The following is a 54,909-nucleotide window of genomic DNA, read 5'->3' as shown; positions in this document are numbered from 1 at the left end:
CGGCACGGGAGAACGATGTGGTCATCACCTGCGGCGGGGTCTCGGTGGGAGAGGAAGATCACGTCAAGGCAGCGGTGTCCGAGCTGGGGCAGCTGGACCTGTGGCGCATTGCCATCAAGCCCGGCAAGCCGCTGGCGTTTGGCAAGGTAGGCCAAGCCGACTTCATCGGCCTGCCAGGCAACCCAGTCAGCGCCTTCCTGACCTTTTTACTGCTGGCCCGTCCTTTCCTGCTGCGCCGCATGGCTTGCCCATCACAGCCCGCTGCCGGCCTTCAGGTCAGCGCCGGCTTTGACTGGCCACGCGCCGACAAGCGCCGGGAGTTTCTGCGCGCCAGGCTGGAAGTGGACAGCGTCGGTGGATTGAGCGCCACCCTCTACCCCAGCCAGGGCTCGGCCGTCATGAGCAGCCTGGCCTGGGCCAGCGGTCTGATAGACCTGCCCGCCGGCCATACCGTGAAAAAAGGCGATACCGTACGGTATCTGCCACTGGATCAACTGATTGGATAGTCCCTATGCAAGTGACACTGCTTTACTTCGCCCGCCTGCGTGAGCGGTTTGGCATGGCAGAAGAACAACTGAGCCTGCCCGAAGGCATACAAACCGTGGCAGGCCTGATTGCCCACCTGGCAGCCCGTGGCGACGCCTGGGCCGAGGAACTGGCTGGCGAGCGCGTCTATCGTGTCGCCTTGGATCAGGAAATGGCTGATTTCAGCGCCCAGTTGCACCATGGCGCCGAAGTCGCGGTGTTCCCTCCCGTAACAGGAGGCTAGCGCGATGGAAACACTGCCCCAAGCTACCATTCCGTCGGCGCGCTTTCATGTTGCAGTGCAGGTCGGGGACTTCGACCTGCAGGCAGAGATGCGCACCCTGTCTGCCGGCGACAGAGGCATTGGCGCCATCACCAGCTTTCTGGGTCTGGTACGTGATCTGAACCTGGCCGATGATGTGGTGGCGCTGGAACTGGAACACTACCCTGGCATGACCGAAAAAGCCCTGATACGCATCGCAGAAGAAGCCGCCGTGCGCTGGCCGCTGCATGGGGTAAGCATCATTCACCGGGTCGGCAAACTGTACCCTGGTGACGCCATCGTGCTGGTGCTGGTCGCTAGCGCCCATCGCCATGCCGCCTTCGAGGCCAATGCCTTCATCATGGACTTTCTCAAGACCCGCGCCCCCTTCTGGAAGAAGGAATGGACACCCGAAGGGCCGCGCTGGGTAGACGCCCGTGAAACCGACTACAGCGCAGCGGCCCGCTGGCACAAGGTCGTCAGCGAGCAATACGGCAATGACGAACACGACTGAACCTTATGAAGCCGTGATACTGGCCGGCGGCCAGGGCAGCCGCATGGGCGGCCTGGATAAAGGCCTGGTGCCCTGGCAGGGCACAGCCCTGTACCAGCATGCACTGGGCCGCCTGGCGCTGCAATCCATCCGCCCCCAGCGGGTCAGCCTCAGCGTCAATCGCAATCTCGCTGACTATGCTGCCAGCGGCCTGCCGCTGCTGGGCGACAGCCGCCCTGGCCATGCTGGCCCCCTGGCAGGCATGGAGACGGCCTTGAACCACAGCCAGAACGACTGGCTATTGTGCCTGCCATGCGACATGCCCCTGCTACCCACCGAGCTGGCCGCCCGCCTGCTGAGCGCGGTAAACAGCACCACCCTGGCAGCCTACGCCACGACAGCAGAGGGCCCGCAGCCTGTGTGCTGCCTGCTGCATCGATCCCTGGGCAGCGCCCTGTCGCGCTATCTCGATAGTGGCCAGGGCCGGGTACTCGGCTGGCTGAATACCCTGCCAGCCGCCGCCGTCGGCTTTGATGACAGCGCCAGCTTTGCCAATTTCAATACCTTGGCGGCAGTCGCCGCAGACGAGCATAAGACATGAGCGATGATTTGACCCATTTCGACGCCCAGGGCCAAGCCCATATGGTGGACGTCGCCAACAAGGCGGAAACCCACCGGTCCGCCACCGCCGAGGGCCGTATCAGCATGCTGCCCACCACCTTCGAGCGGTTGCAGGGAGGCCAGGCCAGCAAGGGCGATGTACTGGGCGTGGCGCGGCTCGCCGGCATCATGGCAGCCAAGCAGACCGGCACCCTGATCCCGCTATGCCACCCCATCCCCCTGACTCATGTGGCGGTGGAGTTTGAGCTGGATGCGAACCACCACGCAGTCTGCTGCCGCGCCACGACCGAGACAGTAGGTCGCACCGGGGTAGAGATGGAAGCCATGACGGCGGTCAGCGTGGCGTTGCTGACCATCTACGACATGCTCAAGGCAGTGGACAAGGGCATGGTCATCGATACCGTACGGCTACTGGAGAAACGTGGTGGCAAGTCAGGGCACTGGCAGGCTAGCGTGCAGAGCGCTTAGCGCCTGCACACCCACCAGCAAGCCGGTTCCACCCTTGGTCTCGGCCGCAATCTGATGCAGAGGCGCGACACCCTCCACAACGGCCCAAGGTGGTACACCGGCATAGGCCGGTCATGGCATGGTAGTTTTCACATTCCCTCTGTAGGATGATCGATTGTTCATCCCCTTGTGATAATGCCCCCATGGGATTACCCCTGACCTACCGCCTGTTTGCCCGCCTAGGCTTGCTTCTGCTGATCGGCGCTGCCATGGCAAACTCGGTGGAACCGGCGCGGCTGACCATACTGGTGGCTGAGCGGATGACCGCCGCCGGCCAACCCAAGCCGGTCGAGGACAAGCGTGCCGAGGCCATACGGCTCCTGGGTGAAGAAGCCCGGCTGCAGTTTGATATCAAGGCCTATCCATGGCGCCGCGCGCAGCGCATGGCAGAGCTGGGCCAGGGCCTGCTATGGGGTGTCTCACGTACCACCAGGCGAGAGGCCGCCTTGCTGCTATCCCGTCCCATCTGGGATACCCATGTCTGGATGGTGGTGCGCTCCGGCGAGGCCTTCAGCTATCACGGCCTGGCCGATCTGCGCGGCAAGACGCTCTCCATCATGCGTGGCGCCCAGTATGGTGGCGAGTTTGAGGAGCAGCGCGGCAAGCTGTTCAAGGTGGAGGAGGAGTCCCCATCGCTGGAAAGCAGGCTGATCATGCTGGCGCTAAAGCGGGTGGACGTCGTCCTGCTGGCCGTTACCCGCCAGGATCCACACGATATGGAACAACATCTGAACCAGCGCTATGGTCACCTGGGTCGCTGGCAGATCATCAACCGCCCCATGGCGAGAGACCCCATCCATATCGGCGTAGCCCGCAATGCCCCGATCAGCCATCATCTTGATCGTATCAACAGCGCCTTGGACCGACTGCATCAACGCGGCACCTTGGCGGCCCTGATGGCCAAGCCACCAAGCAAGCCTCTCACCCCGGCGTGCCCCGCCCCCTTGGGGCGTTGCCCGATATCGCCAGCCTGAGCCCGGCACGGCCAGTTCAGTGCCCGACTGGTTCAACCCATGCTAGGCCGTTGCGGCCGTAGGTGCTGGGTGCCCTGCTTGAGCCAGCCCGCCAGGGCATCGCCAGGCACCGGCTTGGAGACATAAAAACCCTGTGCCACGTCGCAGCCCAACAGCCTGATCAACTGCCAGTCGGAGGGGTTTTCCACGCCTTCCGCCACGGTAGTCAGGTGCAGCTTCTTACCCATTTCTATCGTGCTTTGCAGCATGACATGCAGATGGGGTTTTTCGGAGGCGCCATGCACCAGGGAACGATCTATCTTCAGCTCGGTAAAGGGAATACGCGAGAGCTGCTGCATGGATGAGAAACCCGTGCCGAAGTCATCTATGCCCAAGCCAAAACCCTTGAGCCGCAAGCGTGCAAGCGTGCCCAAGGACAATGCCAGATCCGACATCACGGCGGTTTCGGTAATCTCCAGCAGCAGGTATTTGGGCTCTATACCGATGCGGCTGGTCACGGCCGCAATACGATCAGCCAGGTCTGGCGTGGAAAGCGACTTGGCCGACAGATTGACCGCCACGCTGATGGTCAACCCCCTGGCGTGCCAGTCGCGCAATTGCTTGAGCGCCGTCTCCAGCACCCAATCGGTCAATTCATCAATGATGCCGGCTTCCTCGGCCATGGGAATGAAATTGGCCGGTGGCACCAGTCCCAGCTCGGGATGCTGCCAGCGCACCAGCGCCTCCACCCCCCGCATCACACCCGAATGTGTCGTCACCTTGGGCTGGTGGTGCAGCACCAGCTCGCGATTGATAATGGCCCGCCGAATATCGTTGGGGGTAAAGCTGTATTGGGCCTCGCGCTGCTTGTCCGACACCTCGCCGGGGCGGAATCTGGAAATCAGATTGGCCAGCCCATCATAGGACAGTGGCTTTTGCGCAATACCCAGCACGATCAGGCCATGCTCCTGCGCCATGGTTTCCACCGTGGACAAGATGGTGGTCTCGCGGCTGGACACCACGATCAAGGCATTGACCAGATGCTGCTCGGCAATATGGCGTATCAGCTCCACGCCATCCATGTCCGGCATTTCCAGGTCGGTAATCATGATGTCGGGCTTGGCGTTCACCGCCAGCACCTCCAGTGCATGCCGTCCGTTCTCCGCCTCCAGCCTGTTCTTGATCCCCAGATTGTCCAACAGGTCGAGCGCGTGCAGGCGCTGCACCGCGCTGTCTTCCACCACCATGACGCTGAGTTCTGCGTTGACTGACATCGGCTTTGCCCTTGAGTCCCGCCAGTTAATATTAACAAGCTGTAATATAGGGCGACTTGATCGCACCGTCTAACAGAATACTAGCCCAAGCTATCGGGAAAGCTGCCGCTGCGCCCCCCGCTCAATCAAGCCGGGAATATCCCCCAGGCTGGCCACATTGTCGGCAGCACCCAGGCGTATGGCCTCCTTGGGCATGCCAAACACGATACAGCTTGCTTCATCCTGGGCCACTGTGGCGGCACCGCTGTCGCGCATTTCCTTCAGTCCCTTGGCGCCATCGTCACCCATGCCCGTCATGATCACGCCCAGCGCGTTGCGGCCAGCGCACTTGGCCACCGAGCGGAACAAGACATCCACCGAGGGCCGGTGCCGGCTCACCAACGGGCCATCTATCACCTCAACGTAATAGTGGCCCGCCGCCCGCTTCACCAGCAGGTGCTTGCCTCCCGGCGCGATCAAGGCCCGGCCGCGCAAGAGCTTGTCATTGTTCTGCGCCTCCTTGACCTCGATACGGCACAGGGTATTGAGCCGCGCCGCAAAGGTCGCCGTGAATTTCTCGGGCATGTGCTGCACGATGGCCAGGGCCGGGCAATCTGCGCTCAACAGGGGCAGTATCTGCTCCAACGCCTGCACCCCGCCGGTCGATATGCCCACCGCCACAATGCGTTCGGTCTGCCCCACCACGGGCACGCCATTGGGTGCGTCCAATATCGCATCGGCTGTCAGCTTGGGAGACTGTATCTTCTCCGTCACGAAAGACATGGGGGCCGCAGGTTTGGCAGGCGGTGCCAGGGGTGGCGTGGCGGACATACTGCGCAGCAGCTTCAGGCGGCCAGTGGCGGCATAGGCCGCCCGTATGGCCGAAATCAGGTCAGACGAACTGTCCTGCAGAAAGTCCCGCACCCCGATGGAAGGTTTGGTAATGATGCCCAACGCCCCGCTGGACAAGGCTTCCAGCGTAATGGCCGCGCCTTTTTCAGTCAGGCTGGAACAAATGACGACCGGCGTAGGCCGCTCCGCCATCAGTTTCTTCAGGAAGGTGATGCCGTCCATACGGGGCATCTCGATATCCAGCACGATGACATCGGGCCACTGCAGCTTCATGCGTTCCTGGGCAAAGATAGGGTCAGCCGCCGCGCCTATGACCTTGATATCGGTCTCGCGGCCCAGCTCCTCGCTCACCACCTGGCGCACCACGGCCGAGTCATCGACGATCAGCACGTTGATGGGCATCGCTTCCCCCTGTCTGTCCCCAAGCCCCCTTGCCTGCCGGGGTACGCTATGGTTTCGTTTTGCCGGCGGGTTCATCCTGCGGCCGGTAGCGCAACCACACATCGCCAGTAGCAACATCGAACACGATGTGCCTATGACCATTGCCTGCCAGGTGTTCCCGGCTCAAGCGGAAGCCATTGCCTGCCAGCCACTGCTTGCCAAATTCAATATTGCGCTCGCCCACAGCCGGCATGCGGCCGGTATCGGTAATCAGCATCTGACCACCACCAAACATCTTCACCACATAGTCAGCCGGCAAGGTCCCTGCCGAATGAATATAGCGCATGGCCAGTTGGAAAGCCTCCTCGGCATAGCGTCCATCCAGCGGGCCATCGCCACGCGGGTGCCCCTGCGGACGCTGCGGCAAGAGGTAGTGGCACATGCCCCCCACTTGCCGGCCTGGATGCCACCAGGTGATGGCAATGCAGGAGCCCAGCAACGTGCGTATGCGGGTATCGCGGTCGCCGAAATACACCTCGCCTGGCTGCAGAAAGATATCAATCTGAAAGCTCATACACGCTTCCGATAGATCGTAGGGAGTATCGGCTCAAGATCGCTGGGTATGCCTATCAACGATTCGGAGTGGCCGACCACCAGCCAGCCACCGGGCTTGAGGGTGGCAGCAACGGCATTCACCACCCGCCGCTTGGTTTCGGCGTCAAAATAAATAATGACATTACGCAGAAAGACCGCGTCGTAACGGCCCATTTCCGGCAAGGGTGCAATCAGGTTGACCGGCATGAAACGCACCTTCTGCCGCAGCCCCTTGTCTATCAGCAGGCTACCCATATAGTCGCCAGTACCCCGCAGGCAGAAACGCTTGAGGTATTCAGTCGGAATATGATGTGCCCGCTCCATCGGGTAGAGCCCACGCCGCGCCATCGACAGCACCCTGCTGGAGATATCGGAACCGATGACCTCCCATGCCACCCTCTGCTCCAATCGGTCTGCCAGCACCATGGCAAGGCTGTAGCTCTCCTCCCCGCTGGCACAGGCGGCACTCCAGATGCGCACCGGCTGCCGTCCCAGTTGCGGCAGCAGGACATCACGCAAGGCATCAAAATGCTTGGGCTCGCGAAAAAAATAGGTTTCGTTGGTAGTAATCAGGTCGATGGCAAGCTGGCGCTCCTCTGCATCGCCACCGTCGCCTATCAGGCGGAAGTATTCACCGTAGTTGGCAATGCTGCGATCGCGCAGCCGCTTGGCCAGGCGGCCGGACAGCATGGCTTTCTTGATGGGAGCGAGGTGTATGCCGGTCAGGCGCTCCACCAGCACCTGGTAAAGCAGAAATTCGGCATCCGCCATCTGCACCAGGCCGAAATCTTGCGGGGAAAGTGCCTCCACCGGTGCGGGGCTCACATGCTCAGCTTTCAGGATGCAGACTTTCACTGGTACCGGCCAGCTCGGCCATCTCGTCGATGGACAACACATGCTCGAGCGACAGCACGATGACGAATCGGCCGCTGATCTTGCCCATGCCACGGATAAACTCAGCCCTTAGCTGGGCACCAAAGGCCGGCGCCGGCTCTATGGCTTCGGGCGGCAGGTCCAGCACTTCGTCCACGGCATCCACTATCACGCCCAGGTCGTGCCAGTCGTCACCGTACTGCACTTCCACAATCACGATGCAGCTGCGCTTGCCTATGGTGGTGGCGGGCCTGCCAAACCGCACTGCCAGGTCGATGACCGGCACCACCGCACCGCGCAGGTTGATCACGCCACGCAGAAAGCGCGGCATCAGCGGCACTTCCGTCAGGCCACCATACTCAATGATCTCCTTGATATGCAGTATCTCCAGCGCATAGGTCTCGGTTCCCAGCCTGAAGGTCAGGTACTGCGGCTGCTCCACCGGCTCGACCATGGGTACGCTGGCGCGTCGGTGAGGAGTAAGGGCCTGGCTCATAGTGTCACCACCGGGGTCAGAAGCGGACGAACTGCGTTTCGTCCACCGGTTGAGAAGGATGCGTCAGACTGGCTGGCAGCGGTGCCCGCGGCGACACTGGCTTGGCCGGGTCTGGCGCAGTGGGGGCTTGTAGCTGCACCGGCTTCGCACTGGCAGGCAGCTTCATGGGCGCCTTTGCAGGCGCCATCCTGGGCGGCTCGGCTGCCGCCAGCTGGCGCTCGCCAGCCTGGCAGAAACGCTCCAGCAGATCCGTCAGTCGCCGCGCATGGGCATGCAGCTCCTCGGCCGATGCCGAAAGCTCCTCGGCCGCTGCCGCATTAGTCTGGGTACTGAGGCCCAGTTGCACCACGGTCTGGTTGACCTGGCGGATGCTGTCGGTCTGCTCGCGGCCCGAGGCATGTATCTCGCCGACCAGTTCAGCCGTACGCCGTATTTCAGGCAACACCCCGTTGAGCAGGCTACCCGCGCGTGCCGCCAGCTGATCTGATTCGCCGGCCAGCGTCCCTATCTCTCTGGCCGCCGTCTGGCTACGCTCGGCCAGCTTGCGTACTTCCTGCGCTACCACGGCAAAGCCTTTGCCGTGCTGGCCGGCGCGTGCCGCCTCGATGGCTGCGTTCAGGGCCAGCAAATTGGTCTGGTAGGCGATATCGTCCACCACGCCTATCTTGCTGGCGATCTGCCGCATGGCTTCGACCGACGCCGCCACCGCCTGCCCCCCTTCGCTGGCCACACCCGCTGCACGGCCCGCCAGTTGATCGGTCTCCGCCGCATGGCGGGTGCTCTGGCTGACCGCTAGGTTGATATGCTCCACGGCCACACTGGTGTGCTCGATGGCACTGGCCTGCTCGCTGGCAGTCTGCGACAAGGCGCTGGACGATGCCTCTATCTGCGAGGCGATACGCAGATTCGACTGCGCCGCGTCGCATAGCTCCTGAATCATCTCGTGCAGACGCTGGTGCATGGCAGCCAAGGCGGCCATCAGGCTACGTTCGTCGCCCGGCCTCAGTACGATGGCCAGGCTGAAATCGCCAGCCGCCACCCGGCGCGCCAGCCGGGTAGCCTGCTCAGGCTCCCCACCCAGCAGATGGGTGAAATAGCGGGCAACGCCATAGCCCAGGGCACCCGCCAACAGCAGGCCGACCACACTGAGGCACAGCACGGCCACGCTCCAGCTGGCCAGGGTCTTGGCTTCATCCGCCATGCTTTTGTCCAGCAGCGCTGTTTGGCCATTGGCGGCCTGCTCCAGTGCGGTCTCCAATGGGCCGAAATCCAGCGCAATCTGTTGCAGCAGAACGGCATTCGCCTCCGCCTGCTGCTCGGCCTGTGCCAGCTGCAGCAAACCGGGAATACGCTGCAGGTATCGCGGGTAATGCTCGGCGATACGCTGGCGCAAGCCGGCCTCCATGCCACTATCGGCCTCCTGCAGGAAGCCCCCCAGCGCGGCATCCAGATCGTGCTGCTTTTCCTTCAGGCTTGCCAGCAAAGCCCCGCGTTGGCCGGGTTCGGCATAGATGATCTCGGCCAGCGTACGGCGATGCTGCAGCAGTCGCACATGTGCACGCTCGAGGGTATGGGCGGCTTCGGCATGCACCCGGTGCAGACCTTCCAGCCTTTGCTGGCCCTGCTTCAAGGCCTGAACTGCCACCGCCCCGACCACGGATAGCAAGACAGCCATCAGCCCAAAGGCCAGCAGCAGCTTCTTGAACATCGATAGGCGGCCCAGCCAGCTCATGGTCGGTCTTCCTCGCGCCACGCTGGGTGGCGGGCCTCGCGGGCGGCAATCAACGCCACCTTGCGCCGTTCATTCTTGGCCGCGCGGTTGATCAGGTCTGGCACATCCAGTATCAGGGCCACCGCCCCGCTACCCAGTATGGTGGACCCCGCCAGACCACGTACCCCTCGGAACAACTGGCCCAGCGGTTTGATCACCGCCTGCAGCTCGCCTTCCAGATTGTCCACCACCAGGCCGGCACGCTGGCTGCCATACTGCACCACCACCACCGACTGCCGGGTCGGAGCCGGTGCATCCACCTCGAACAACTCGCGCAAGGGCAGGTAGGGCAACACCTCGCCGCGCAGATTGAGGTAATGCTGCCGGCTGCTGCCCGTATCGGTAGGCAGGTCCAGGCATTCCAGCACCATATCCAGCGGAATCACGAAACTCACCTGGCCCACGCCCACACGGAAGCCATCGATGATGGCCAGGGTCAGCGGTACGCGCAGCCTGACCACGGTCCCCTCTCCCGCTATCGAATCAATCTCGATATTGCCCTTGAGTGCTTCGATATTGCGCTTCACCACATCCATGCCTACACCCCGGCCGGACAGGTTGGTGACCGTCTCTGCCGTGGAAAAGCCCGGTTCGAACACCAGCTGCAATATCTGCTGGTCATTCAAGACTTCGTCTGCCTGTATCAAGCCTCGCTCCACCGCACGGTTGCGTATCCGCTGCCTGTCCATGCCGCCGCCATCGTCGCCAACCTCGATCACCACGCTGCCGGACTCATGGTAGGCATTGAGCCAGACCGTGCCGTAGTCGGCCTTGCCACGGATGCGGCGGGCATCGGAACCCTCTATGCCGTGGTCTATGGCATTGCGCACCAGGTGCACAAGCGGGTCTGCCAGCTTGTCCACCATGGATTTGTCGAGTTCAGTCTCCTCGCCCGCCAATTCCAGCTGGATATCCTTGCCCAGTTCACGCGATGCATCGCGTACCACCCTGGGAAAGCGGCTGAATATCTCCCCCACCGGCACCATGCGCAGCGACAGGGCTTCGTCGCGTATGCGCTCCACCAGCTCGCCCAGCGAGGCAATGGTCTCGATCAGGGCACTATCGCCACTGCGGCTGGCCGACAGTTGTGCCGCCGCGCCCGAGATCACCAGTTCCCCTACCAGGTCTATCAAGGCATCCAGCCGGGTCGCATCCACCCTGACCACCCGGTGTTCGCGGGTTTTCTGGGCAGCATGCTCACGCTGTTTGTCCAGCGCGGCGGCCACCGCCTGCGGTGGTGCCAGGCGTTCTTCCACCAGCAGGGTGCCCAGGGGCCGGTGTTCACCGGCACCGGCATTCTCACGCTGTATGCCCAGTACCTCGTCCAGTTCCATCGGCGTCAGCGCGCCACCCCGCACCAGTATCTCGCCCAGGCGCGACATGCCTTCAGGCATGTCCTTGATCAGGCGTATGTACTCCGCGATATGGGCATGCGGCGGCAAGATGCGCACCTTGCTGTCATCGCGGATGAACTCGAACACATTCTCTATGGTGAGCTTGTCTACATTGGGCGCTGCCTGGAACTCGATCTCAAAACCCAGATAACAGCTCTCCGGGTCCATATCCTCAGGGTTGGGCAAGCCGTCATACAAGGTGGTGAGATAGGCAATCCGCCCCAGCGATGCCAGGTAACGGATAAAGGAAATCGGGTCCATGCCATTGCGCAGCACATCGACGCCAAAGCGCAGCGAGATATGCCAGTGGTCGCTGGACACCACATGGTCGCCACCGCTCTCGACCTCCACCCTCGGCCCCGTGCGCTCCTGCTGTACCACCATGGCAGCGGCCGCAGGTGCAGGCGCCGCCGACGCCGTGTCATCCAGGTAAGACTTGAGTTGCGCCCCGAGGGCTGCGGATTCCGGTGCTGCCACACCACAGCGCACGGCATCCACCATCCCACCAATATGGTCGCGGCAGGCGAACAGCAGCTCGATCAGCGGGGTGGTGATGGCCAGCTCACCCTCCCTGGCCTTGTCCAGCACGCTCTCGCACAGATGGGTAAAGGCAACGATGTCGTTCAGGCCAAACAGCCCAGCGGACCCCTTGATGGTGTGGGCAGCCCTGAACATGGCATTGAGATGCTCGCCCCGTTCCGGGCCGGCCGCATTCTCCACCGCCAGCAGCGCGGCTTCCATGGCCGCCAGCAGTTCATAGGATTCCTCGTAGAAAACCAGCTTGGCGGCTTCGAGGTTCATCGGCCCGCTCCGCCTGCCAATACCACCGGGTCGCCAAACACACCGGCCATATTGTAGAGATCGACCACCGCCAGTACGGCCTTGCTGTGCCCGTGGAAGAACAGTGGTTTTTCCTGCCTGGCCGCCTCGCGCTTGAGCATCAGCAGCAGCTGTATGCCGGCGGTGTCCAGCTCGGCCACGCCGGCCAGGTCCACCTCCACTTCGCGGGCCAGGTTGAGCTCCTCCATCAGCCTGCGCTTGGCCTCGCCCGCCTCGTAGATGGTCAATGATCCATCTATGCGGAGTATGCAGCGCTCATGGTGATAGATGGAGGAGATCGCCATGGTGACATGGTCTTTCAGGGCAGTATCAGCTTGGATACGGCACGCAGCATCTGCTCGGGCTGAAAGGGCTTGACCACCCAGGCCTTGGCGCCGGCCATCTGCCCCTCTATCTTCTTGTCCTCTTGCGCCTCGGTGGTCAGCATGATGATGGGCGTGAAGCGATAGTCCGGCAACTGCTTGACGGCCCGCACAAAGGCGATGCCGTCCATATTGGGCATGTTCACGTCGGAGATGATCAGATGCACCCGGCGACCATCAAGGCGCGCCAGGCCTTCCTTGCCGTCTGCGGCCTCGATCACCTCGTAGCCCGCCTGCAGCAAAGCCAGATGCACCACCTGCCGGAGGCTGGTGGAATCATCCACTATCAGTACGGTCTTCTTGCTGTCAGCGGCGGCCATGTAAGCGAACGTGGGATGGAGACTCAAACCATTGTAGTGCAGCGTTTGGCCTCCCTGCCAAGCTGCATTTCAAGCCAGGCGCCGCTTTTGCGCAAACCGCAGCATCAGGGCAGCGTTGCAGGTGGCGTAGCCGGCGGCTGGTTGGCTGGTGGAGCTGGCGCCACCGCAGGCGTCTCGGCCCGGGCCGCCTCGCGCAAACGCTCCTGCAGGTTGCGCCAGCGCTCCAGCCGCTCGCGCCGCATCTCCAGCCGCTGCCGCAACAAGGCAGCCTCGGCCGGCGTCAGGTCGCCGCGCTCCAATGCCTCCCGTATACGCGCCTGCCGGTGCTGGAAGCGCTCATGCTCGCGCTCCACCCTGGGCTGGGCGTGATCACGCTCCGGCCTGGCGGGTGCAGGCGCATCCGGCCCAGCCCATGCCAAAGGCAGGGCCAGCAACAGGATGGCGAGATGGGCAGTGCGTGACATGATGGTATATAGCAACAGGATGCAGTCGATAACTTGAGCATACGCCGCCTCAAACCCGGCGATAGGACCCAATTGTAAACGGGCTTGACCAGCATGCCTGCCGGTAAAGCTTTTTTACATCTGCCTACGCTGGCATGACGTGCAATCGCTACACTGCGCTCATTACTCCAGACCCTGCCGCCATGACCGCCTCCGCACCCAAGAAAATCCTGCTGATAGACGATGACCCGCGCCTGCGGGAACTGGTGCAGCGCTATCTCAACGAACAGGGTTTCTCGGTGGATGCCTTCGAGGACGCCAGTCGGCTGGAAGCGCGGCTGCAGCGCAACCGGCCGCAACTGGTGCTGCTGGACCTCATGATGCCGGGCGAGGATGGCCTGTCGGTCTGCCGGCGGCTACGGGCCATGGGTGACAACATCCCCATCATCATGCTGACCGCACGGGGGGACGATATCGACCGCATCATCGGCCTGGAAATGGGGGCTGACGACTACCTGCCCAAGCCCTTCAATCCACGTGAGCTGCTGGCCCGCATCAATGCCGTATTGCGCCGGCAGAAGGAGCCTTCGGCACTGGCCGCGCCGCTGACCGAGGGCGAGCATTTCGACTTTGGCCCATTCCGCCTGGAGATCGCTAACCGCCGCCTGCTGCGCGAAGGTGTACCGCTGCCGCTGACCAATGCCGAGTTTGCCCTGCTGCGGGTTTTTGCCGGCCATCCGCGCGCCCCGCTATCGCGCGAACGGCTGATGGAGCTGGCACGCGGCCGCGAGCACGAGGCCTTTGACCGCAGTATCGATGTACAGGTGTCGCGGCTGCGTAAGCTGATCGAAGACAATTCCAGCGAGCCGCGCTACCTGCAAACCGTGTGGGGCTTTGGCTATGTCTTCGTGCCGGACGGCAGCGAACGCTGATGCGCTGGGAACGGGTACTGCCGCAGACCATCTTCTGGCGCCTGACCTGGCTGACCGCCGGCGCGCTGATCATCAGCGTCAGCTTTGTGATTGCCCTGTTCGCCTACCAGCGCCAGCAAATGGTGGCGGCAGCCGTCACCGAACAGGTCAGCGAGGTGCTGGCAGACCTGGAAGACCAGCTGGACGGCATGACGCCTGCCGAACAGGCCGAGTGGCTGGCGGCCACCCGCCGCCCGTATACCCCCTACCTGATTGCCATCGACAACCCTGAGGTGCGCAAGGCTGGCCCCCTGCTGTCGGCGCAGAGCCGCGAGATTGCTGCCACCTTGCAGCGCAAGCTGGCGGGCGTCAGCGAGATACGCGAGGTACGACGTCCCAAGCGCCAGCTCTGGGTCAAGGTAGACATGTTGGGCCAACCGCGCTGGCTGGTGGTGCCGCTGGGCCGCTTCAAGATGGATGCCAGCTGGACGCTGGCTGCCAGCGCTGCCATGTTTGCCCTGGTTGCCCTCACCGTGGCCGCCCTGTTTGCCTGGCGCATCAATCGCCCGCTGCGCGAACTGCGGCAAGCGGCAGCACAGCTGGGGCGTGGCGAGCAGCCTGCACCCCTGCCGGAAACCGGCCCGCTGGAAGTCAAGGAACTGTCGGCCAGCTTCAACCGCATGCTGTCAGACCTGGACGCCAATGAGCGTGAGCGCGCCGTGATGCTGGCCGGGATATCGCACGACCTGCGCACACCACTGGCCAGGTTGAAGCTGGGTGTGGAGATGATGCGCGACGATAGCCTGCAGGGCGGCATGCAGGAAGACATCGAAGACATTGAGCGCATCCTTGGTCAGTTCATCGACTTTGCCCGTGGCAGTGGCAGCGAATCACCGGTGGTCAGCGACCCTGCCGACCTGGCACGCAACCTGGTCGCCCGCTATCACCGTAGTGGTTACGCCATAGAACTGGATCTGGCCGACGAGCTCCCCCTGCTGGCATTGCGCCCGCTGGCACTGAGCCGGGCTTTGAGCAATCTGATTGACAACGCCTGTCGCTACGGTAGCGCCCCCCTTAGCCTCTGCGTTGCCTATCACGATGCCCAGCTGTGCTTCAGCGTGCGCGACCATGGTCCTGGCATCCCCCCTCAGCAGCTGGCATTGGCCCTGCAGCCATTCCAACGGCTGGACAGCGCCCGCCGCGCGGACGGCGGCAGTGGCCTGGGCCTGGCCATAGTCGAGCGTATTGCGCGTCAGCACGGCGGACAGCTCAAGCTGATCAATCATCCCGATGGCGGCCTGCTGGCCGAGCTGAGCCTGCCTGCTTGCCCACAGCCGACCTGAGAGCCTGTTTGGGCTGTTAGTTATCTACAGCCTATCCCGGTTTGCGCTATATTCCCGGCACCCCAAACCCAGCGGGAGCCCACCGTGAAGCTATTGAAGCGTTTCGTCCTTATCGTGGCGGGGCTGGTCGCCTTGCTGCTGGTGATCGGCTTGCTATTGCCCAGCCATTTCGCCATCTCTCGCAGCCTGGTCATCAATGCACCGGCCGAGCGCATCTTTCCCCACCTGGACAAACCAAGAGCCTGGAAGAACTGGTCGGTCTGGAATCGGCGCGACCCGGCCATGCAGATCGATTACGCCGGGCCCGATCAGGGTGTAGATGCCGCCTGGCGCTGGCAAAGCGCTACTGAGGGCAATGGCAACATGACCTTTACCGCCGTAGACGCCAACAAGCAGCTGACCTACCGGCTCAGTTTTCCCGACTTTGGCATGAGTTCCACCGGCGTGTTGCGGCTGGAGCCTACCGGGACAGGCACCAAGGTCACCTGGACCAATGAAGGCGATATGGGTAACAACCCGGTCAATCGCTACTTCGGTCTGTTCATGGATCAGATGGTGGGGCCGGATTTCGAAGCCGGTCTCAGCAATCTCAAGGAAATCGTCGAGAAGCAGGGGTAAGCCCCCAGCCCTCTCGGCGTAGCCTGCCGCGCCTATATCCAGGCGCAGGCATGCTGATGCTCAAGGGCGAGGCCAGCGGCCCACGCCCTCCATACCAATAGGAGACAGTAGTAATGCAGATCAAGGACAGTGTATTTCTGGTAACCGGCGGCGCGTCGGGACTGGGCGCCGCAGTGGTGCGCATGGCAGTGGCAGGTGGCGCGCGCGCCCTCATCGTCGACCGCAATGAGGCCGCCGGCCTGGCACTGGCAGAGGAGCTGGGTACCAATGCCCTGTTTGCCCGCGCCGATGTGGCCGACGAAGCCAGCTGTAGAGCGGCCGTCGCGCTTGCCGGCGAGCGCTTCGGCAAGCTGGATGTGCTGGTGAACTGTGCAGGCATTGTGCATGGCGAGAAGGTCGTCGGCAAGGAAGCCGCTCACGCCCTGGATAGCTTCAAGCGCGTGATAGACGTCAACCTGGTCGGCAGTTTCAACCTGCTGCGCCTGGCGGCTGAGGCCATGAGCAAGCAGCCTGCGCATAGCAGCGCCGAGCGCGGCGTCATTATCAACACCGCATCGGTTGCCGCCTTTGATGGCCAGATCGGCCAGTGTGCCTACACTGCTTCCAAGGCCGGCATTGTGGGTCTGACTCTACCCGCCGCACGCGAACTGGCCCGCTTCGGTATACGCGTCATGACCATCGCCCCAGGTATCTTCAAGACCCCCATGATGGCCAGCCTGCCGCAGGAAGTACAGGACAGCCTGGGCGCTGGCGTACCCTTCCCCTCACGCATGGGTGAACCGGATGAATACGCCCAACTGGTGGCCGCCATCGTGACCAACCCCATGCTCAATGGCGAGGTGATACGGTTGGATGGCGCCCTGCGCATGCAGCCCAAGTAAGTACACACCCAAGCAAAACGCCCCGCTAGCGGGGCGTTTTGTATTGTCCAGCCGGCTTGATCAGGCCGAAAAAGACGAGCCGCAACCACAGGTGGACGAGGCATTCGGGTTCTTGATGGTGAACTGCGAACCTTCAATGCTTTCCACATAGTCGATCTCGGCGCCAACCAGATACTGGTAGCTCATCGGATCTATCAACAGCGTCACGCCATTCTTGGTGTAGGCCGAGTCGTCCTCATTGGCGATCTCGTCAAAAGTGAAGCCGTACTGGAAGCCCGAGCAACCGCCGCCTGTTACAAACACGCGCAGCTTCAGGTCAGGGTTGCCTTCTTCGGCAATCAGGTCGGCCACCTTGGCGGCAGCGTTGTCGGTAAAGACAAAGGGGGTGGCAATCTCTGCGGGTGCATTCATGGTGGTACTCCAGACGATTCAATTATTTAGCCGCGATTATCCGCGCTTCTGGCCCGCTTGTTAACCCTTGCTGCATCATGGTCTTAACCGCGTTGCCGTCATGCAGGCTCCCTACCGCCAGGGCGCCGCCAGAAACGCCATCTCCTATCGACACCCGACACCGGCACATAAGCCGCATCGCCCATCAAGTATAGGTACGGGCAGGCGGCTCGAAAGCCAGGTTGTCGCAGCAGGCAATCGCTGCCCACCTTGGTGGCATGGACAGTGACATTTCCGGGAGCACGGGCAAGCGTGCTCTCAACACACCCCTTTAGATGGGGTCAATCCATCACAGTTTCAACTGGCGAAGACAGCATGGCTACCGGCTGGTCCTTGCCTGCCAGATGTATCAACTGGCCGGACACTACCGCACCTGGGTGCATTTCCAGTGTCTGGTAGTAGACATCGCCCACCACACGGCACTTGGATTGCAGCTCAAGATAGTGGGCGGCATAGATAGGCCCCTCTACCGTGCCGTTGAGCACCAGATGGCCCACCCGCACCGTACCCTTGACCCTGGCCTTCTCGCTCACCACCAGGGTGCTTTGCTTGTCGTTGGCCGCAGCGGTCACATCACCGTGCACTTCGCCATCTACCCGCAAGCCACCGGAGAATGTCATATTGCCGTCGATACGGGTCTCCAGGCCTATCAGGCTGTCGATACGGTTGGTGGCTTTCTGCTTGTTGTTACCGAACACGGCTCTATCCTTTCACATCATAGCTGCGAGAGAGTTTGACGCGGCTGTCACCCACCGCGTACACACGCATTTCCACCTGCTTGAGCTTGGTATCGACCCCGAGGTCGGTTTCCTTCTCCAGCCGGGTAAAGCGCGAAACATTCAATGGTATACGGCGTTCAGGCCAGGTCATGGTAACGCGCCGGCCGGCGCGCTCCACCACCAGTTGAAAATCCACCTCACCCTTGAAGGGCTCCTGGCTGGACTGGCCCTGTACCAAGATGGCCCGCAGGCGGTACTGGCCCGGTGTCAGCGCCTCTACCCTGAGCTGATCTATGGCCAGCGCCGGGGCGCGGTCTGTCTTGGTCAACAGCGATTCGTAGAAAGCGATCTGCTCACGCAGCCCGCTATTGTCATTCTGCAACTGGCCCAACTGGCGCGACAAGGTTTCGCGCGTCGCCATTTCCAACCGCAGTTGCTGCTCCAGCGTCATCAGCTTTTGCCGGTTGGCCTGCAGCTCAGCCTGCAAGCGGCCGCTTTGCTGCGATGCGCCCTGCACCGCCAGCAAGGCACTGGGGTCGCGGCGCCCCTCCTGCTCGCCATAGCGATACACAGCTATACCCATGCCCGCCAACATGCCGACCAGCACAATAGCCAGGCCGAACTGGGCATACCAGGGCAAATGCCGCTTGACGGCCAGTTTAGCGGTAGCCAGGTGGTTACCGCGACGTTTCCAGCGCCCTATCATGGCAGGGCCTAGGGTAGCAACGGGATAACATCAAGACCCTGACCTTCGGGCAAACCGAACATCAGGTTCATATTCTGTACTGCCTGGCCGGCAGCTCCCTTGACCAGGTTGTCGATCACCGACAACACGACGACCGTATCGCCCCCCTGGGGACGGTAGACCGCCATGCGGCAGGTGTTGGCACCGCGCACCGAGCGGGTTTCCGGCGTACTGCCGGCCGGCATCACATCGACAAAACGCTCGCCAGCATAGCGCTGCTGGTACAGCGCCTGCACATCGATATCGCGGGTCAGGCGTGCGTACAGGGTGGCATGTATGCCCCGTATCATGGGCGTCAGGTGGGGTACGAAAGTCAGGCCCACCGGGCCGCCTGCGGCACGCGCCAAGCCCTGCTTGATCTCAGGCAGATGGCGATGGCCGCCCACGCCATAGGCCTTGAAGTTATCGCCGGCCTCGCACATCAGCGTGTGCACCTCGGCCTTGCGGCCCGCGCCGGAAACACCCGACTTGCTGTCGGCAATCAGGCTGGTCACATCCACCGCGCCCGCTTCGATCAAAGGCAGGAACCCCAGTTGCACCGCCGTGGGATAGCAACCCGGATTGGCCACCAGGCGCGCCTGGCGTATCTGCTCGCGGTTGATCTCGGGCAGGCCGTAAACGGCCTCATTCACCAAGGCTGGCGACGCATGGCTCATGCCATACCATTTTTCCCACTCAGCCACGTCCTTGATGCGGAAATCCGCGGCCAGATCGATGACTTTGACGCCAGCAGCCAGCAAGGCCTCTGCCTCCCCCATGGCGATGCCGTTGGGCGTCGCAAAGAAGACCACATCGCACTGGTCCAGGCTGGCATCGGCAGGTGTGGAGAAAGCGATATCGACATGACCGCGCAGGCTGGGATACATCTCGGCCACCGGCATGCCGGCTTCCTTGCGCGATGTGATCGCCTGCAACTGCACACCGTCATGACGAGCCAACAGCCGCATCAACTCTACGCCGGTGTAACCCGTCCCACCCACTATGCCCACTTTGATCATGCTTGTATCCAATGCCACTTAGAAACCAGGGAAGCGCGATCATACAACGATTCCGCAATATGCCGGATAGATACGATAGCCAAAGAAAAAGCCGCCAGTGAACCTGGCGGCTTTTTCCCGGCTCTCGCCGGCGTACTCGAACGAATCTTCGCGTCGAATCGCGTACAGCTTAGCGCTTCGAGAACTGCTTGGCGCGGCGGGCCTTACGCAGACCGACCTTCTTACGTTCAACTTCACGTGCATCACGGGTCACCAGACCAGCCTTCGACAGCGTGGGCTTCAGCGCAGCGTCGAATTCGATCAGGGCGCGGGTGATGCCATGGCGCAGGGCGCCGGCTTGGCCGGTTTCGCCACCACCAACAACGTTCACCAGGATGTCGAAAGCTTCCAGGTTCTCGGTCAGCACCAGCGGCTGACGAACGACCATGCGGCCGGTCTCGCGCGAGAAATACTGATCCAGCGGCTTGCCGTTGACGACGATCTTGCCGGTGCCCTTGGCCAGGAACACGCGAGCAACCGAGCTCTTGCGACGGCCAGTGCCGTAGTAGTACTTACCAACCATTTTGTCAGTCCTTGTATCTGATTAAGTTAGATCTCGAGGACTTTAGGCTGTTGCGCAACGTGCGGGTGCTCTGCGCTAGCGTAGACCTTGAGCTTCTTGATCATGGCGTAGCCGAGCGGACCCTTGGGCAGCATGCCCTTCACGGCCTTCTCGAGCACGCGCTCGGGGAAACGTTCCTGCATTTCGGTGAAGGAACGCTCGTAAATGCCGCCCGGGTAGCCCGAGTGACGGAAATAGGTTTTCTGCTGTGCCTTGTCGCCGGTCACGCGCAGTTTGCCAGCGTTGACGACGACAATGAAGTCACCGGTATCAACGTGGGGGGTGTAGATGGCTTTGTGCTTGCCACGCAGGCGGTGAGCGATTTCAGCGGCGAGACGACCGAGTACTTTGTCGGTGGCGTCGACCACGAACCAGTCACGCTGTACCTCATGCGGCTTGGCGGAGAAGGTTTTCATACGGCTCTTCCAGATTCGTTCGATTTACGGAAAGTCGCGCATTCTATGTGATAAAACAAAGCGCTGTCAAACCGAACACAGATGATAGTTGGGGCCTGCGCCACACATTGCAGCCACGCCCGGCGAAACGCGGCTGATAGCTTGATATACAGGCTCTTGCCGCCATCTACTGCCATTCCCACCCGGTGCCTGCCCGAGCCGTATATGTTACCAGCAGGGGCAAAAAAAAGCGCAAGCCAGTTGGGCTTGCGCGCTAATTCCACCAAAGAAGGAGGATGGAGGAGACAACATCAAAGCACACACATTGCGTGTACAGCCTCAATGCAGATCGAATACTACGCGAAGCTTACTTTTTACGCAAGTCGTTTTTTGTGCGGTGCGCCAAAAATCCAGCAATTAGAAATAAAGTTACAAAGAAAAATTAGAGGAAATGCACTAATTCCGCACTTTTGCTACGCTTCTGTAACTCCAAAGGCAGCAACACCCCTGGTCTGCTTGCGCATCGCGTCAAAAAGACCCCAACCTAGCGCTAACAAGGAACAGTCCATGCAAGCCCGCATCAAGTGGATAGAGAACGTCAGCTTTCTGGCACAAAGCGAATCAGGCCATTCTGTGTTGATGGATGGCGCCCCTGCCGCTGGCGGCAAGAACCTGGGCTTTCGACCTATGGAGATGGTGCTGATGGGCACGGGCGGCTGTACAGCCTTCGACGTGATCACCATCCTGAAGAAAAGCCGGGCCGATGTGGTGGATTGCGAGGTGGAACTACAGGCAGAGCGGGCAGACACCGAGCCCAAGGTCTTCACCCGCATCCATATGCACTTCATCGTCAAGGGCCGCGCCCTCAAGGCAGACCAAGTCAAGCGCGCCATTGACCTGTCAGCCGAGAAATATTGCTCTGCCTCCATCATGCTGGGCAAGACCGCCGAGATCACCCACGACTTCGAGATAGTCGAAGTCTAGTGCCCACCTTGGGTGGGCGCCTCCTCGGTCCGCTTGGGCAGAACCAGCAGCAGGCGGGCCGGTGACCGATACAAGGCATGCCAGGCCAGTACCAGACCCATGGCGGCAATTACGTAGATAGCACCACGCAAGCCCAGCGCGGTGGCCAGCATCCCGCCGGCCAATGCGCCCAGGGGCGCAGGCGCTACCGTGACAAAGCGCATGGTGGCGATCATCCGCCCCAACAGGGCATCTGGTGTCACGGCGGCGCGGGCAGCCAGGTAGTTGATCGAAAACAAGGTCGCACCAAAGGCAAACAGCGCTTGGCACAGGCTGAACCACAGCATGGCTGGCCCCCGGCCTTGCACGATCAGTGCGAAACCCAGCCAGGCCAGCGCGGTGGCGGCAAAGCCCATGCCTACCGTCGGGCCTATGCCAAAACGCCTGCCCAGCCTGGCCGCCAACAAGGCGGCCGACAAACTCCCCAGGCCACCCAGCATATAGCTGACACCCATATCGCCGGCATCCAACCCCAGATTGCGGGTGGCAAACAGCACCAGCACGGCACCCAGCATATGGTTCAGCAACTGCCACAAAGTTGTCTGTATGGCAAAGGCGCGCAGCACCGGCGTATGCCGGACCAGATCGATACCCGCCTTGATCTCCTGCCACACCGACGTATTACCTGCCGACACCGGCGCCTGTTCAGGCGTCTTGACCGACCTTAGTACCAGGGCAGAGATGACAAAACTGCCGGCCGTAAACAGGATGGCGAACGGTGCTGTCAGCCACTGTATCAACAGGCCCGCCAAGCCCGGTGCCGTCAGCTGCGCCGTCGACGATGTCGCGGTGAACTTGCTGTGCGCCTCCACCAGCCTGTCCTTGCCAACCAGCATGGCCACATAGCTTTGGTGTGCCGACCCTCCTATCACCTCAGCCGTCATGCAGAGAAAGCCCACCACCCACAGTACCGGCATGGAAAGCCAGCCACCCCAGGCCGCCAGCGGCACAATCAGCAAGGCCAGCGCACACAGGGCATCGCGCCCCAGCATCAGCGGCATCCGACGCACCCGGTCTATCAACACCCCGCCGTGCAGGCTGAATAAGGCAAACGGCAGCACCTCGATGGCCATCAACACCCCCATCTCCATGGGTGTGGCATGCAACAGCACGGCGGCGGTCAGCGGCAAAGCCAGCCGGGATATATAGGAACCAAAGTCCGAGATACCCTGAGCCAGCCATAGCCGCACAAAATCGCGATGCCGCCATAGTCCGTCAAAACGAAGGGGGAATATCATAAAAATCTTATTTTTATCGCCAAGATGACCCACGGGGCTGTTGCCTACCTGGCATGTCTATTCATTCAGCCGGTGTTGAGACCGGGTCGATCGCGGAAACCGACGGGGGATTCAGACCCGATAGGACAGGCTGGTCATCACCCGAGACATAGCCCGCATGGCCGCCTTGGCCGGTGGAGGCAGCTCAGCCGCACCCAGCGCCACCGCCATCTCGGCGTGCGCCGTCTCGTCGGCATGCATCTGGCTGACTATGGCACGGCTGCGCTCATCAGCCTGGGGCAGACTACCCAGGTGGCTGGCCAGATGCTCACCAACCTGGCGCTCTGTTTCAGCCAGAAAACCCAGGTTCCAGCGATCACCCACCAGCCCGGCCGCCACACCCATGGCCAAGGAGCCGGCATACCACAGCGGGTTCAGCACACTCTGGCGGCCACCCAACTCTGCGATACGCTGCTCGGTCCACGCCAGGTGCTCCACCTCCTCGTGGGCGGCCTGGCGTAATGCCTCGCGGGCCTTGGGGTCGCGCGCAGTGAGTGCCTGGCCCTGGTAGAGCGCCTGTGCGCAGACCTCGCCACAATGATTGACGCGCATCAGGCCTGCGGCATGACGCTTGTCCTCTGCGCTCAGCTGGGCTTCGGCAATCTTCGCATCAGGATGCGGACGCAGACTGGCCGCCGGTGCGAACACGGTGCGCAGGGCGCGATCGAATTCGGTAATCAGCTTGTCCATGGTCTACTCCCGCTAATGGCTTAAGGTGGGCAATTCTAGGGCCTGGCATGATTTATTTCATCATTGTCGTGATCCCCGCACGCCTCCCTGCCAGCACCCGCATCGGCATAACCGGCCTTGCCTTGTCGCGACGGCTAGCGCAGCCCGCCACCTGCTGAGAGCGGCCGGCTGGGTGTGCTACCATTCTGGACTACACTCGCAGTGCACTGGGCTTGCCCGGCCGCTGCCATCACCTCACCCTTCTTCCGAGATACCGTATCCATGAAGAAACTACTGCTCGCTTTCGCGCTTGTATTGGCTGCTCCCGCCGCCTTGGCGGCCAACCCGCTAGTGCGCTTCACCACCAACCAAGGTGATATCGATGTGGAGCTGTTCCAGGATAAGGCCCCCAAATCGGTGGCCAATTTCCTGGCCTACGTCAAGAAAGGCCATTACAACGGCACGATCTTCCATCGCGTGATTCCTGGCTTCGTGGTCCAGGGCGGCGGTTTCACCCCAGACATGCGTGAAAAGCCTACCGGCAAGCCTATCGAGAACGAAGCCAAGAACGGCCTCTCCAATGCCATCGGCACGCTAGCCATGGCACGTACCATGGACCCGCACTCGGCCAGCGCCCAGTTCTATGTCAACGTCGGTGAGAACGTCCAGCTCGACTACCGCGAAGAATCACCACGTGGATGGGGCTATGCCGTGTTCGGCAAGGTGATCAGCGGCATGGATGTCGTCGAAAAGATTGCTGCCGAGCCGACCAGCATGACCAACGGCATGCGCGATGTGCCGGTCAAACCCATCATCATTAAGTCTGCCAAGCAGATACCCGATACCCGTATCGCCAAACCGGCTCCAGCAGTGCCCCAGGCACCCGCGCCCGCAGCCGACCCGGCCAAGCAGTAAACACTCCTGAAAGGACACCGCCATGCGCGTCAATCTGCACACCAACCACGGCCTCATTGGCATCGAACTCGATGAAGCCAAGGCCCCCAAGACCGTTGCCAACTTCGTCGAGTACGTGAAGTCCGGCCACTATGACGGCACCATCTTCCACCGCGTCATCAATGACTTCATGATACAGGGCGGTGGTTTCGAGGCTGGCCTGAAGCAAAAGCCCACGCGCGAGCAAATCGAGAACGAGGCCGCCAATGGCCTGAAGAACGACAAGTACACCGTGGCCATGGCCCGTACGCCCGATCCGCACTCGGCCAGCGCCCAGTTCTTCATCAACGTCAGCAATAACAACTTCCTCAACTACACCTCGCCCACCGCGCAAGGCTTCGGCTACTGCGTGTTCGGCAAAGTGGTGGAAGGTGCCGATGTGGTTGACGCCATCAAGGCGGTCAAGACCGGCAACAAGAGCATGTACCAGGATGTGCCCGTCGAAGACGTGGTCATCGAAAAGGCCGAGCTGGCCTGATACGGCCGGCCCTTTCTGCCAGAATACGGCGCGGATGCTTCCGCGCCGTTTTACGTTGCCCGCCCGAATGAATCCTCTACCCTTGCTGTTTGCCTCTGATCTGCACCTGTCCGATAGCGACCCGGCTACCGAAGCCGCCTTCATGGCCTTTCTGGCGGGCCCGGCGCGACAGGCGCAAGCGCTTTACCTGCTGGGGGATATCTTCGAGTACTGGGCCGGCGACGACGACGACGACCCCCTCAACCAGCGCGTCGCCGCCGCCCTGCATGCCTTGAGCCAAACCGGGGTGGCCGTTCATCTCATGCATGGCAACCGAGATTTCCTGCTGGGCGAACAATACGCCAAGGTGGCCGGTGCGACCTTGCTGGCCGACCCCACGCTGATTACGGCATTTGGGCGACCCTGGTTGCTCAGCCACGGCGATGCCCTGTGCACCGATGACCTGCCCTACCAGCAGTTCCGCGCCTTGGTTCGTCAACCTGCCTGGCAAGCCGCCTTCCTGGCCCGCACGCTGGCCGAGCGCAAGGCCGAGATCAGCCGCATACGGGCTGCCAGCCAGTTGGCCAAGCAGCAAAAGGCCAGCGACATCATGGATGTGAACACCTTCGCCGTTGCGGCCCTGCTGGCCAAGTACCCAGGCGCCCATCTGTTGCATGGCCATACCCACCGTCCAGCCCGGCACCAGCATGAGGTGCAGCACGGCCTTCGGCAACGCTGGGTGTTGCCAGATTGGTACGCTGGCAAAGGGGGCTATCTGCGGCTCGATATAGCCGGCCCAACCTTGGTCGGCATCAATCAGGACGCGACCTGGGCCTGATTACCAGCAATACCCTACTGCACACTCCATCTACTTAGCCGATTGACTTCCTGCTCAGGCGGCATAGACTCAGCACATTATTGCAGCGCAACATCTGTCCACAAGACTGAATTATCAGGATTTATCTCCCTATGAACGCGCCAACCGCTGCCTGGGCCCTACCCCGCCTGGAGCAACAATTCGAGTTTCTTAACGAAGGTGCCGACATTGCCAATCGCAATTTCGAACGCCTGCTGAGTACCCAGTTCGACGGTTGCCGGGACTGGATGCGTGCCATCAACGCCTCGCAAGAACCCGCGCAGCAACTGGAGCAGCACCTGGATCAAAGCCTGCACCTGAGCTGCGCCCTGTTCGTGGCACAGGTCTCGGCCCTGACCGACGCCATGCAGTTGGTAGAGCGCAACTGGGCCGAGCAACAGCGCGCCCTGCTGGTCAGCCTGGGCACGCAACCCGAAGCCGTCAATGCCCCTTTGAAGAAGGCCGTCTGCGTCAGCAGCTGCGCTTTCGACTCCATGTCCAAGGCCACCCGCCAGGTGGCCAACTTCGCCAGCAACCGGTTTGCCGCCGCTGCGGTCAGCGCCTTCCAGCAAGCGCGCGACAAGATGGCCGAGTCCAGCTGAGCACTACCCTGTGCGCAAACCGATCAAGCCACGGCATGCCGTGGCTTTTTCATGGCCTGACGTCACCCAAAAACAGTTAAGGCTTTGATTACACAGAACGGTGCGGGTATTCCCTATTGGTAGCCAGGCGCGTAGCGCTCTTAAATGAGAGCACTACGACAGTCAGGCTCCCCATGTCCGAGGCATTCCTCAGCGCATTGCGTCATACCCTCCCCGCCGAAGCGCTGGTTCTGGATGTTGAACGCCTGCGCGCATTCGAATGTGATGCCCTGTCGGCCTACCGCGCCTTGCCGCTGGCTGTCGCCCTGCCTGGCAGCGAAGAAGATGTCATTGCCGTACTGCAACTGGCCCACGCCCACCACATACCGGTAGTCGCCCGCGGTGCTGGCACCGGCCTGTCAGGCGGTGCCACGCCGACAGCTGGCTGCCTGCTGCTGGGCATGTCGCGCATGCGCCGTCTGCTCTACCTGGACCCCCTCGCCCGTTATGCCCGGGTACAGCCCGGCGTACGCAACCAGGCCATCTCCGAAGCTGCCGGTCCCTATGGCCTGTATTACGCACCCGACCCCTCCAGCCAGATTGCCTGCACTATCGGTGGCAATGTAGCGGAGAACGCTGGCGGCATTCATTGCCTCAAGTACGGCCTGACCGTACACAACCTGCTGGGGCTGCGTGCCGTCACCATGGAAGGCGAGTTGCTGGAGCTGGGTGGCACCCTGGATTGCAACGGCTACGACCTGCTCGCCTTGCTGACCGGCAGCGAAGGACTGTTGGCGGTGGTGACCGAGGTGACGGTCCGCCTGCTGCCGCGGCCGCAACTGGCCCGCGTCATTCTGGCCAGCTTTGCCGAGGTGAGCCAGGCCGCCGATGCCGTGGCCCAGCTGGTTGGCAGCGGCGCCACCCCCGCCGCGCTGGAAATGATGGACGGCGCCACAGTAAGGGCGGTGGAAGACTTTCTCCATGCCGGCTACCCCACCGATGCTGCCGCCCTCCTGCTGTGCGAGGCCGATGGCACGCCAGAAGAGGTAGAAGCAGATATCGTCCAGATGAGTCGCGTCCTACGCGCAGCAGGTGCCTGCGAGCTGCGGGTCTCGGGCTCAGAAGCCGAGCGGCAACAGCTCTGGGCTGGCCGCAAGGCCGCCTTCCCGGCAGCCGCCAAACTGGCGCCCGATTATTACTGCATGGATGGCAGCATTCCCCGCGCCGCAGTCGGGCGGGTACTGGCCGGCATCGCGAGCTTGAGCACGCGATATGGGCTGGCCTGCATCAATGTTTTCCATGCCGGCGATGGCAATCTCCACCCCTTGATCCTGTTCGATGCCAATCGAGCCGGCGAATTGGCCAAGGCCGAACAGTTCGGCACCGATATTGCCGCCCTGTGTGTGGGCGAAGGCGGGACCATCACGGGCGAGCACGGTGTCGGCATCGAGAAGCTGGACGGCATGTGCGCCCAGTTCAACGCCGCCGAACTAGGTCAATTCAGCGCCATCAAGGCGGCCTTCGATCCCCAGGGCTTGCTCAACCCCGGCAAGCTGATCCCCACGCTGCATCGCTGTGCCGAGTATGGCCGCATGCATGTGCACAAGGGCCAGCTCCCCCACCCCGAACTCCCTCGCTTCTGATGCTGACCGATCTGCAGGCGCAACTGCGCCAAGCCCACGCCATGTCCTTACCCGTGCGCATAGTCGGTGCCGGTAGCAAACAGGGCTGGCATGCCCCCCAGCAAGGTGAGGCTCTCCATGTGGGCAGCCATGTCGGCATTATCGACTACGCGCCGGCAGAGCGGGTCATCAGCGCCCGCGCTGGCACACGGCTGGCCGAGATACAGGCCGTACTGGCAAGCCAGGGACAGATGCTGGCCGCCGAGCCGCCGGACTTCGGTGGCCATGCCACCTTGGGCGGTGCACTGGCCACCGGCTGGAGCGGCCCACGCCGGCCCTGGGCCGGTGCCATGCGCGACCAGTTGCTGGGGGTGGAGATACTCAATGGTCAGGGTGAGTTGCTGCGCTTTGGCGGGCGGGTCATGAAAAACGTCGCCGGCTTTGACCTGAGCCGCTTGATGGTAGGCGCCAACGGTACGCTAGGTCTCATCACCGAGGCCCATCTCAAGGTACTCCCCCTGCCCGAGGTGGAAACCGTGCGGGTGTTCGAGCTGCCGCAAGCCGACGCCATCGCCTTGGCCAATCGCCTCTGTGCTGCGCCCTGGCCGCTGTCCGGGGCAGCCTGGCAAGGCGGCCTGCTGCGGATACGGCTATCCGGCAATGCCGCCGCCGTGGCGACGGCACAGCAGCAACTGGGTGGCGAGCCGGACGTCGAACGCAATTGGTTTACCCGACTACAGGCCATGCAGCTGGATAGCTTTGCACCGCCCGGCGCCGAGCAAGGTCTTTGGCGCCTGTCATTACCGCAGACCTGCCCGCCACTGCTGGCGGACTACCCCCAGCTGATCGACTGGGCTGGCGGCCGCCGCTGGCTCAGCGCCCCCTTGGCAGCCGCCCAGACCATCAGCACCAGTGCCCGCAGTGCCGGGGGGCACGCGCTGCTGCAACGCAGCCAGGCTGGCTGGCCCGCAGCGCCACGCAATCCCTCCCTGCTGGCGCTGGAGGCGCGCATACGCCGCGCGCTCGACCCCCGCCAGATACTGAATCGCAGGCAGGGGGATTGATGCAGACCCAGCTCACCGCGCACTACGTCAGCACCGCAGAGGGGCAGGAAGCCGATGCCATCCTGCGGCGCTGCGTGCATTGCGGCTTTTGCCTGGCCACCTGCCCGACCTACCAACTGAGCGGCAACGAGCTGGACAGCCCACGCGGCCGCATCTACCTGATCAAGCAGTTGCTGGAAGGTCAGCCTGCCAGCCGCAGCACCCAGCAACATCTGGATCGCTGCCTGAGCTGTCGCGCCTGCGAAACCACCTGCCCATCGGGGGTGGCCTACCACCGGTTGGCCGACATAGGCCGGCATGCCCTGGAGGCACAGCTGGGGCGCCCCCTGCTGGAGGGCTTCAAGCGCAGCCTGCTCAAGCGGGTGTTGCGCAACCGCACCTTATTTGGCGGTCTGGTCATGCTGGGGCGCCTGAGTCGACCACTGCTGCCCAAGCGCTTGGCCAGCATTCCCCGGCTGGGCGACACCCGCCGTCCCCGCCCCCAGGCCGGCAGCCCCCGCTGGCTCATGCTGGAAGGGTGCGTACAGCCCGCGCTGGCACCCGCCATCAATGCCGCAGCGGCGCGGGTACTGGCAGCTTGCGGTATTGACCTGCAAGCACTATCAGGCTGCTGTGGGGCGCTGGCCTGGCATCTGAATGATGCCGCCGACGGCCTGGCCGACATGCGGCGTATGGTGGCCCAGGCAGACCATGCCCTGAGCCAGGGCGCAGCGGGCATCGTCTATACCGCCAGCGGCTGTGGCGCCAGTGTCGTGGAATATGGCCAGCTGTTGGCGGGCGATATGGCGCACGCCAAGGCCGCCGCACGGGTATCTGCCAACGCGCTGGATATCTCCGACCTGGTGTTACAGCATCTGGACCAGCTGCTACCGCAACTCCAGCCCCCCAGCGACCCCAGGTTGGTGTTCCACGCCCCTTGCAGCCTGCAGCATGGCCTGCGCAAGAAAACATCGCTGGAGGCCATGCTGGTGCGGCTGGGCTATGTCCTGCTGCCGATCGCCGATGCCCACCTGTGCTGCGGCTCTGCCGGCAGCTATTCAATATTGCAGGCAGATATCGCCAGCCAATTGCGCAGCGACAAGCTGGCCAAACTGCAAGCCGGCCAGCCCAGCCAGATAGCCACGGCCAATATCGGCTGCCAGACGCACCTGCAAGCCGCTACCCGCACACCCATACGGCACTGGATAGAGCTGATCGCCGAGCGACTGGCCTGATACGCCGTAGCTGACCGTCTGGAGGCCGCGGCTTGCCGCGCCCCCACCCCACCTATACAGTAAAAGCAACCTGATTCGACTTGCTGGCAAGGGCGCCAGCCGCCCGCCATGCTCATCCTCTCTCAACTCAGCCTCGAACGCGATGGCCGCCAAGTGCTGGAAAAAGTCAGTGCCACGGCCCCACTTGGCCAGCTGACTGCGCTGCTAGGCCCCAATGGCGCCGGCAAATCCAGCCTGCTGGCGGTAGCGGCTGGCGAACTGACCCCGACAGCCGGGAGCTGCGAGTTCGATGGACTACCGCTGTTCCGCACCCACGCCAGCACCCTGTCACGCCGTCGCGCCCTGCTGCCCCAGTCAAGTACGCTGGAGTTCGATTTCAGTGTCCGCGAAGTGGCAAGGCTGGGCAGTACGCCCTTCCCCGACATTCCCGTTGCCGAACTGGAAGGACTAATAGACAGCGTGCTGCGGCTTACCGATGCAGATGCCTTGGCAGAACGCCGCTATGTGCATCTGTCGGGCGGAGAGCGGCAACGGGTACAGCTTGCACGCGTCCTGGTGCAAGCCTGTGCCGCCGCCGCCCAAGGCCCTGCCTTGCTGTTGCTGGACGAGCCGACCGCCAGCCTGGATCCTCGCCACCAGCACATGCTGCTGGCCGGCCTGCATGAACTGGCACGCAAGCTGCCCCTGGCCGTGGTCGCCAGCCTGCATGATGTCAATCTGGCCCTGCATTACGCCGACCAGGCCTGGCTGCTGCAGGAAGGCCGCCTGATCACCGCCGGGCCGCCAGCACAAGCGCTGACTCCAGAGCGCCTCACCCAGGTCTTCCAGCTACCTGCCCAAGCCATGGCGGGGCACATCTGGTTCGGCCTGCCACCGGGGTAATCGGCCATGCCAAGGCATATCATCCCGCAGCTGGCTTCGTCGCGTTTTCGCGACGTAGCTGCGCATAGTCATGGGTGGAAAACCACAAATACGGCAGAAATTCGAAACAGGATTGCGCAGCGCAGCATAAGCAGTAAAAATCGTCTCGACCTCATCGGCCCCGATCATCTCGTCACGGCCGCCATCATGGTCCACGCCTGCGGCGCGGTGCGATCCACCAACACCGCCGGCGTTACGACTCCACGGCGTTGCAATGAAGCATGACCCGGCCGCCTACAGGCCTACAACCCATTCGACTGGTTTCAAACCATGAAGCTGATTGCCTCGCTCACCAGCCCTTTTGCTCGCAAGGTACGCATCGTCCTGCAGGAGAAACGCATCGAGTGCCCGCTGACGGTGGATATCCCCTGGGAAGCCAACACCCAGGTGCCCAACGTCAACCCGCTGGGCAAGGTGCCTGTGCTGGTGCTGGATGATGGCTCCAGCCTGTACGACTCACGGGTCATCGTGGACTACCTGGACCATGTATCGCCGGTGTCGCGGCTGATACCCAGCGATTACCGCCAGGCCATCCAGGTCAAGCGCTGGGAGGCGCTGGCAGATGGCATCTGCGATGCCGCCGCTGCCATCTTCCTGGAACGCAAGCGGCCTGCCCGGCAGCAGAGCGAAGACTGGATCAATCGCCAGCAGCTCAAGATGGAGCGAGGCCTGGCCGCCCTGTCGGAAGACCTGGGGGAGAGACCCTGGTGCAACGGCGAGAGCTACACGCTGGCGGATATTGCCGTAGGTGTCTGCCTGGGCTACCTGGACTTACGCTTTGCCGACATCACCTGGCGCGAGTCCTATGCCAACCTGGCCAGGCTGGCCGACAAGCTGGCCCAGCGGCCGGCTTTTGCCGACACGGTGCCGCCAGCCTGATGGAGGCTTGAAACTGCCATACCCATGACGGGCGTCAAGGCTTAGAATCCGCCTTGCACCCAACAGGGCCGTATCCAGCCGGATACGGCCTTGCGCTTTTCCTGGCGATGCGTCACAAGCGCGTCGTGATTGAATGACAAGCTGCGGCCATGGCCGCACCGGAGTACTCCCCGATGAAATTCCGCTTTCCCGTCGTCATCATCGACGAAGACTTCCGCGCCGAGAACTCCAGCGGCTTCGGCATCCGTGCATTGGCCAGCGCCATCGAAGCCGAGGGTTTCGAGGTCATGGGCGCCACCAGCTATGGCGACCTGACCGGCTTTGCCCAGCAGCAAAGCCGCGCCTCCTGCTTCATCCTGTCCATAGACGATGAGGAATTCATCGGCGGCGAAGGCGATGAGGAAACCGCCGCCATCAAGAACCTGCGTGCCTTCGTGGAAGAGATACGCTTCAAGAATGCCGACATCCCCATCTTCCTGTATGGCGAAACCCGCACCAGCCGGCACATCCCCAACGATGTCCTGCGGGAACTGCACGGTTTCATCCATATGTTCGAGGACACACCGGAGTTCGTGGCACGCAGCATCGTGCGCGAGGCCAAGACCTACCTAGACTCGCTGGCCCCACCATTCTTCCGCGCGCTGCTGCATTACGCCCAGGATGGCTCCTACAGCTGGCATTGTCCCGGTCACTCCGGCGGCGTGGCCTTCCTCAAGAGCCCGGTGGGACAGATGTTCCACCAGTTCTTCGGTGAAAACATGCTGCGCGCCGATGTCTGCAACTCGGTCGATGAGTTGGGCCAGTTGCTCGACCATACCGGCCCAGTCGCCGCCAGTGAGCGCAACGCCGCCCGTATCTTCGGCTCCGATCACCTGTTCTTCGTCACCAACGGCACCTCAACCTCCAACAAAATGGTCTGGCACGCCACAGTGGCACCGGGCGATATCGTGGTCGTGGATCGCAACTGCCACAAATCCATCCTCCACTCCATCATGATGTGCGGCGCCATCCCGGTATTCCTGATGCCGACCCGCAATCACTTCGGCATCATCGGCCCCATCCCGCTGTCCGAATTCCAGCCCGAGACCATACAGAAGAAGATCGAGGCCAACCCGTTTGCCCGCGAGGCGCTGGCCAAGCGCCCGGACAACAAGCCGCGCATCCTGACCATTACCCAATCCACCTACGATGGCGTGCTCTACAACGTCGAAATGATCAAGGATGTACTGGGCGAAACCATAGACACCCTGCACTTTGACGAGGCCTGGCTGCCCCACGCCGCCTTCCACGAGTTCTACCGCAATATGCACGCCATCGGCCGCGATCGCCCTCGCTCCAAAGACGCCATGGTGTTTGCCACCCAGTCCACCCACAAGCTGCTGGCAGGCCTGAGCCAAGCCTCGCAAATTCTGGTGCAGGAGTCCGAGACCCGCCAACTGGACAGGCATCGCTTCAATGAAGCCTATCTGATGCATACCTCCACCTCGCCGCAGTATTCCATCATCGCCAGCTGTGATGTGGCAGCCGCCATGATGGAAGCACCCGGCGGCACCGCCCTGGTCGAGGAATCCATCGCCGAGGCACTGGATTTCCGCCGCGCCATGCGCAAGGTCGATGCCGAATACGGCGAGAGCTGGTGGTTCAAGGTCTGGGGGCCGGAATACCTGGCAGATGAGGGCGTAGGCACCCGCGAGGACTGGATGCTGAAGGCTGACGAGCGCTGGCACGGCTTTGGCGCCCTGGCTGATGGCTTCAACATGCTCGATCCGATCAAGGCCACCATCATTACCCCCGGCCTGGATGTAGGTGGCGACTTTGCCGATGGCGGCATCCCGGCGGCCATCGTCACCAAGTATCTGTCCGAACACGGCGTGATCGTGGAGAAGACCGGCCTCTACAGCTTCTTCATCATGTTTACCATCGGTATTACCAAGGGCCGCTGGAACACCCTGGTCACCGCACTACAGCAGTTCAAGGACGATTACGACAAAAACCAGCCGCTCTGGCGTGCGCTGCCCGAGTTTGTGGGCAAACACCCCCGCTACGAGCGCGTGGGCCTGCGCGACCTGTGCCAGCAGATCCATGAGGTTTATCGCGATAACGATGTGGCACGCCTCACCACCGAGATGTACCTGAGCGATATGGTGCCAGCGCTCAAGCCTTCCAAGGCCTTCAGCAAGATGGCCCATCGCGAGATCGAGCGTGTATCGCTGGATGCACTGGAAGGCCGTATCACCGCCATCCTGCTGACACCCTACCCACCGGGCATCCCCTTGCTGATCCCCGGCGAACGCTTCAACAAGACCATTGTTGACTACCTACGTTTCGCCCGCGCCTTCAATGAGCGCTTCCCTGGCTTCGAGACCGACATCCATGGTCTGATCAAGGACGAGGCCAGCGGCGAGTACTATGTGGACTGCGTCATCGACGAGTAAGCCCGGAGCCTGGTACGCATAGGCATCAAGCACTGGCCAAAACAAACGCCGCATCCTGGGATGCGGCGTTTTTGCATGCTGCGCCAGGCAGGATAGTCACGGCGCTTTCGGCTGGGTCGCCTGCGACGAATCCGGCAGGAACAGCGGGCCCTTGTAGCCGCAGGCAGTCAACAAACAGGTGGCGGCAATCAGGCAGGACAAGAGGAGGCGCATGGCAGCAAGGGTAGGGGGTAAAATAGCCATACTAACAACGCAAACCGGGCAAGCCAATGAACGAGAGTGAATTTCTCAACGCCAGCGACCAGATATTCGACCGGATAGAAAACGGCCTGGACGACGGCGAGTTCGATGTGGATCTCAACCGCAATGGCAATGTGCTGGAGATCGAATTCGATGATGGCGCCAAGATTGTGGTCAACCGCCACGCAGCCAATCAGGAAATCTGGCTGGCGGCCCGTTCCGGTGGCTTTCATTACCGCTACCAGGATGGCAGTTGGCGCAGCACCCGCGATGAGGGCGAGCTGTTCGCCCAATTGGCCGACATGGTACTGGCCCACGCCGCACGCAGGCCGCAATTCTAGGTGCTGGACTGGTTAAATCCCCTGTCGGACAGCTACGGCCTGGCCGGCATCTTTCTATCAGCCCTGCTGTCGGCCACCTTGCTGCCCGGCAATTCCGAACTGGCGCTGTTGCTCTGGCTGCAAGCCAGGCCCGACACCGCCTGGAGCGCCCTGGCCGTGGCATCGCTGGGCAATACCCTAGGAAGCCTGACCAGCTTCTGGCTGGGCCTGCGGCTGGCCCATAGGGGCAGCGATGCATTGACCGCCAAATTGTCGCCTCGCGCCCTGTGCTGGCTGCAGCGCCATGGCAGCACCACCCTGTTGCTGGCCTGGCTACCCCTGGTAGGCGACGCACTATGCCTGGCCGCAGGCTGGCTACGCCTCCCCCCGCTGCTCAGCGCACTTTACATACTGCTGGGCAAGACACTGCGTTATCTGCTGATTGTTCTGCCCTTCGTATAAAACCCAGCCCAATGGGTTGTTCGCGATACCCGTATTGCTTAATAAATATAAGCCCACGGACTAGCCAAGCAGGCCGATGACAGCGCAAAACTGTTCAATTTTTAGGCAATTTCTTTAACTATGGGTGCCACAGCCTTATGTTGAGCGCAAATCCCGCAGACAGGATTTCCCCAATAGCCAGGTTTTGTGTTGCATTGCCGCAACCTAGGGATAATTCACAACATCGCCAACAAACCCATATAAATCAATACATTAAATGTTGCGCATCATCAAACAGCGATAAACCCATTCTGCCAGCCTTGATAGCACCGCATTGCTTACACAAGTGCGTGCCGCCTATCATTCGCCCGTAATGTATTCGCTTCGCAAGTAGCGAGCATCTTTTGCAACACCGTTTTTCCAACCTTGATAAGGAAGACGCAATGAACAAGAAATTCATCGCTCTGGCCGTTGCCGCTGCTGTGGCCGCCCCTGCAGCCCTGGCTGCCGACAACGAAGTGGTTCTGTATGGTCAAGTCAACCTGGGCCTGAACATCACCACCGCTGGTACCGACCAACTGAAGGTCTCCAACATCTCCTCGCGCATCGGCTTCAAGGGTCAAGAAGACCTGGGCGGCGGCATGAAGGCCTTCTTCAAGGTCGAGACCGGCATCGGCCCGGACAGCGCCCCCGCCAGCAGCTTCGGTTCGCGCGAAGCTTGGGTTGGCCTGAAGGGTGACTTCGGCAGCGTGGGTCTGGGTCGCGGTAAGACCCCTTACACCCTGGCCACCGAAGAACTGGATCCCTTCTACTTCAACGAGTCGCTGGGCCTGACCAACACTTCGATGAGCAACTACCGCGCCAACAACTCGCTCCGTTACGACGGCGAATTTGGCCCGATCAGCGTTGCTGTGAACAACAGCTTCGGTGAAGACAAGACTGCTGGCCAGAATGCCTCGAACGAAGTCAGCGCCTCGCTGAAGTTCTCCGGCGAAGGTTTTGCTGTGTTCGGCGCGCTGAACAACAACAAGCCCAGCGGCGTGAAGGCCAACAAGGCCTACATGATTGGCGCTTCGGCCAACATTGGCGATCTGAACCTGGGTGGTGCGGTGCAACACACCGACGACGCTGCTGGCAAGAATGATGATGTTCTGCTGCTGGTCGGCTACACCATGGGCAATGCTTCGGTCCAACTGGGCGGCATCGTTTATGACGAAGATCGCAACACCAAGGATCAAGTGACCGCTGGCTTCTACTACAGCCTGTCCAAGCGCACCACCATCCTGACCGAGTACACCAACAACTACGTTGGTACCAAGAGCGACAACAGCTTCATCGTTGGCTTGGCTCACTCGTTCTAAGCACTCGCGTGCTGGTATGAGCAAACAGGCAGCCTAGGCTGCCTGTTTTCATTTCTGCCGCCCTCACCCACGTCGCTTGACGCCAGAACACCGCCTGGCCTAGGGTGAACGCTTAACCACCGAGGTAAAACCATGCTCAAGGAATTCAAGGAATTTGCCATGCGTGGCAATGTCGTCGACCTGGCCGTCGGCGTCATTATCGGCGGCGCCTTTGGCAAGATCGTCGATTCGCTGGTCAAAGACGTGATCATGCCCCCTATAGGCTATGTGCTGGGCAATGTCGACTTCTCCAACCTGTTCATCCTGCTGAAAGAGGGCACCAAGGCAGCTGGTCCCTATGAGTCGCTCAAGGCCGCACAGGATGCCGGTGCAGTGACCATCAACCTGGGTGTCTTCTTCAACGCCGTCATCAGCTTCACCATTGTCGCCTTCGCTGTCTTCCTGCTGATACGCACCCTCAACAAGCTCAAGCGCGAAGCGGTACCCGCGCCTGCAGAGGCCAGCAGCAAGGAATGCAGCTACTGCTACAGCGCCATTCCACTCAAGGCCACACGCTGCCCCTGCTGCACCTCGCAACTGGGTTGATGTTGGATGGCAAGACAGTTGATCGTGCTGGGCGGCGGTGGCTTCTCCATGGAGCCATCCCCATTACTGGATCAGTACTTCCTAGCGGCCACCGGCAAGGCAACGCCGCGTATCTGCTTTCTGCCCACGGCCAGTGGCGATGCCGACAGCTACCAGCTGAAGTTCTATCACGCCCATGCTGGCTACCCCTGCGCCGCCAGCCACCTGTCCTTGTTCCAGCCCCATACGGCAGACCTGCAGGGCTTTCTGCTTGCGCAGGACGCCATTTTCGTCGGTGGCGGCAATACACTATCCATGCTGGCCTTATGGCGCACCTGGGGAGTGGATATCCTGCTACGGCGCGCCTATGAGCAAGGCACGGTCATAGGCGGGATCAGTGCCGGCATGATCTGCTGGTTCCAGCAAGGGCTGACAGACTCCATTCCCGGCCCGCTGACTGCGCTGCAAGGCCTGGGCTGGTTACCGGGTGGTGCATGCCCGCATTACGATGGTGAGGCCTTGCGCCGCCCCTCCCTGCAGGACAAGGTGGCCAGCGGCAGCATGCCCGCCAGTTGGGCGGCCGATGACGGCGCCGCGCTGCATTTTATTGACGAGCAATTTCACGCGGCCGTGTCATCACGCCCCTTGGCACGAGCATGGCATCTGGAGCGGGAAGCCGATGGCAGCCTGCAGGAGATCGCCCTGCCAACTCGCTACCTGGGGAGTGTGCAGCCATAGGCTGCGGCGTGCAGAAAACAGAAAAGCCAGCATTGAGCTGGCTTTTGCTGTATCTGTTGGCGCGCCCGCCTGGGATCGAACCAGGGACCTTCAGCTTCGGAAACTGACACTCTATCCAACTGAGCTACGGACGCACGCTGAGAGGCCGGCAAGAATAGCGGTTTTGGCGCCCAGCGTCCAGCCGGCAGCAGTGGGTACAGCGTATTTTTTCCCGCACTGATCTCCACTAGAGCGCAGGGCTCCTGTGGCATGCCGCCGACGATGCAGCGCCAGGATTGGTGAGCGGCCACAATCCCCGCTATAATCGCGGGGTTTTTCCCGTACTGGTTTAATACAGCGCATAAAAAAGGATGGCAGCATGAGCGAAGCGCACGCCGGAGAAAATTTCTCGGCAAAGTCCCTGATCATCATTGTCCTGCTGTCGATTGTCGGCCTGGTCTTGTTCCTGGTCCTGATCGCCAAGCTGGCCAACAGTGGCATGCAGGTTGATGCTGGCGGTCCGACCATGACCAACGAAGCGGTGATCGCACGCATACAGCCTGTCGGCGTCGCCAAACTGGACGAATCCGGCCCACCCGGCAGCCGTAACGGCAAAGCCGTATATGAGAATGTGTGCCTGTCCTGCCACGGTGCAGGTTTGGCTGGTGCCCCCAAGTTTGCCGATACCGCCGCCTGGGCGCCACGTATCGCCCAAGGTTTTGCCAAGCTGGTCGAGCATGCCAACAAGGGCCTGGGCGCCATGCCTGCCAAGGGCGGTGCGGCTGACCTGACCGACGACGAAGTAGCGCGTGCTGTTGCCTATATGGGCAATGCCGTTGGCGGCAAGTTCACTGAGCCTGCGATTGCCGGTGCAGGTGCCGTAGCTGCTGGCGGTAAGGTAGACCCCGCCACCAAGGGCAAGGAAATCTATGCCAGCGTCTGCATGGCTTGCCATGATGCAGGTGTTGCTGGCGCTCCCAAGCTCGGCGACAAGGCCGCCTGGGCGCCACGCTTGAAGGACGGCGTAGAAGCCGCCATCAAGATCGCGACTGCGGGCAAGGGTGCCATGCCCGCCAAGGGTGGCTATAGTGGTTCCGACGAGGAATTCCACGCGGCTGCCGAGTACCTGATCAACGCGTCCAAGTAAGCAAGGACGTTGTGCATAGAGCGGCGCACCTGCGGGTGCGCCGTTTTGCATTTTCCGCCCCGATACCTAACCGACTGTCGGCCAGGAATTTACTTAAAGAGACAGGCTCTAATGCCTGTCATGGGGGCAGTGATACAATCCGCCCCCGACTGCCCTAGCCGAGACCCTACCATGGCGCTGATGATTACCGATGAATGCATCAACTGCGATGTATGCGAGCCGGAATGCCCCAACCATGCCATTTCACAAGGGGCGGAGATCTATGAGATCAACCCTGACCTGTGCACGGAATGCGTAGGACACTTCAACGAGCCGCAGTGCCAGCAAGTCTGCCCGGTAGACTGCATCCCGCTGGACCCAGACCGCAAGGAAAGCCAGGAAGCGCTGCAGCAGAAGTACCTGCTGATCACCCAGGCCTGATGACACCAGGGTAGCGCCAGGGGGCATGCTGCCCCACCGAATGCTTGATACAGCCCCATAGGGGCTGTAATGCATTGATGGCCCAAGGTTTGCTTCCTGTATAGGAAAATACAGGAGGAAATCATGGTCAGTCCTATAGCAGGCCCCTCTGCCAGCCGACCACCTGCCGCTCTACCCGCGCAGCACCATGGCTTTGCCGGCGAGCTGGCTGGTCAACTCGCCACCCAGGCCAGCAGGCTGGGCAGCCTCAACCCGCCCGACCCAGCCCAAGCCGCCGCCGACCTGACGGCCACCCTGCCCGCCAAGCTGCGCCAGTACGGCATACGGGTACCGCCCGACCTACGGATGGAAGCCGGGGCTCAAGGCATATTGCTGCGCGATGACCCTCGTGCCGCGGCCTTCCACGCCATGCTGGCGGCCGAGCCCCAACTGGCCAATCAGATCAGCCAGGTACTGTCGGGTGCGGAAGTCACCCGTGCCGGCGCCTTTGCCGCCGCGGCCCAGCATTTCACGGACAACGCCAAGGATCCACGCCACGCCAAGGCCGTGGTCGAGCGCTACCGCCGCGATCACCCAGCTCCGCCCCTGTCGGTCAGCTACAACGGTTTCAAGGTCGAAACCGCCGAGCGTGGTCCGGAAGGCTGGCGCCCCGTCAAGACCGAAGCCGAGTTTGCCTGGGAACTGGCCGAGGCCGCCCAACGCTATGCCAAGGATGAAGAGACCCTGTTCAATAGCCTGATGGCGGCGGTCTCCAGCAAAGCTAGCACCTCCGCCACCGCCGCCGACCAAGCCAGTGAGGAGACCATGGATCCTGATAGCAGCAATCTGGTGCCCATCGAATCCAGTAGCGCGGCAACGCCATGAGCTTGCGGCAATGGTGTGAGCTGACCTAATGCAGCCACCCTATATCCACCCTGTTGCCAACTCGCCCGGCGCGGACAAGCACCAGCCCTACCCCCTGCTCAGTCGCGAACCCGCACCGGGATTTGAGGCCTGGCTAGGCCAGGCCATGGCCGCCCAGCCAGTTGCACCCGACCCAGACTTGCAGCATGGCCCCGCCGATTATGGGCTATGGGGAGTGTCACCCGATAGTGACGGGCGCCTGGACCTGGACGAGGTCGCTGCCAATCTACGTGCCACCCTGCCTGCACTGGCCGGCAACCTCGGCAAGGTTTGCCGCAATAGCGGCATAGGCCTACCGCCCCCGCTCCGCCTGCTGGCCGGCATTGCCACCCAGCCCAGCCTGCCTTTTGATCGGCGCGAGGCCGCCATACAACAATTGTTCGACGACTGGCCCGCACTGGCGCACCAGTACCGCCGCCTGGCTGCGGGCTTTGGCTTTATCCGCTGCAGCGACGCCCTGCGGGCCTATCAGCGCGTCATCGGGCGGCTGGGACCAGGCCGGCTTGCACATGGCCTGGCACCCCAGGGCGATGCCCATGCTACACCGCAGCTGGCCCTGGTTTTCGATGGCAACCGCATCTGGCCGGAAGAAGCGCTAGGTGAACGCTGGCGCCCCCTGGCCGGGCTGGAGCAACTGACACGTGAACTCCTTGAAGGGGCCAGCCCGGCCACCGTGCGTGAACCCCAGCGCCCGCTACACCAGGTACTGGACCCCGCCGACGCGCTGCTCCGGGCGGCCCGCCAACGCAGCTGACTGTTAGCGCCTGGCACGAACGCCAGTGATAGCCGGATGGCGACGGACAGCGCAGGCGCTGGACATCGGCGTAGCTTGAATCCCTGTGCCATCCCTCACACGCGCCTTGCATGAGCTTCAACTGTTCAACGAATTAAGTTCATGCCAAGTGCTAAGTCAGCGCGGCCTTGCCATGGGTTTGCTAGAATTGCGCCACTTTCCGCATAGCACCCAACTGGATTCCTCATGGCCCAATATGTAATGTCCATGCTCCGCGTGAGCAAGGTCGTACCGCCCAAGCGGCAAATCATCAAGGACATCTCCCTCAGCTTCTTCCCTGGCGCCAAGATAGGCCTGTTGGGCCTGAACGGCTCGGGCAAGTCCACCGTGCTCAAGATCATGGCGGGCGCGGACAAGGAATTCGAGGGCGAAGTACAACACCTGCCCGGTATCAAGATCGGCTACCTAGCCCAGGAGCCGCTGCTGGACGCGACCAAGACCGTGCGCGAAGAAGTGGAATCCGGCATGGGTGAGATCTTCGAGGCCAAGCAAAGGCTGGAAGCTGTCTATGCCGCCTATGCCGAACCGGATGCCGACTTCGACAAGCTGGCCGAAGAGCAGGCCCGTTGCGAGGCCATACTCTCGACCGCCGGCCAGGATCTCGAAACCCAGATGGAGATCGCCGCCGACGCCCTGCGCCTGCCGCCCTGGGATGCCAATATCGACAAGCTGTCCGGCGGTGAGAAGCGTCGCGTCGCGCTGTGCAAGCTGCTGATGTCCAAGCCCGACATGCTGCTGCTGGACGAGCCGACCAACCACCTTGATGCTGAGTCGGTGGATTGGCTGGAGCAGTTCCTGGTGCGCTTCCCCGGTACCGTGGTGGCCGTTACCCATGATCGCTACTTCCTCGACAATGCTGCCGAGTGGATACTGGAGTTGGACCGTGGCCACGGTATTCCTTGGAAAGGCAACTACTCCAGCTGGCTGGAGCAGAAAGAAGCCCGCCTCAAGCAGGAAGAATCGCAGGAATCGGCCCGCCAGAAGGCCCTGAACAAAGAGCTGGAATGGGTACGGCAGAACCCCAAGGCGCGCCAGGCCAAGTCCAAGGCCCGTATCGCCCGCTTTGAAGAGCTGAACTCGCAGGAATACCAGAAGCGCAACGAAACCCAGGAAATCTTCATCCCCATCGCCGAACGCCTGGGCAATGAAGTAATTGAGTTCGAGAACGTCAGCAAGGCCTTCGGTGATCGCCTGCTGATCGATGACCTGAGCTTCAAGGTGCCGCCTGGTGCCATCGTCGGCATCATCGGCCCCAACGGCGCCGGTAAATCCACCCTGTTCCGCATGCTGGCAGGGCAAGAACAGCCCGATAGCGGCAGCGTGAAGATCGGCCCTACCGTGAAGATGGCCTACGTGGATCAGAGCCGTGGCGCCCTGGGCAACGACAAGACCGTATTCGATGAAGTAGCCGAAGGTCGCGACATCCTGCAGGTCGGCAAGTACGAAACCCCCAGCCGCGCCTATCTGGGCCGCTTCAACTTCAAGGGTGGTGATCAGCAAAAGATCGTCGGCAACCTGTCCGGCGGCGAACGTGGCCGCCTGCACCTGGCCAAGACCCTGATCGCTGGCGGCAATGTCCTGCTGCTCGATGAACCGTCCAACGACCTGGACGTGGAAACCCTGCGCGCACTGGAAGACGCCCTGCTGGAATTCGCCGGCTCGGTCATGGTGATCTCGCATGACCGCTGGTTCCTGGATCGTATTGCCACCCATATCCTGGCTTGCGAAGGCGATTCCAAGTGGACCTTCTTCGACGGCAACTATCAGGAATACGAAGCCGACAAGAAACGCCGACTGGGTGAGGAAGGTGCCAAGCCCAAGCGCATACGCTACAAGCCCATCAGCCGCTGATGTCGCCCCCCAGCTTAGCTGGGGGTGTGCATCAGAGCATCAGCTGCGCCACTTGCCCCCCCCGCAACCAGGGGCGCAGCCGAACACGGGCTCTAGGTCACCGCACAGCGCACATATTGCTAAGCTTGCGCTGCTCCATAGGCAAGGTGATAAGGTTATCCTGCAGATTGGCATAATGACGCTGCAGGTACGAGTGTGCAGCCGCCTCGTCAACCGTGATCTCAGTCCATAAGACCGAGCCTGTTTTACTGAATCTCATGCTCCCTGCGTAAACGACTTTTCCAGGTCTGACGAAGAGACTGTAGGCTAGATGTGTTGTACATCCTAAGTAGCTGGCTATTCTCTTGTTCTGTGCATCACGCTCCGAGAACGCATCAATCACGTAGTTGAAACTCGAATTGACCTCGACGATGGCAAAGCCATCCGTAGGAACGGGGGATGAATCCTTGAAGAGAAGTAGCGGCGTGGATTCGAAATGGTCGCCAAACCAGAACCCATCCGAAATACTCGGGCTGAAATGGTCCGGTTCGATACCGATCAGCACATAGGACTTCTCAGGGCTCAGTACCATCCCAGGCCGGATGGGTGTCGCACAGCCGCTGAGGAACAGTAGGCATAAACTGACTACGATCAGATACCTGACAAGACCCATGATACATTCCTTCTCTCATTCGAAAACAAGCGTGTCGCCATCACTCATGTGAGTGTAGAGCAGAAAAATATAACGTTGATTCGCCAGACTGCTGATGCCGAATTGGTAGTACCGCAAGCTCGTAGGAAAGACAATGAAGAGGGGGGACTCTAGCTAGGGAAACGACCCCAAGCTACGGCAGCTACTAAAGCATCTGGCCTCACCGCTGAACGGATCCACAAACCGAATCTCCCGCGCCAGCAGCTTGAGCGGCTGGCTGAAGTCATCGCCCTTGCCCTCGGTCAGCACCGGATACCAAGGATCATGCAGTATTGGTATGCCCAAGGCCGCCATATGTGCCCGCAGCTGGTGCTTCTTGCCGGTATGGGGCTCTAGCCGGTAGTGGCCCAGTTCACCCAGGCGCCCGATCAGGCTGATGCGGGTTTCGCTGTTGGCTTCGCCCTCCACCTCGCGCATGGCAAAGAAGCCCTCGCCCTCCTCCAGCCTGCTGCGATGCACCCTGGGCAGTGGCAGGTCGGGACGGAATGGCGCGATGGCCTCGTAGACCTTCTCCACCTGCCTGGCCTCAAACAACTTCTGATAGGCACCACGGCTGGGGGGATGCAGGCAGAACAGCATCACCCCGGCAGTTTCCCGGTCCAGCCGGTGTACCGGAGTCAGCTCAGGCAGGTCCAGCTTGTCGCGCAATCGGGTCAGCAGGGTTTCGCGCAGATGGCGGCCCGCCGGGATGGCTGACAGAAAATGTGGCTTGTCCACCACCAGCAGGCGCGCGTCGCGATGCAGTATCACCTCCTCGAAGGGGACAGGTGTCTCCGCAGGTACTTCACGGTAATACCAGATACGGCTGCCGGGCCGGTAGGCACTGCTACATGCCAGAGCCCTGCCCGCCTCATCCACCAGCTCACCTCGCTCCAGTCGACCGCGCAACACGGTTTCCGCCACATGCGGAAAACGCTGCACCAGAAAGCTGAGCAAGTCCGGCCAATGCCCGGCAGGCAGCCAGAGATAGCTGGGAGCGACACCATCGCGTAAGGGTAAAGGCGCTTTCAAGTAGTGCTTCCTCGCTGCAGAAGGCGGCAGTCTAACCGGCAAACCCAAATGCGCAAGTAGCCCGCAGCACGGCCAGGGCGGGTAAAATGCCCAGCCAAATCAGATTCATGCATTCCAGCAAGAGGACTTACCATGCCGATACTCGGCCTAGGGCTGCACGTCATCGTCGCCCTGTACTTTGGCATACATGCCATACGCAACCGTCAGAACATGTACTGGCTGATGATACTGTTCATGTTCCCCTTACTGGGCAGCATTGTGTACTTCTTCGCCATCTACCTGCCGGAACTCCGCTACAGCCGTGGTGGCCAGGTTGCCAAAAAAGTCATCAAGCAGCTGGTCGACCCCAACCGCGAGCTGCGAGAGGCCCGCCAGGCATTCGACCTGACACCCACACTGGACAAGCGCCTGCGGCTGGCAGCCGCCCTGATGGAGACGGCTGCCGTAGCCGAGGCATTGCAGCACTATCAGGAGGCCGCGCAAGGCCCCTTCGCCCGTGACCCTGCCGTGCTGGCAGGCCTGGCCCGCGCTCAGTTCGACAATGCACTGTATGCGCCGGCGGCCGCCAGCCTGCAAACCCTGTTCGAGGTTCAGCCCGACAGCCGCCGCCAACCAGCCCCAGCCTTGCTGCATGCGCGTACGCTGGCCGCACTGGGTCAGGAATCAGCACGCGATGCCTTTGAAGCCGCCCTGGTCGTGGCCAGCGACCCGGAACCCAAGTGCCGCTACGCAGATTGGCTGAGCGGCCATGACCATCCCGCCGATCAGGCGCGTGCCAGCCATCTCTATCAGGAAATCGTACTAGACAGCCGGCACTGGCACAGCCATGCCAAGTCGCTGAACAAGCAATGGCTGCAGCAAGCACAGGCCGCACTCAACCAAGGCAAGCGTTCATGACACAAGCCAACAACCTTGGTCACGGTATCACCCTGGAAGCCATGCTGAACGCGCTGGTCGCCCACTATGGCTGGGAGGAGCTGGGGCGCAGGATTGCCATACGCTGCTTTCTGGTCGATCCCAATATCAAGTCCAGCCTGACTTTTCTGCGTAGCACCCCCTGGGCGCGGGAGAAAGTCGAGACCCTGTACGCAAAGTACGCACGCAGCCAACCCAAGCCCACGGCATAGCGTCAGCTAAGCCAATAAAAACGGGGAGCGTTCAGCTCCCCGTTTTTATTGACGTACGAACCGCTGATCAGCTGTTCTGCTGTATACCCGCCACGACCCAGCCCTGACGGCCATCATTGTTGCGGCTGAGGTGCCAGGTTTCGTCGAAGCGCTCGGCAGCGCCGTCCTGGCTCTCACGAATCAGGCCATAAAAGCGCACGCTGGCGATATCGCGGCGACCTTCCTGGGCGTAATCGATCACATCGGCATTCACTTCCACCACGTCGGTGTGGTTGGCCGCACCCTTGCGTTCGCTGATCTGCATCTTGATCTCGGCGAACATCTCTGGCGAGGTGAATTCGCGGATATCGTCCAGATCGGCTGCATCGTAAGCGGCCTGCAGGCGAACGAAGTTCAGCTTGGCCACGCGGACGAAGGCTTCGCGATCAAAGTCGGCCGGCATACTGCTGCTGGGTGTCACGCTGGCGTATTGCTGCTGGCCCTGGAAAGCCAGTGGTGCCGGGATGGGTGCTGCAGCACCCGCTGCGGCAGCACCCGCTGCGCCGGCGAACTGTGCCGGTGCGGCCGTAGTGGGACGCATGCGTTGCATCAGGAAGCGGATGACAAAGAAGGCCACTGCAGCCAGCAACAGGATCATGGCAAAGTTGGCCATGCCTTCACCCATACCCAGGTGGGAGAACAGTGCCGCCAGGCCCAGGCCAGCTGCCAGGCCGGCAATCGGGCCCATCCAGTTGCGCTTGGGGGTGGTCGGCGCAGCTTGCTGTCCCTGGCCTTGGCGCTGGGGCGTTGCGTCCTTCTGTGGCGCCGTATTGCGCTGCATGCCGGACGAACGGCCGCCGCCAAAGCGCTTGGCCTCGGCTTCTGGTACCAGCATGGTAAAGCTCACAAAGAATGCGAACAGGGCTACCAATAGTGACTTCATTTCGCTGCAAACTCCTCGACTAGATTGAGTGGCCACGCCCAGTATGGCGGGAAGGAATGATACCCGTCCTCCTACCAAGATGGTGGCGCAATGCCATTTGGACAAGTCAGACTGGCCCCTGACCCGATAAGTTCAGCCCCGATCTAAATCTCCTGCAACGGTGCCGTGTTGATCACGACCGGCCTTGGTGCCAACTGCCCTTGTGCCTGCAAGGAAACGGCCAGGCTGTCTGTCCGCAGGGCCAGCGGCCCACCCAGCCACAAGGTGTGGTCCACATGGTCAGCCAGTTCTGCATCGGTGTTGGGGTGCACCAGCACCGGCAACCCCAGGCGGTTCAGCATCAACCAGGGCACCAGGCTGCCGAACAAGGCGTGTTCGAAGCCGATTTCATACTGCGCGCAAGGATGCGGCCCCACGGCCTGCTCAAACAAACGCCCCATATCCACCGCGAAACGCTGCGCCACCCGTTCACGCAGCAACAAGGCCTGCTCACGCGTGGCGGCGTCGTAATACACATGGGCGTGGTAGTGGAATATCGTTGTCAGTGCCTGCACAGGTGCGGACTTGAAGGTAGTGGACATGAGCGTATCACGATAACAAGGCTGCCCGATTGTCGCACGACAGCACGAGTCAAAATCAGGCAAACTGCCATCTCCCCACCCTGGCCCGCCCCCCATGCCCTTGACGCCCGACGAACGCAAGCTGCTGCAACAGCAGTGTCGCCACCATATCAACGGATTCCATAGCCCCAGCCCGGCCAAGCAGTTCCGCGCACTGGCAGACTGGTGCGAGGCCAACCAGGTAGAGCACGACAACTACGGCAGTGGCGAGCTGATCGAGCGCTTCGAGCGGAAGATTGCCGGCCTGCTGGGCAAGCCCGCTGCTGTCTTCATGCCCAGTGGCGTGATGGCCCAGTTGATCGCTGCCCAGATATGGGCAGAACAGGCCGGCCTGCCACGCATAGGCCTGCACCCAACCAGCCACCTGGCGCTACACGAGGAACAAGCCCATGCCGCCTTGCTACGGCTGCATGCCGTACCGGTAGGCGACCGCCTGCGCCCCATGACCGCAGCCGACCTGGCCGGCGTAAAGCAAGCACTGGCCTGCCTGCTGGTAGAGCTACCCATACGCGAGGCCGGCGGCCAGCTACCAGAGTGGGACGAATTGATGGCGCTGCAGGCACTCGCCCGGCAGCGGCAGCGGCAACTGCCACTGCATATGGATGGCGCCCGCCTGTGGGAAAGCCGCGCCTACTATGGCAAAAGCTATGCCGATATCGCAGCCGGCTTCGATTCGGTCTATGTCTCCACCTACAAGGGCTTGGGTGGTATAGCCGGCGCCGTACTGGCCGGCGATGAGAGCTTTGTGGCGCAGGCCCGGCTCTGGCAGCGCCGCATGGGTGGCACCCTGGTGCACCAGAGCCCCATGGTAGCCTCGGCCGCCATGCAGCTGGATGCACGGCTGGCCCTGATGGATGCCCTCTACCAACGGACATGCTCGTTGGCACACGGGCTGGCCGGCTTGCCTGGCCTGCGGGTGAACCCTGCCACGCCGCATACCAATATGCTGCATCTGTACTTTGATGCCGAACCCGAAGTCCTGCTGGACAGGCGCGATGCCATCGCCAAGGACAGCGGGATCTGGCTGCTCAACCACATGCGGCCCACCGACGTGCCGGGCTGGAGCTATACCGAGCTGTATGTGGGCGATCGCCTGCTGGATATCGACAATGCGACGCTGATCCCCCTGTTTGCCCAACTCGCACAAGGCTGAACCATGCAGCAAACCGCCCTGATTGCAGGTGCCACCGGCCTGATAGGCCGCCATCTGGCACAGCTGCTGGCACACGACCCGGCCTATGGCCAAGTGCACGCCCTGGTGCGCCGCCCCGCCGGGCTCGCCGAGGGCAAGCTAGCCGAAATACAGGTGGATTATGAACAATTGCATACCATCGCGCTGCCCCATATCGACACCGTGTTCTGCGCCCTGGGCACCACCATCAAGACCGCCGGCACGCAAGCCGCCTTCCGCCGGGTGGACCTGGATTATGTGCTGGCCATAGCCCAGCTGGCGCGCGAGCGGGGCGCCCAGCATTGCCTGGTGGTCAGCTCACTGGGGGCCAATGCCGGCTCACGGGTCTTCTACAACCGGGTGAAAGGGGAGATGGAAGCCGGCTTGCAAGCCTTGGGCTACGCCAGGCTCAGCCTGTTCCGTCCTTCGGTCCTGATAGGCGAGCGACCCGAGTTCCGCCTGGGCGAGCAGATTGCCGCCAGCCTGGGCGGCTTGCTACCTGCCCGCCTCAAGCCCATAGCCGGCGCGGATGTCGCATTGGCCATGCAAGCCTGTGCCAAGCAGCCAGGCACGGGTGTACGCATCATCGAATCAGCCGAGATACGGCAACTGGCACGACAGCAAGCGGGCTAGGCTGCCGCCATTTTCTCGACCAGCTTGGCGCTGGTAAGCCGCAGGCGATGGCTGACCAAGGCCGTCAGGCGCATCAGCAGCAAGGACCCCAGCTTGGGGTGCTCATCCAGCAGTTCCAGCAGGGATCGGCGGCTCAACACCGCAATCAAGGTATTGGTGGCGGCCACACAGCTGGCAAACCGTGGCTCGCCGTCTATCAAGGACATCTCACCTATCAACCGTCCTGGCATCACCATGGCAATCTGATGCTGGCTGCCGTCCTCGTGCGACTTCATCACACTCACGGCCCCGGACAGTATCAGCAGGGCAAAGTCGCTGCGCTCCCCTTCCTTCAGCAATCGCTTGCCGGCCGAGACCCGGTATATCTGCATATAGTCCGCCAGTATTTCGATGGCAGCGACATCAAAAATCTTCAGCAGGGTGGATTGCCCGAACTCATTGCGCAGTTCGGCCAGATACTCGTTGCCGGCCCCCGCCAATTCATAGTCATTGGCCGGGACGGTAGGCGATACGCGGTTCACCATGGCGTTGGTCTCCTTGAGGCAACACAGGCGCTTACAGGCGGTGGCCATGCGGCTTGTAGTCAGGCCGCAGATTCACTATAGCCATTGAAGGCCCCATCACCTCGAATGCCCCCGCCCAGCCCTGCAGCTGTGTTGTGGTGGCAACAACCGATGCGGCCATTCCGGAGTCTTGCACGCACCGCAACAGCGCTGCGCCGAGGTTCCTCACCCGCCCTAACGCTTGTGCCGGCCCGAGGCTATGCCATGACCCCTGAACTCGCCCATAAATACATGCACGACCTGCTGCGGGCCATGCTGACCAAGAACGCCTCCGACCTGTTCATCTCGGACGACTTTCCGCCCGCCATGAAGATCAACGGCAAGATGACCCCAGTCGGTGGCCAGAAGCTTACCGGCGTGCATAGCCGAGCCCTGGCCTACGCCATCATGAATGAGGCGCAGCGCAGCGAATTCGAGCGCGAGCAGGAATGCAACTTTGCCATTGCGCCGCCCGATATCGGCCGCTTCCGGGTCAATGTGTTCGTACAGCAGGAACAGGTGGGTATGGTGCTACGAACCATCACCACCAAGATACCGAACTTCGACGAGATGGGGCTGCCCCCCATACTCAAGGACGTGATGATGTCCAAGCGTGGCCTGATACTGCTGATAGGCGGTACCGGCTCGGGCAAGTCCACCACCCTGGCCGCCATGATCGACTACCGCAATGAGAACAGTTTCGGCCACATCATCACCATCGAGGATCCGGTCGAGTATGTGCACAAGGCCAAGAATTCCCTGATTACCCACCGCGAGGTAGGGCGTGATACCAAGGGCTGGTTCGCGGCGCTCAAGAACACCTTGCGACAAGCGCCTGATGTCATCCTGATCGGTGAGATACGCGACCGCGAAACCATGGAATACGCCATGGCCTTTGCCGAAACCGGCCACCTAGCCATGGGCACGCTGCATGCCAACTCGTCCAATCAGGCCATAGAGCGCATCATCAACTTCTTCCCGGAAGAAAGGCACCCGCAGCTTTACATGGATTTATCGCTGAACATGAAGGGCTTTGTGTCGCAGCGGCTGATTCCCACCCGCGATGGCAAGGGGCGGGTGGCGGCCATCGAGATCATGCTCAACACCCCCCTGGTGGCCGACCTGATCTTCAAGGGCGACGTAGGCGGCATCAAGGCCGTCATGGCCAAGTCCAAGGAGTTGGGCATGCAGACCTTCGACCAGGCCCTCTTCGATCTGTATGAGCATGGCAAGATCACCATGGAAGAAGCGCTGCGCAATGCCGACTCCGTCAACGAGCTACGGCTCAAGATCAAGCTGGAGAGCAAGGCCAACGACGGCGGCAAGGTCACCGATGGGCTGGACCACCTGAGCCTTGTGGCGGAGCAGGTGCCAGAGGATGACGATGGCCTGGCCGTCGTTTGAGTGCCTTGTTGGGCTTGCAGGCGGTACAGGATCGATACCCTGGCGTGCAGGCCCCCGGGAAACCCGGGGGCTAACCATATGGGCGATCTCAAGCAGCGGCACTCCCTTGATTGAGCCCCACCCCTACCCCCGCCCGCCGGCGGGGAACCTCGCTACGCTCGAGGGCGCCCGCGATGAACTCACCTGCGGTACAGGATCGATACCCTTGGCGCAGGCCCCCAGGAAACCCGGGGGCTACCCATACGGGCGATCTCAAGCAGCGGCACTCCCTTGATTGAGCCCCACCCCTACCCCCGCCCGCCGGCGGGGAACCTCGCTACGCTCGAGGGCGCCTGCGATGAACGCACCAGTGGTACAGGATCGATACCCTGGGGTGCAGGCCCCCGGGAACCCCGGGGGCTGACCGTGTATAGCTTGCTCAAGCAGCAGCACTCTCTTGATTGAGCCTCACCTATCCCCATTAGTACCCGTCTGTTAAGCCCGTTACAGCCCCAAGGTGTGACTGGCAACCCACGATTCAGCTGCAGGCACGGCATAGCGTTTATTCCTGGCGGAAACATAGGTAGGATTGCAGCACACCATTCCGCATAAGGACGCCCATGAAGCGCCGCCTCACCCTGATCGCTGCCCTGTTGATCGCTGGCAGCAGTGCCTACGCCGCCACACCGCCCGCCAACGCCGATCACAAGCTGCCACCCGGCATCGCCTGGCAACAGGGTGATGTCAGCGCCGCCTTTGCCCAGGCACGGGCTACCGGCAAGCCGCTGTTCCTGTACTGGGGTGCGGTATGGTGTCCGCCCTGCAATCAGGTCAAGGCCACCATCTTCAACCAGCAGGCCTTTATCGATCGCACCCGCCAGTTCATCCCGGTCTACCTTGATGGCGACCAGCCCGGCGCGCAAAAGCTGGGTGCGCAGTACAAGGTGCGCGGCTACCCCACCATGATACTGTTCAAGCCCGACGGCACCGAGATCACCCGCCTGCCAGGCGAGGTGGACTTCGAACGCTATCTGAATACCCTGGAAATGGCCCTGGGCAATGCACGGCCGGTCAAGCAGACACTGGCTGCCGCACTCAAGGGTAGCAAGCTGGGCAGTGATGACTGGAAGCTGCTGGCCGATTACTCCTGGGATACCGACCAGGCGCAACTGATCGCAGAAGACAAATTGCCCGCCACCTTGCTCAAGCTGGCGCAATCCGTCCCTGCCAGTGAAGGCCCCACTGCCGCCCGCCTGCAGCTCAAAGCCCTGGCAGCAGCCGCCAACGCCGACAAGGCCCCGCCTATCGACAAGGCTGCCGCGCTGCTGGCGCTGAACAAGGTATTGGCCGACCCCAAGCAGTCGCGCGCCAACTTTGATGTGCTGGTGAACTACGCAGGCGAGATCATTGAGCTGCTCACGGCAACCGGCACACCCGAGCAAGCCGCACTCCTGGCCAGTTGGAACAAATCGCTGCAAAGCCTGGCCGGCGATACCAGCCTGTCGGCCAATGACAAGCTAGGCGCCGTGACGGCCCAGGTTGCGTTGGCACGCCTGCTCAGCCCCAAGGGCAACCTGCCCGAGCCACTGCTGAGCGAGGTGAAGAAGCGCGTAGCCCAGGCCGATGCCAGCACCACCAATGGCTATGAGCGCCAGGCGGTCATCAACACGGCGGCCTATACCCTGAGCAGCGCCGGCCTGCTGGACGACTCGGACAAGCTGCTGAACGCCGAACTCAAACGTTCGCACTCACCCTATTACTTCATGCTCAGCCTGGCCAGCAATGCCAAGAAGCGTGGAGACAAGGCCACAGCGGTGGATTGGTATGAAAAGGCCTACAACGCCTCCGAAGGCCCCGCTACCCGTCTGCAATGGGGTGTCAGCTACGTCAGCGGCCTGGTTGAACTGGCCCCTCAGGACGAAGTGCGGATAGAAAAAGCCGCCACCAGTATTCTGGCTGAGGTAGCCGGCACCAAGAACGCATTCTATGAGCGCAACCGTCGCTCGCTGGAGAAACTGGTCGGTAAGATCCATGCCTGGAACAAGGATCAAGCCCACCAGGCCAGTGCCAAACGGGTATTGGCACAGCTGGAAGGGGTGTGCGGCAAACTGCCGGGCAAGGACCCGCAAAAAGCGGTCTGCCAGGGTCTGCTCAAACCTGCCAAGGCTTGATAGGCTACCCGGTTTGCCGGCTGCGCGGACAGCAGGCAAACCGGCCGTACCCCAAGAGCAACCCCTACTTGGCCGCCCATTGCCAGGGCGGCCTTTCCAGTTCATGCAGGCCACACACCTGGGTTTCGCCCAATGACTTCTCCAGGGCGATGGACTGACAGCCGGCCTGCCGCTCCAAGGTGGCGATCAGGCGACTGGCATGGGTGACCACAATGATCTGCGAATGCTTGGCCGCCTTGGCGATCAGACGTCCCAGCGCGGGCAGCAGGTCAGGATGCAGGCTGGATTCAGGCTCGTTGAGCACCAGCAGCTCCGGCGGTCTGGGTGTCAGCAGCGCCGCTACCCATAGCAGATAACGCAAGGTGCCATCCGATAGCTCAGCCATGCGCAAGGGCCGCAGCAGGCCATGCTGCTGCATGTTCAGCTCGAATCGGCTGTCGTGATTACCCACCGTGATGGTCGCGCCAGGAAAAGCATCCTCCACCGCTTGCGCCAGCCCTTCGGCATCGCCTATCTCCAATATGGTCTGCATGGCCGCAGCCAGATCACGACCGTCATCGCTCAGTACCGGGGTATGCGTCCCTATCTGCGGAATCCGCGCCGATGCCTCCGCATCGGTACGGAAATGGTCATAGAAGCGCCAGCCCCGCACCTGCTCCCGCAACTGCAGCATCTCCGGCGCATGGCGTGGATCAGCCAGTTGCATCAGCATGCTATCGAAGCTGGAGAGTTGGGTACTGATGACCTGCCAGTTGCCGGACTCGTCCTTGGACCTGACCAAGGCCCCCTGCCTGTCTACCCACTGCGACGCCCGCCGCAGAAACGGCCCGGTCCAGATCTGCTCGCTCTTGATTTCAGGGTCCAGCCTGAAGGCGGTCTCGCGCGGTATGGGCAGGCCCAGCTCTATCAGATAGCCCAGGCTCTCTCCGGCAAAGCCCAACCGCAGCCGGACAGGATCCTTGCGCGCCGTCCCCTCTATGGCCTGATCCCCCTGCCGCATGGCACGGGTAATGGTCTCTGGCCCAGCCCACAAGGTCGATTGCAATCCACCTTCCCGCGCCAGTGCCGGTATCACACGCCCCTGTGCCGTTTCGGCTAGCAAACGCAGGGCACGATAGATGCTGGATTTACCGCTGCCATTGGCGCCGGTAATCACATTCAACGGCCCCAGCGGCAACACTAGGTTGCGCAGGGAGCGATAGTTGGAGATAGCTAGGGTAGTCAGCATGCAATGCGATAGGCAGAAATTGAAGGGGATGGTAGTGGATCGCGGCAATCATCGCCTAGTTCCATAGCACAGCAGCAATGCTCAACGCCGCATGCCTACC

Annotated in this window: 62 protein-coding genes and 1 tRNA gene (1 of these 63 only partly in view); 37 read left to right on the top strand and 26 right to left on the bottom strand. The window is 61.8% G+C overall.

Annotated elements, in window-relative coordinates:
• The 6 genes from V7714_RS16135 to V7714_RS16110 all read left to right on the top strand — a co-directional run.
• A protein-coding gene (locus V7714_RS16135) for a molybdopterin molybdotransferase MoeA (RefSeq protein WP_335710630.1) crosses the window boundary here: on the top strand, positions 1-506 show its end. The gene continues 706 nt to the left of window position 1, outside the view; 506 of the gene's 1,212 nt are visible here — the last part of the coding sequence; its start codon lies beyond the left edge, outside the window; the stop codon is at positions 504-506.
• Positions 507-511: 5 nt separating this feature from the next.
• A complete protein-coding gene (moaD, locus tag V7714_RS16130; protein WP_335710629.1) occupies positions 512-769 on the top strand; it encodes a molybdopterin converting factor subunit 1 in 258 nt (85 codons plus the stop codon).
• Positions 770-773: 4 nt separating this feature from the next.
• The gene (moaE, locus tag V7714_RS16125) at positions 774-1,301 is read left to right on the top strand and encodes a molybdopterin synthase catalytic subunit MoaE (RefSeq protein WP_335710628.1); all 528 of its coding nucleotides are present in this window, start codon (positions 774-776) and stop codon (positions 1,299-1,301) included.
• Positions 1,285-1,881, top strand: a complete 597-nt coding sequence (gene mobA / locus V7714_RS16120) for a molybdenum cofactor guanylyltransferase MobA (protein WP_335710627.1) — start codon at positions 1,285-1,287, stop codon at positions 1,879-1,881. Before moaE ends, mobA begins: the two co-directional genes overlap by 17 nt.
• Positions 1,878-2,369, top strand: a complete 492-nt coding sequence (moaC, locus tag V7714_RS16115; protein WP_335710626.1) for a cyclic pyranopterin monophosphate synthase MoaC — start codon at positions 1,878-1,880, stop codon at positions 2,367-2,369. The genes mobA and moaC overlap by 4 nt, the downstream gene beginning before the upstream one ends.
• Positions 2,370-2,551: 182 nt before the next feature.
• Positions 2,552-3,382 carry a substrate-binding periplasmic protein gene (locus tag V7714_RS16110; protein ID WP_335710625.1) on the top strand — a complete coding sequence of 277 codons (831 nt, stop codon included), beginning with the start codon at positions 2,552-2,554 and terminating at the stop codon, positions 3,380-3,382.
• A gap of 32 nt (positions 3,383-3,414) precedes the next feature.
• On the opposite strand, the gene V7714_RS16105 is transcribed toward V7714_RS16110, so the two are convergent.
• The 10 genes from V7714_RS16105 to V7714_RS16060 form a co-directional block, all read right to left on the bottom strand.
• A complete protein-coding gene (locus V7714_RS16105) occupies positions 3,415-4,635 on the bottom strand; it encodes a GGDEF/EAL domain-containing response regulator (protein ID WP_335710624.1) in 1,221 nt (406 codons plus the stop codon).
• A 90-nt stretch (positions 4,636-4,725) separates the two neighbouring features.
• Positions 4,726-5,868 (bottom strand): protein-glutamate methylesterase/protein-glutamine glutaminase, encoded by a 1,143-nt coding sequence (locus tag V7714_RS16100; RefSeq protein ID WP_335710623.1) that lies wholly within the window; start codon positions 5,866-5,868, stop codon positions 4,726-4,728.
• A gap of 46 nt (positions 5,869-5,914) precedes the next feature.
• Positions 5,915-6,421 (bottom strand): chemotaxis protein CheD, encoded by a 507-nt coding sequence (locus V7714_RS16095; RefSeq protein ID WP_335710622.1) that lies wholly within the window; start codon positions 6,419-6,421, stop codon positions 5,915-5,917.
• Entirely contained in the window at positions 6,418-7,266 is an 849-nt protein-coding gene (locus V7714_RS16090) for a CheR family methyltransferase (protein WP_335710621.1), read from the bottom strand. Before V7714_RS16090 ends, V7714_RS16095 begins: the two co-directional genes overlap by 4 nt.
• A 4-nt stretch (positions 7,267-7,270) precedes the next feature.
• Entirely contained in the window at positions 7,271-7,810 is a 540-nt protein-coding gene (locus tag V7714_RS16085) for a chemotaxis protein CheW (RefSeq protein ID WP_335710620.1), read from the bottom strand.
• A gap of 16 nt (positions 7,811-7,826) precedes the next feature.
• Positions 7,827-9,542, bottom strand: coding sequence for a methyl-accepting chemotaxis protein (locus tag V7714_RS16080; protein ID WP_335710619.1), 1,716 nt, complete (start codon positions 9,540-9,542; stop codon positions 7,827-7,829).
• Entirely contained in the window at positions 9,539-11,776 is a 2,238-nt protein-coding gene (locus tag V7714_RS16075; RefSeq protein WP_335710618.1) for a chemotaxis protein CheA, read from the bottom strand. Before V7714_RS16075 ends, V7714_RS16080 begins: the two co-directional genes overlap by 4 nt.
• On the bottom strand, positions 11,773-12,099 hold the full coding sequence (locus V7714_RS16070; RefSeq protein WP_335710617.1) for an STAS domain-containing protein: 327 nt from the start codon (positions 12,097-12,099) through the stop codon (positions 11,773-11,775). Before V7714_RS16070 ends, V7714_RS16075 begins: the two co-directional genes overlap by 4 nt.
• A 14-nt stretch (positions 12,100-12,113) precedes the next feature.
• Positions 12,114-12,497: a response regulator gene (locus V7714_RS16065; RefSeq protein WP_284194458.1), complete on the bottom strand. Its 384-nt coding sequence runs from the start codon at positions 12,495-12,497 to the stop codon at positions 12,114-12,116.
• A gap of 104 nt (positions 12,498-12,601) precedes the next feature.
• Positions 12,602-12,961: a hypothetical protein gene (locus tag V7714_RS16060; protein WP_335710616.1), complete on the bottom strand. Its 360-nt coding sequence runs from the start codon at positions 12,959-12,961 to the stop codon at positions 12,602-12,604.
• 182 nt (positions 12,962-13,143) lie between these two features.
• On the opposite strand from V7714_RS16060, the gene ompR reads away from it, so the two are divergent.
• From ompR to V7714_RS16040, 4 genes are all read left to right on the top strand, one after another.
• Positions 13,144-13,872, top strand: a complete 729-nt coding sequence (gene ompR, locus V7714_RS16055; protein ID WP_335710615.1) for an osmolarity response regulator transcription factor OmpR — start codon at positions 13,144-13,146, stop codon at positions 13,870-13,872.
• A complete protein-coding gene (locus tag V7714_RS16050) occupies positions 13,872-15,194 on the top strand; it encodes an ATP-binding protein (RefSeq protein WP_335710614.1) in 1,323 nt (440 codons plus the stop codon). Before ompR ends, V7714_RS16050 begins: the two co-directional genes overlap by 1 nt.
• Positions 15,195-15,278: 84 nt before the next feature.
• On the top strand, positions 15,279-15,812 hold the full coding sequence (locus V7714_RS16045; protein ID WP_335710613.1) for an SRPBCC family protein: 534 nt from the start codon (positions 15,279-15,281) through the stop codon (positions 15,810-15,812).
• A gap of 113 nt (positions 15,813-15,925) precedes the next feature.
• On the top strand, positions 15,926-16,693 hold the full coding sequence (locus tag V7714_RS16040; protein ID WP_335710612.1) for a 3-hydroxyacyl-CoA dehydrogenase: 768 nt from the start codon (positions 15,926-15,928) through the stop codon (positions 16,691-16,693).
• A gap of 60 nt (positions 16,694-16,753) precedes the next feature.
• Here V7714_RS16040 and erpA read toward each other — a convergent pair whose 3' ends face one another.
• The 6 genes from erpA to rplM all read right to left on the bottom strand — a co-directional run bounded on the left by erpA (position 16,754) and on the right by rplM (position 20,622).
• Positions 16,754-17,104 (bottom strand): iron-sulfur cluster insertion protein ErpA, encoded by a 351-nt coding sequence (erpA, locus tag V7714_RS16035; protein WP_284194464.1) that lies wholly within the window; start codon positions 17,102-17,104, stop codon positions 16,754-16,756.
• Positions 17,105-17,424: 320 nt separating this feature from the next.
• Positions 17,425-17,841, bottom strand: coding sequence for a bactofilin family protein (locus V7714_RS16030; RefSeq protein ID WP_284194465.1), 417 nt, complete (start codon positions 17,839-17,841; stop codon positions 17,425-17,427).
• Between the two features lie 4 nt (positions 17,842-17,845).
• Positions 17,846-18,568, bottom strand: coding sequence for a DUF6776 family protein (locus V7714_RS16025; RefSeq protein ID WP_335710611.1), 723 nt, complete (start codon positions 18,566-18,568; stop codon positions 17,846-17,848).
• Positions 18,569-18,576: 8 nt separating this feature from the next.
• The gene (argC, locus tag V7714_RS16020) at positions 18,577-19,605 is read right to left on the bottom strand and encodes an N-acetyl-gamma-glutamyl-phosphate reductase (protein WP_335710610.1); all 1,029 of its coding nucleotides are present in this window, start codon (positions 19,603-19,605) and stop codon (positions 18,577-18,579) included.
• A gap of 169 nt (positions 19,606-19,774) precedes the next feature.
• Positions 19,775-20,167, bottom strand: coding sequence for a 30S ribosomal protein S9 (rpsI, locus tag V7714_RS16015; RefSeq protein WP_284194468.1), 393 nt, complete (start codon positions 20,165-20,167; stop codon positions 19,775-19,777).
• Positions 20,168-20,193: 26 nt separating this feature from the next.
• Complete coding sequence (rplM, locus tag V7714_RS16010) at positions 20,194-20,622, bottom strand: 50S ribosomal protein L13 (protein WP_284194469.1); 429 nt, start codon at positions 20,620-20,622, stop codon at positions 20,194-20,196.
• A 546-nt stretch (positions 20,623-21,168) separates the two neighbouring features.
• Between rplM and V7714_RS16005 the strand changes: the two genes are divergently transcribed.
• Entirely contained in the window at positions 21,169-21,585 is a 417-nt protein-coding gene (locus V7714_RS16005) for an OsmC family protein (RefSeq protein ID WP_284194470.1), read from the top strand.
• Here V7714_RS16005 and V7714_RS16000 read toward each other — a convergent pair.
• Positions 21,582-22,862 carry an MFS transporter gene (locus V7714_RS16000; protein WP_335710609.1) on the bottom strand — a complete coding sequence of 427 codons (1,281 nt, stop codon included), beginning with the start codon at positions 22,860-22,862 and terminating at the stop codon, positions 21,582-21,584. The two genes, V7714_RS16005 and V7714_RS16000, sit on opposite strands and share 4 nt — an antisense overlap.
• 111 nt (positions 22,863-22,973) lie before the next feature.
• The gene (gene coq7, locus V7714_RS15995; RefSeq protein WP_284194472.1) at positions 22,974-23,591 is read right to left on the bottom strand and encodes a 2-polyprenyl-3-methyl-6-methoxy-1,4-benzoquinone monooxygenase; all 618 of its coding nucleotides are present in this window, start codon (positions 23,589-23,591) and stop codon (positions 22,974-22,976) included.
• A 261-nt stretch (positions 23,592-23,852) separates the two neighbouring features.
• On the opposite strand from coq7, the gene V7714_RS15990 reads away from it, so the two are divergent.
• The 10 genes from V7714_RS15990 to V7714_RS15945 all read left to right on the top strand — a co-directional run bounded on the left by V7714_RS15990 (position 23,853) and on the right by V7714_RS15945 (position 34,553).
• Complete coding sequence (locus tag V7714_RS15990) at positions 23,853-24,485, top strand: peptidylprolyl isomerase (protein ID WP_335710608.1); 633 nt, start codon at positions 23,853-23,855, stop codon at positions 24,483-24,485.
• 22 nt (positions 24,486-24,507) lie between these two features.
• Entirely contained in the window at positions 24,508-25,002 is a 495-nt protein-coding gene (locus V7714_RS15985) for a peptidylprolyl isomerase (protein WP_284194474.1), read from the top strand.
• A 67-nt stretch (positions 25,003-25,069) separates the two neighbouring features.
• A complete protein-coding gene (locus V7714_RS15980) occupies positions 25,070-25,819 on the top strand; it encodes a UDP-2,3-diacylglucosamine diphosphatase (protein WP_335710607.1) in 750 nt (249 codons plus the stop codon).
• Between the two features lie 131 nt (positions 25,820-25,950).
• Positions 25,951-26,439, top strand: a complete 489-nt coding sequence (locus V7714_RS15975) for a hypothetical protein (RefSeq protein ID WP_335710606.1) — start codon at positions 25,951-25,953, stop codon at positions 26,437-26,439.
• Positions 26,440-26,612: 173 nt separating this feature from the next.
• A complete protein-coding gene (locus V7714_RS15970) occupies positions 26,613-28,061 on the top strand; it encodes an FAD-linked oxidase C-terminal domain-containing protein (RefSeq protein ID WP_335710605.1) in 1,449 nt (482 codons plus the stop codon).
• The gene (gene glcE / locus V7714_RS15965) at positions 28,061-29,104 is read left to right on the top strand and encodes a glycolate oxidase subunit GlcE (protein WP_335710604.1); all 1,044 of its coding nucleotides are present in this window, start codon (positions 28,061-28,063) and stop codon (positions 29,102-29,104) included. The genes V7714_RS15970 and glcE overlap by 1 nt, the downstream gene beginning before the upstream one ends.
• A complete protein-coding gene (glcF, locus tag V7714_RS15960) occupies positions 29,104-30,318 on the top strand; it encodes a glycolate oxidase subunit GlcF (protein ID WP_335710603.1) in 1,215 nt (404 codons plus the stop codon). Before glcE ends, glcF begins: the two co-directional genes overlap by 1 nt.
• Positions 30,319-30,426: 108 nt before the next feature.
• Positions 30,427-31,200: a heme ABC transporter ATP-binding protein gene (locus tag V7714_RS15955; protein WP_335710602.1), complete on the top strand. Its 774-nt coding sequence runs from the start codon at positions 30,427-30,429 to the stop codon at positions 31,198-31,200.
• A gap of 309 nt (positions 31,201-31,509) precedes the next feature.
• A complete protein-coding gene (locus V7714_RS15950) occupies positions 31,510-32,118 on the top strand; it encodes a glutathione S-transferase (protein ID WP_335710601.1) in 609 nt (202 codons plus the stop codon).
• A 173-nt stretch (positions 32,119-32,291) separates the two neighbouring features.
• Positions 32,292-34,553, top strand: coding sequence for an arginine/lysine/ornithine decarboxylase (locus V7714_RS15945; protein WP_335710600.1), 2,262 nt, complete (start codon positions 32,292-32,294; stop codon positions 34,551-34,553).
• A 96-nt stretch (positions 34,554-34,649) separates the two neighbouring features.
• Here V7714_RS15945 and lptM read toward each other — a convergent pair whose 3' ends face one another.
• Positions 34,650-34,766 (bottom strand): LPS translocon maturation chaperone LptM, encoded by a 117-nt coding sequence (lptM, locus tag V7714_RS20635; protein WP_442891342.1) that lies wholly within the window; start codon positions 34,764-34,766, stop codon positions 34,650-34,652.
• 56 nt (positions 34,767-34,822) lie between these two features.
• Here lptM and cyaY point away from each other — a divergent pair, with 56 nt between their 5' ends.
• The 5 genes from cyaY to V7714_RS15920 all read left to right on the top strand — a co-directional run bounded on the left by cyaY (position 34,823) and on the right by V7714_RS15920 (position 38,217).
• Positions 34,823-35,134 (top strand): iron donor protein CyaY, encoded by a 312-nt coding sequence (gene cyaY / locus V7714_RS15940; protein WP_335710599.1) that lies wholly within the window; start codon positions 34,823-34,825, stop codon positions 35,132-35,134.
• Positions 35,135-35,575, top strand: coding sequence for a YqaA family protein (locus tag V7714_RS15935; RefSeq protein WP_335710598.1), 441 nt, complete (start codon positions 35,135-35,137; stop codon positions 35,573-35,575).
• Between the two features lie 422 nt (positions 35,576-35,997).
• Positions 35,998-36,915, top strand: a complete 918-nt coding sequence (locus V7714_RS15930; protein ID WP_335710597.1) for a porin — start codon at positions 35,998-36,000, stop codon at positions 36,913-36,915.
• Positions 36,916-37,047: 132 nt separating this feature from the next.
• On the top strand, positions 37,048-37,500 hold the full coding sequence (gene mscL / locus V7714_RS15925) for a large conductance mechanosensitive channel protein MscL (RefSeq protein WP_335710596.1): 453 nt from the start codon (positions 37,048-37,050) through the stop codon (positions 37,498-37,500).
• 6 nt (positions 37,501-37,506) lie between these two features.
• Positions 37,507-38,217: a peptidase E gene (locus V7714_RS15920; protein ID WP_335710595.1), complete on the top strand. Its 711-nt coding sequence runs from the start codon at positions 37,507-37,509 to the stop codon at positions 38,215-38,217.
• Between the two features lie 57 nt (positions 38,218-38,274).
• Here the strand turns inward: V7714_RS15920 and V7714_RS15915 are convergent.
• A tRNA-Arg gene (locus V7714_RS15915) sits at positions 38,275-38,351 on the bottom strand.
• Positions 38,352-38,575: 224 nt separating this feature from the next.
• Between V7714_RS15915 and V7714_RS15910 the strand changes: the two genes are divergently transcribed.
• The 5 genes from V7714_RS15910 (at position 38,576) to ettA (ending at position 43,310) form a co-directional block, all read left to right on the top strand.
• Positions 38,576-39,343, top strand: a complete 768-nt coding sequence (locus V7714_RS15910; protein ID WP_335710594.1) for a c-type cytochrome — start codon at positions 38,576-38,578, stop codon at positions 39,341-39,343.
• A gap of 171 nt (positions 39,344-39,514) precedes the next feature.
• Positions 39,515-39,763, top strand: coding sequence for a YfhL family 4Fe-4S dicluster ferredoxin (locus V7714_RS15905; RefSeq protein WP_284194489.1), 249 nt, complete (start codon positions 39,515-39,517; stop codon positions 39,761-39,763).
• 123 nt (positions 39,764-39,886) lie between these two features.
• Entirely contained in the window at positions 39,887-40,627 is a 741-nt protein-coding gene (locus V7714_RS15900) for a hypothetical protein (RefSeq protein WP_335710593.1), read from the top strand.
• A 28-nt stretch (positions 40,628-40,655) separates the two neighbouring features.
• Positions 40,656-41,420 carry a hypothetical protein gene (locus V7714_RS15895; protein ID WP_335710592.1) on the top strand — a complete coding sequence of 255 codons (765 nt, stop codon included), beginning with the start codon at positions 40,656-40,658 and terminating at the stop codon, positions 41,418-41,420.
• 225 nt (positions 41,421-41,645) lie between these two features.
• On the top strand, positions 41,646-43,310 hold the full coding sequence (gene ettA / locus V7714_RS15890; protein WP_290331223.1) for an energy-dependent translational throttle protein EttA: 1,665 nt from the start codon (positions 41,646-41,648) through the stop codon (positions 43,308-43,310).
• 97 nt (positions 43,311-43,407) lie between these two features.
• On the opposite strand, the gene V7714_RS15885 is transcribed toward ettA, so the two are convergent.
• Both V7714_RS15885 and V7714_RS15880 read right to left on the bottom strand, forming a co-directional pair.
• Positions 43,408-43,962, bottom strand: coding sequence for a hypothetical protein (locus tag V7714_RS15885; RefSeq protein ID WP_335710591.1), 555 nt, complete (start codon positions 43,960-43,962; stop codon positions 43,408-43,410).
• A gap of 153 nt (positions 43,963-44,115) precedes the next feature.
• Positions 44,116-45,012, bottom strand: coding sequence for an RluA family pseudouridine synthase (locus V7714_RS15880; RefSeq protein ID WP_335710590.1), 897 nt, complete (start codon positions 45,010-45,012; stop codon positions 44,116-44,118).
• Positions 45,013-45,144: 132 nt separating this feature from the next.
• On the opposite strand from V7714_RS15880, the gene V7714_RS15875 reads away from it, so the two are divergent.
• Both V7714_RS15875 and V7714_RS15870 read left to right on the top strand, forming a co-directional pair.
• Positions 45,145-45,909: a hypothetical protein gene (locus V7714_RS15875; protein ID WP_335710589.1), complete on the top strand. Its 765-nt coding sequence runs from the start codon at positions 45,145-45,147 to the stop codon at positions 45,907-45,909.
• Positions 45,906-46,139, top strand: a complete 234-nt coding sequence (locus tag V7714_RS15870; RefSeq protein WP_335710588.1) for a VF530 family protein — start codon at positions 45,906-45,908, stop codon at positions 46,137-46,139. Before V7714_RS15875 ends, V7714_RS15870 begins: the two co-directional genes overlap by 4 nt.
• 67 nt (positions 46,140-46,206) lie before the next feature.
• Here the strand turns inward: V7714_RS15870 and V7714_RS15865 are convergent, their stop codons facing one another.
• The gene (locus V7714_RS15865; protein WP_335710587.1) at positions 46,207-47,061 is read right to left on the bottom strand and encodes a Tim44 domain-containing protein; all 855 of its coding nucleotides are present in this window, start codon (positions 47,059-47,061) and stop codon (positions 46,207-46,209) included.
• 143 nt (positions 47,062-47,204) lie between these two features.
• Positions 47,205-47,642 (bottom strand): DOPA 4,5-dioxygenase family protein, encoded by a 438-nt coding sequence (locus V7714_RS15860; protein WP_335710586.1) that lies wholly within the window; start codon positions 47,640-47,642, stop codon positions 47,205-47,207.
• Between the two features lie 94 nt (positions 47,643-47,736).
• Between V7714_RS15860 and V7714_RS15855 the strand changes: the two genes are divergently transcribed.
• Positions 47,737-48,834: a threonine aldolase family protein gene (locus tag V7714_RS15855; RefSeq protein ID WP_335710585.1), complete on the top strand. Its 1,098-nt coding sequence runs from the start codon at positions 47,737-47,739 to the stop codon at positions 48,832-48,834.
• Between the two features lie 3 nt (positions 48,835-48,837).
• Positions 48,838-49,485: an NAD(P)H-binding protein gene (locus V7714_RS15850; protein ID WP_335710584.1), complete on the top strand. Its 648-nt coding sequence runs from the start codon at positions 48,838-48,840 to the stop codon at positions 49,483-49,485.
• On the opposite strand, the gene V7714_RS15845 is transcribed toward V7714_RS15850, so the two are convergent.
• On the bottom strand, positions 49,482-50,057 hold the full coding sequence (locus tag V7714_RS15845) for a Crp/Fnr family transcriptional regulator (RefSeq protein ID WP_335710583.1): 576 nt from the start codon (positions 50,055-50,057) through the stop codon (positions 49,482-49,484). The two genes, V7714_RS15850 and V7714_RS15845, sit on opposite strands and share 4 nt — an antisense overlap.
• 195 nt (positions 50,058-50,252) lie before the next feature.
• Here V7714_RS15845 and V7714_RS15840 point away from each other — a divergent pair, with 195 nt between their 5' ends.
• On the top strand, positions 50,253-51,431 hold the full coding sequence (locus V7714_RS15840) for a PilT/PilU family type 4a pilus ATPase (protein WP_335710582.1): 1,179 nt from the start codon (positions 50,253-50,255) through the stop codon (positions 51,429-51,431).
• Positions 51,432-52,030: 599 nt separating this feature from the next.
• Entirely contained in the window at positions 52,031-53,581 is a 1,551-nt protein-coding gene (locus V7714_RS15835; protein ID WP_335710581.1) for a thioredoxin family protein, read from the top strand.
• A gap of 64 nt (positions 53,582-53,645) precedes the next feature.
• Here the strand turns inward: V7714_RS15835 and V7714_RS15830 are convergent, their stop codons facing one another.
• Positions 53,646-54,809, bottom strand: coding sequence for an AAA family ATPase (locus V7714_RS15830; protein ID WP_335710580.1), 1,164 nt, complete (start codon positions 54,807-54,809; stop codon positions 53,646-53,648).
• Positions 54,810-54,909: the final 100 nt, after the last annotated feature.

This window comes from Chitinimonas sp. JJ19, from assembly GCF_036961565.1.
Lineage (GTDB): Bacteria > Pseudomonadota > Gammaproteobacteria > Burkholderiales > Chitinimonadaceae > Chitinimonas.
Note: the sequence above shows the minus strand (reverse complement) of the source record. Positions and strands in the feature narration are given on the sequence as shown.

What these genes read in the sequence shown, in the direction of transcription:
- V7714_RS15985 (WP_284194474.1), top strand. Translation starts at nt 24,508, where the DNA reads ATGCGCGTCAATCTGCACACCAACCACGGCCTCATTGGCATCGAACTC.
- V7714_RS15830 (WP_335710580.1), bottom strand. Translation starts at nt 54,809, where the DNA reads ATGCTGACTACCCTAGCTATCTCCAACTATCGCTCCCTGCGCAACCTA.
- V7714_RS16100 (WP_335710623.1), bottom strand. Translation starts at nt 5,868, where the DNA reads ATGCCCATCAACGTGCTGATCGTCGATGACTCGGCCGTGGTGCGCCAG.
- V7714_RS16075 (WP_335710618.1), bottom strand. Translation starts at nt 11,776, where the DNA reads ATGAACCTCGAAGCCGCCAAGCTGGTTTTCTACGAGGAATCCTATGAA.
- V7714_RS15865 (WP_335710587.1), bottom strand. Translation starts at nt 47,061, where the DNA reads ATGAAGTCACTATTGGTAGCCCTGTTCGCATTCTTTGTGAGCTTTACC.
- V7714_RS15970 (WP_335710605.1), top strand. Translation starts at nt 26,613, where the DNA reads ATGTCCGAGGCATTCCTCAGCGCATTGCGTCATACCCTCCCCGCCGAA.
- lptM (WP_442891342.1), bottom strand. Translation starts at nt 34,766, where the DNA reads ATGCGCCTCCTCTTGTCCTGCCTGATTGCCGCCACCTGTTTGTTGACT.
- V7714_RS16080 (WP_335710619.1), bottom strand. Translation starts at nt 9,542, where the DNA reads ATGAGCTGGCTGGGCCGCCTATCGATGTTCAAGAAGCTGCTGCTGGCC.
- V7714_RS16025 (WP_335710611.1), bottom strand. Translation starts at nt 18,568, where the DNA reads ATGATAGGGCGCTGGAAACGTCGCGGTAACCACCTGGCTACCGCTAAA.
- V7714_RS16085 (WP_335710620.1), bottom strand. Translation starts at nt 7,810, where the DNA reads ATGAGCCAGGCCCTTACTCCTCACCGACGCGCCAGCGTACCCATGGTC.
- V7714_RS15930 (WP_335710597.1), top strand. Translation starts at nt 35,998, where the DNA reads ATGAACAAGAAATTCATCGCTCTGGCCGTTGCCGCTGCTGTGGCCGCC.
- coq7 (WP_284194472.1), bottom strand. Translation starts at nt 23,591, where the DNA reads ATGGACAAGCTGATTACCGAATTCGATCGCGCCCTGCGCACCGTGTTC.
- rpsI (WP_284194468.1), bottom strand. Translation starts at nt 20,167, where the DNA reads ATGGTTGGTAAGTACTACTACGGCACTGGCCGTCGCAAGAGCTCGGTT.
- glcF (WP_335710603.1), top strand. Translation starts at nt 29,104, where the DNA reads ATGCAGACCCAGCTCACCGCGCACTACGTCAGCACCGCAGAGGGGCAG.
- V7714_RS15980 (WP_335710607.1), top strand. Translation starts at nt 25,070, where the DNA reads ATGAATCCTCTACCCTTGCTGTTTGCCTCTGATCTGCACCTGTCCGAT.
- mscL (WP_335710596.1), top strand. Translation starts at nt 37,048, where the DNA reads ATGCTCAAGGAATTCAAGGAATTTGCCATGCGTGGCAATGTCGTCGAC.
- V7714_RS16000 (WP_335710609.1), bottom strand. Translation starts at nt 22,862, where the DNA reads ATGATATTCCCCCTTCGTTTTGACGGACTATGGCGGCATCGCGATTTT.
- V7714_RS15860 (WP_335710586.1), bottom strand. Translation starts at nt 47,642, where the DNA reads ATGTCCACTACCTTCAAGTCCGCACCTGTGCAGGCACTGACAACGATA.
- V7714_RS16040 (WP_335710612.1), top strand. Translation starts at nt 15,926, where the DNA reads ATGCAGATCAAGGACAGTGTATTTCTGGTAACCGGCGGCGCGTCGGGA.
- V7714_RS15975 (WP_335710606.1), top strand. Translation starts at nt 25,951, where the DNA reads ATGAACGCGCCAACCGCTGCCTGGGCCCTACCCCGCCTGGAGCAACAA.
- V7714_RS15845 (WP_335710583.1), bottom strand. Translation starts at nt 50,057, where the DNA reads ATGGCCACCGCCTGTAAGCGCCTGTGTTGCCTCAAGGAGACCAACGCC.
- V7714_RS16060 (WP_335710616.1), bottom strand. Translation starts at nt 12,961, where the DNA reads ATGTCACGCACTGCCCATCTCGCCATCCTGTTGCTGGCCCTGCCTTTG.
- rplM (WP_284194469.1), bottom strand. Translation starts at nt 20,622, where the DNA reads ATGAAAACCTTCTCCGCCAAGCCGCATGAGGTACAGCGTGACTGGTTC.
- cyaY (WP_335710599.1), top strand. Translation starts at nt 34,823, where the DNA reads ATGAACGAGAGTGAATTTCTCAACGCCAGCGACCAGATATTCGACCGG.
- V7714_RS16105 (WP_335710624.1), bottom strand. Translation starts at nt 4,635, where the DNA reads ATGTCAGTCAACGCAGAACTCAGCGTCATGGTGGTGGAAGACAGCGCG.
- V7714_RS16070 (WP_335710617.1), bottom strand. Translation starts at nt 12,099, where the DNA reads ATGGCGATCTCCTCCATCTATCACCATGAGCGCTGCATACTCCGCATA.
- V7714_RS15900 (WP_335710593.1), top strand. Translation starts at nt 39,887, where the DNA reads ATGGTCAGTCCTATAGCAGGCCCCTCTGCCAGCCGACCACCTGCCGCT.
- argC (WP_335710610.1), bottom strand. Translation starts at nt 19,605, where the DNA reads ATGATCAAAGTGGGCATAGTGGGTGGGACGGGTTACACCGGCGTAGAG.
- V7714_RS15875 (WP_335710589.1), top strand. Translation starts at nt 45,145, where the DNA reads ATGCCGATACTCGGCCTAGGGCTGCACGTCATCGTCGCCCTGTACTTT.
- mobA (WP_335710627.1), top strand. Translation starts at nt 1,285, where the DNA reads ATGACGAACACGACTGAACCTTATGAAGCCGTGATACTGGCCGGCGGC.
- V7714_RS16110 (WP_335710625.1), top strand. Translation starts at nt 2,552, where the DNA reads ATGGGATTACCCCTGACCTACCGCCTGTTTGCCCGCCTAGGCTTGCTT.
- erpA (WP_284194464.1), bottom strand. Translation starts at nt 17,104, where the DNA reads ATGAATGCACCCGCAGAGATTGCCACCCCCTTTGTCTTTACCGACAAC.
- V7714_RS15895 (WP_335710592.1), top strand. Translation starts at nt 40,656, where the DNA reads ATGCAGCCACCCTATATCCACCCTGTTGCCAACTCGCCCGGCGCGGAC.
- ettA (WP_290331223.1), top strand. Translation starts at nt 41,646, where the DNA reads ATGGCCCAATATGTAATGTCCATGCTCCGCGTGAGCAAGGTCGTACCG.
- V7714_RS15885 (WP_335710591.1), bottom strand. Translation starts at nt 43,962, where the DNA reads ATGGGTCTTGTCAGGTATCTGATCGTAGTCAGTTTATGCCTACTGTTC.
- V7714_RS15835 (WP_335710581.1), top strand. Translation starts at nt 52,031, where the DNA reads ATGAAGCGCCGCCTCACCCTGATCGCTGCCCTGTTGATCGCTGGCAGC.
- glcE (WP_335710604.1), top strand. Translation starts at nt 28,061, where the DNA reads ATGCTGACCGATCTGCAGGCGCAACTGCGCCAAGCCCACGCCATGTCC.
- moaD (WP_335710629.1), top strand. Translation starts at nt 512, where the DNA reads ATGCAAGTGACACTGCTTTACTTCGCCCGCCTGCGTGAGCGGTTTGGC.
- V7714_RS15850 (WP_335710584.1), top strand. Translation starts at nt 48,838, where the DNA reads ATGCAGCAAACCGCCCTGATTGCAGGTGCCACCGGCCTGATAGGCCGC.
- ompR (WP_335710615.1), top strand. Translation starts at nt 13,144, where the DNA reads ATGACCGCCTCCGCACCCAAGAAAATCCTGCTGATAGACGATGACCCG.
- V7714_RS15955 (WP_335710602.1), top strand. Translation starts at nt 30,427, where the DNA reads ATGCTCATCCTCTCTCAACTCAGCCTCGAACGCGATGGCCGCCAAGTG.
- V7714_RS15870 (WP_335710588.1), top strand. Translation starts at nt 45,906, where the DNA reads ATGACACAAGCCAACAACCTTGGTCACGGTATCACCCTGGAAGCCATG.
- V7714_RS15945 (WP_335710600.1), top strand. Translation starts at nt 32,292, where the DNA reads ATGAAATTCCGCTTTCCCGTCGTCATCATCGACGAAGACTTCCGCGCC.
- moaC (WP_335710626.1), top strand. Translation starts at nt 1,878, where the DNA reads ATGAGCGATGATTTGACCCATTTCGACGCCCAGGGCCAAGCCCATATG.
- V7714_RS15950 (WP_335710601.1), top strand. Translation starts at nt 31,510, where the DNA reads ATGAAGCTGATTGCCTCGCTCACCAGCCCTTTTGCTCGCAAGGTACGC.
- moaE (WP_335710628.1), top strand. Translation starts at nt 774, where the DNA reads ATGGAAACACTGCCCCAAGCTACCATTCCGTCGGCGCGCTTTCATGTT.
- V7714_RS16005 (WP_284194470.1), top strand. Translation starts at nt 21,169, where the DNA reads ATGCAAGCCCGCATCAAGTGGATAGAGAACGTCAGCTTTCTGGCACAA.
- V7714_RS15910 (WP_335710594.1), top strand. Translation starts at nt 38,576, where the DNA reads ATGAGCGAAGCGCACGCCGGAGAAAATTTCTCGGCAAAGTCCCTGATC.
- V7714_RS15990 (WP_335710608.1), top strand. Translation starts at nt 23,853, where the DNA reads ATGAAGAAACTACTGCTCGCTTTCGCGCTTGTATTGGCTGCTCCCGCC.
- V7714_RS16050 (WP_335710614.1), top strand. Translation starts at nt 13,872, where the DNA reads ATGCGCTGGGAACGGGTACTGCCGCAGACCATCTTCTGGCGCCTGACC.
- V7714_RS15855 (WP_335710585.1), top strand. Translation starts at nt 47,737, where the DNA reads ATGCCCTTGACGCCCGACGAACGCAAGCTGCTGCAACAGCAGTGTCGC.
- V7714_RS16065 (WP_284194458.1), bottom strand. Translation starts at nt 12,497, where the DNA reads ATGGCCGCCGCTGACAGCAAGAAGACCGTACTGATAGTGGATGATTCC.
- V7714_RS16095 (WP_335710622.1), bottom strand. Translation starts at nt 6,421, where the DNA reads ATGAGCTTTCAGATTGATATCTTTCTGCAGCCAGGCGAGGTGTATTTC.
- V7714_RS15920 (WP_335710595.1), top strand. Translation starts at nt 37,507, where the DNA reads ATGGCAAGACAGTTGATCGTGCTGGGCGGCGGTGGCTTCTCCATGGAG.
- V7714_RS15905 (WP_284194489.1), top strand. Translation starts at nt 39,515, where the DNA reads ATGGCGCTGATGATTACCGATGAATGCATCAACTGCGATGTATGCGAG.
- V7714_RS15840 (WP_335710582.1), top strand. Translation starts at nt 50,253, where the DNA reads ATGACCCCTGAACTCGCCCATAAATACATGCACGACCTGCTGCGGGCC.